Annotated in this window: 47 protein-coding genes (2 of these 47 cut by a window edge); 20 read left to right on the forward strand and 27 right to left on the reverse strand. The window is 42.9% G+C overall.

Annotation, left to right across the window (positions count from 1 at the left end; translation table 11 throughout):
- The 4 genes in view from AAGA18_03880 to rfaE1 are tightly spaced (at most 14 nt apart) and all read right to left on the reverse strand, a layout consistent with a single transcriptional unit that may run on beyond the window.
- Positions 1-936, reverse strand: the 5' portion of a protein-coding gene (locus tag AAGA18_03880; GenBank protein MEM9444470.1) for a CTP synthase. Its footprint begins 681 nt before the window's first position; only the first 936 of its 1,617 coding nucleotides appear in the window; its start codon is at positions 934-936; its stop codon lies beyond the left edge, outside the window.
- The gene (kdsB, locus tag AAGA18_03885) at positions 933-1,661 is read right to left on the reverse strand and encodes a 3-deoxy-manno-octulosonate cytidylyltransferase (protein MEM9444471.1); all 729 of its coding nucleotides are present in this window, start codon (positions 1,659-1,661) and stop codon (positions 933-935) included. The genes AAGA18_03880 and kdsB overlap by 4 nt, the downstream gene beginning before the upstream one ends.
- A gap of 3 nt (positions 1,662-1,664) precedes the next feature.
- Positions 1,665-2,219, reverse strand: a complete 555-nt coding sequence (locus tag AAGA18_03890; GenBank protein ID MEM9444472.1) for an HAD-IIIA family hydrolase — start codon at positions 2,217-2,219, stop codon at positions 1,665-1,667.
- A 14-nt stretch (positions 2,220-2,233) separates the two neighbouring features.
- On the reverse strand, positions 2,234-3,244 hold the full coding sequence (gene rfaE1 / locus AAGA18_03895; protein ID MEM9444473.1) for a D-glycero-beta-D-manno-heptose-7-phosphate kinase: 1,011 nt from the start codon (positions 3,242-3,244) through the stop codon (positions 2,234-2,236).
- Between the two features lie 108 nt (positions 3,245-3,352).
- Here rfaE1 and AAGA18_03900 point away from each other — a divergent pair, with 108 nt between their 5' ends.
- On the forward strand, positions 3,353-4,585 hold the full coding sequence (locus AAGA18_03900) for a folylpolyglutamate synthase/dihydrofolate synthase family protein (GenBank protein ID MEM9444474.1): 1,233 nt from the start codon (positions 3,353-3,355) through the stop codon (positions 4,583-4,585).
- 83 nt (positions 4,586-4,668) lie between these two features.
- Here the strand turns inward: AAGA18_03900 and AAGA18_03905 are convergent, their stop codons facing one another.
- The 4 genes from AAGA18_03905 to AAGA18_03920 all read right to left on the reverse strand — a co-directional run bounded on the left by AAGA18_03905 (position 4,669) and on the right by AAGA18_03920 (position 15,536).
- Positions 4,669-6,444, reverse strand: a complete 1,776-nt coding sequence (locus tag AAGA18_03905) for an assimilatory sulfite reductase (NADPH) flavoprotein subunit (GenBank protein MEM9444475.1) — start codon at positions 6,442-6,444, stop codon at positions 4,669-4,671.
- A 68-nt stretch (positions 6,445-6,512) separates the two neighbouring features.
- Entirely contained in the window at positions 6,513-9,452 is a 2,940-nt protein-coding gene (locus AAGA18_03910) for an MMPL family transporter (protein MEM9444476.1), read from the reverse strand.
- Positions 9,453-9,481: 29 nt separating this feature from the next.
- Positions 9,482-12,556 carry a UvrD-helicase domain-containing protein gene (locus tag AAGA18_03915; protein ID MEM9444477.1) on the reverse strand — a complete coding sequence of 1,025 codons (3,075 nt, stop codon included), beginning with the start codon at positions 12,554-12,556 and terminating at the stop codon, positions 9,482-9,484.
- A complete protein-coding gene (locus AAGA18_03920) occupies positions 12,546-15,536 on the reverse strand; it encodes a PD-(D/E)XK nuclease family protein (GenBank protein ID MEM9444478.1) in 2,991 nt (996 codons plus the stop codon). Before AAGA18_03920 ends, AAGA18_03915 begins: the two co-directional genes overlap by 11 nt.
- 141 nt (positions 15,537-15,677) lie before the next feature.
- On the opposite strand from AAGA18_03920, the gene AAGA18_03925 reads away from it, so the two are divergent.
- The 9 genes from AAGA18_03925 (at position 15,678) to AAGA18_03965 (ending at position 21,456) form a co-directional block, all read left to right on the forward strand.
- Positions 15,678-16,412 (forward strand): DUF4388 domain-containing protein, encoded by a 735-nt coding sequence (locus AAGA18_03925; GenBank protein MEM9444479.1) that lies wholly within the window; start codon positions 15,678-15,680, stop codon positions 16,410-16,412.
- Positions 16,413-16,421: 9 nt separating this feature from the next.
- The gene (locus AAGA18_03930) at positions 16,422-17,780 is read left to right on the forward strand and encodes a response regulator (protein MEM9444480.1); all 1,359 of its coding nucleotides are present in this window, start codon (positions 16,422-16,424) and stop codon (positions 17,778-17,780) included.
- Positions 17,777-18,262, forward strand: coding sequence for a cyclic nucleotide-binding domain-containing protein (locus tag AAGA18_03935; GenBank protein ID MEM9444481.1), 486 nt, complete (start codon positions 17,777-17,779; stop codon positions 18,260-18,262). The genes AAGA18_03930 and AAGA18_03935 overlap by 4 nt, the downstream gene beginning before the upstream one ends.
- Before the next feature lie 16 nt (positions 18,263-18,278).
- Positions 18,279-18,749 carry a cyclic nucleotide-binding domain-containing protein gene (locus tag AAGA18_03940; GenBank protein MEM9444482.1) on the forward strand — a complete coding sequence of 157 codons (471 nt, stop codon included), beginning with the start codon at positions 18,279-18,281 and terminating at the stop codon, positions 18,747-18,749.
- A gap of 124 nt (positions 18,750-18,873) precedes the next feature.
- Positions 18,874-19,047, forward strand: a complete 174-nt coding sequence (locus AAGA18_03945) for a hypothetical protein (GenBank protein ID MEM9444483.1) — start codon at positions 18,874-18,876, stop codon at positions 19,045-19,047.
- Positions 19,048-19,182: 135 nt separating this feature from the next.
- Positions 19,183-19,344: a hypothetical protein gene (locus tag AAGA18_03950; protein ID MEM9444484.1), complete on the forward strand. Its 162-nt coding sequence runs from the start codon at positions 19,183-19,185 to the stop codon at positions 19,342-19,344.
- A 195-nt stretch (positions 19,345-19,539) separates the two neighbouring features.
- A complete protein-coding gene (gene crcB, locus AAGA18_03955) occupies positions 19,540-19,932 on the forward strand; it encodes a fluoride efflux transporter CrcB (GenBank protein MEM9444485.1) in 393 nt (130 codons plus the stop codon).
- 99 nt (positions 19,933-20,031) lie between these two features.
- Positions 20,032-20,892, forward strand: coding sequence for a DUF6576 domain-containing protein (locus AAGA18_03960; GenBank protein ID MEM9444486.1), 861 nt, complete (start codon positions 20,032-20,034; stop codon positions 20,890-20,892).
- A gap of 30 nt (positions 20,893-20,922) precedes the next feature.
- Positions 20,923-21,456: an 8-oxo-dGTP diphosphatase gene (locus tag AAGA18_03965; GenBank protein ID MEM9444487.1), complete on the forward strand. Its 534-nt coding sequence runs from the start codon at positions 20,923-20,925 to the stop codon at positions 21,454-21,456.
- A gap of 62 nt (positions 21,457-21,518) precedes the next feature.
- On the opposite strand, the gene AAGA18_03970 is transcribed toward AAGA18_03965, so the two are convergent.
- The gene (locus AAGA18_03970; protein MEM9444488.1) at positions 21,519-21,956 is read right to left on the reverse strand and encodes a hypothetical protein; all 438 of its coding nucleotides are present in this window, start codon (positions 21,954-21,956) and stop codon (positions 21,519-21,521) included.
- Positions 21,957-22,625: 669 nt separating this feature from the next.
- On the opposite strand from AAGA18_03970, the gene AAGA18_03975 reads away from it, so the two are divergent.
- The 3 genes from AAGA18_03975 to AAGA18_03985 all read left to right on the forward strand — a co-directional run bounded on the left by AAGA18_03975 (position 22,626) and on the right by AAGA18_03985 (position 25,252).
- Complete coding sequence (locus AAGA18_03975) at positions 22,626-23,429, forward strand: flagellin (protein ID MEM9444489.1); 804 nt, start codon at positions 22,626-22,628, stop codon at positions 23,427-23,429.
- Positions 23,430-23,481: 52 nt separating this feature from the next.
- Positions 23,482-23,727 carry a hypothetical protein gene (locus tag AAGA18_03980; GenBank protein MEM9444490.1) on the forward strand — a complete coding sequence of 82 codons (246 nt, stop codon included), beginning with the start codon at positions 23,482-23,484 and terminating at the stop codon, positions 23,725-23,727.
- Positions 23,728-23,908: 181 nt separating this feature from the next.
- Positions 23,909-25,252 (forward strand): glycosyltransferase family 87 protein, encoded by a 1,344-nt coding sequence (locus AAGA18_03985; protein ID MEM9444491.1) that lies wholly within the window; start codon positions 23,909-23,911, stop codon positions 25,250-25,252.
- Here AAGA18_03985 and AAGA18_03990 read toward each other — a convergent pair.
- Together AAGA18_03990 and AAGA18_03995 are read right to left on the reverse strand one after the other, a co-directional pair.
- Positions 25,211-25,708: a DUF2062 domain-containing protein gene (locus AAGA18_03990; protein MEM9444492.1), complete on the reverse strand. Its 498-nt coding sequence runs from the start codon at positions 25,706-25,708 to the stop codon at positions 25,211-25,213. The genes AAGA18_03985 and AAGA18_03990 overlap by 42 nt on opposite strands.
- Positions 25,709-25,823: 115 nt before the next feature.
- The gene (locus AAGA18_03995) at positions 25,824-26,549 is read right to left on the reverse strand and encodes a metallophosphoesterase family protein (GenBank protein MEM9444493.1); all 726 of its coding nucleotides are present in this window, start codon (positions 26,547-26,549) and stop codon (positions 25,824-25,826) included.
- A 358-nt stretch (positions 26,550-26,907) separates the two neighbouring features.
- Here AAGA18_03995 and AAGA18_04000 point away from each other — a divergent pair, with 358 nt between their 5' ends.
- Positions 26,908-27,648, forward strand: coding sequence for an FHA domain-containing protein (locus tag AAGA18_04000; protein MEM9444494.1), 741 nt, complete (start codon positions 26,908-26,910; stop codon positions 27,646-27,648).
- A gap of 3 nt (positions 27,649-27,651) precedes the next feature.
- Here AAGA18_04000 and AAGA18_04005 read toward each other — a convergent pair whose 3' ends face one another.
- The 8 genes from AAGA18_04005 to nuoB are packed head-to-tail and all read right to left on the reverse strand — an operon-like array spanning position 27,652 to position 35,078.
- A complete protein-coding gene (locus AAGA18_04005; GenBank protein ID MEM9444495.1) occupies positions 27,652-28,869 on the reverse strand; it encodes an NADH-quinone oxidoreductase subunit H in 1,218 nt (405 codons plus the stop codon).
- Positions 28,870-28,877: 8 nt separating this feature from the next.
- The gene (locus AAGA18_04010) at positions 28,878-30,578 is read right to left on the reverse strand and encodes a molybdopterin-dependent oxidoreductase (GenBank protein ID MEM9444496.1); all 1,701 of its coding nucleotides are present in this window, start codon (positions 30,576-30,578) and stop codon (positions 28,878-28,880) included.
- A complete protein-coding gene (nuoF, locus tag AAGA18_04015) occupies positions 30,556-31,914 on the reverse strand; it encodes an NADH-quinone oxidoreductase subunit NuoF (protein MEM9444497.1) in 1,359 nt (452 codons plus the stop codon). Before nuoF ends, AAGA18_04010 begins: the two co-directional genes overlap by 23 nt.
- Before the next feature lie 5 nt (positions 31,915-31,919).
- The gene (locus AAGA18_04020; GenBank protein ID MEM9444498.1) at positions 31,920-32,435 is read right to left on the reverse strand and encodes an NAD(P)H-dependent oxidoreductase subunit E; all 516 of its coding nucleotides are present in this window, start codon (positions 32,433-32,435) and stop codon (positions 31,920-31,922) included.
- On the reverse strand, positions 32,432-32,716 hold the full coding sequence (locus AAGA18_04025) for a hypothetical protein (protein MEM9444499.1): 285 nt from the start codon (positions 32,714-32,716) through the stop codon (positions 32,432-32,434). The genes AAGA18_04020 and AAGA18_04025 overlap by 4 nt, the downstream gene beginning before the upstream one ends.
- A 9-nt stretch (positions 32,717-32,725) precedes the next feature.
- Positions 32,726-33,973 carry an NADH dehydrogenase (quinone) subunit D gene (gene nuoD, locus AAGA18_04030; protein ID MEM9444500.1) on the reverse strand — a complete coding sequence of 416 codons (1,248 nt, stop codon included), beginning with the start codon at positions 33,971-33,973 and terminating at the stop codon, positions 32,726-32,728.
- A gap of 22 nt (positions 33,974-33,995) precedes the next feature.
- The gene (locus tag AAGA18_04035; protein ID MEM9444501.1) at positions 33,996-34,574 is read right to left on the reverse strand and encodes an NADH-quinone oxidoreductase subunit C; all 579 of its coding nucleotides are present in this window, start codon (positions 34,572-34,574) and stop codon (positions 33,996-33,998) included.
- A 6-nt stretch (positions 34,575-34,580) separates the two neighbouring features.
- Positions 34,581-35,078, reverse strand: a complete 498-nt coding sequence (gene nuoB, locus AAGA18_04040; protein MEM9444502.1) for an NADH-quinone oxidoreductase subunit NuoB — start codon at positions 35,076-35,078, stop codon at positions 34,581-34,583.
- Positions 35,079-35,498: 420 nt separating this feature from the next.
- On the opposite strand from nuoB, the gene AAGA18_04045 reads away from it, so the two are divergent.
- Positions 35,499-36,674 (forward strand): methyltransferase domain-containing protein, encoded by a 1,176-nt coding sequence (locus AAGA18_04045; GenBank protein ID MEM9444503.1) that lies wholly within the window; start codon positions 35,499-35,501, stop codon positions 36,672-36,674.
- Positions 36,649-37,653: an arsenosugar biosynthesis radical SAM (seleno)protein ArsS gene (gene arsS / locus AAGA18_04050; protein ID MEM9444504.1), complete on the forward strand. Its 1,005-nt coding sequence runs from the start codon at positions 36,649-36,651 to the stop codon at positions 37,651-37,653. Before AAGA18_04045 ends, arsS begins: the two co-directional genes overlap by 26 nt.
- Before the next feature lie 104 nt (positions 37,654-37,757).
- Here arsS and AAGA18_04055 read toward each other — a convergent pair whose 3' ends face one another.
- The 5 genes from AAGA18_04055 to AAGA18_04075 form a co-directional block, all read right to left on the reverse strand.
- Positions 37,758-39,233: a sulfatase gene (locus tag AAGA18_04055; protein ID MEM9444505.1), complete on the reverse strand. Its 1,476-nt coding sequence runs from the start codon at positions 39,231-39,233 to the stop codon at positions 37,758-37,760.
- A 25-nt stretch (positions 39,234-39,258) separates the two neighbouring features.
- On the reverse strand, positions 39,259-41,040 hold the full coding sequence (locus tag AAGA18_04060; protein MEM9444506.1) for an arylsulfatase: 1,782 nt from the start codon (positions 41,038-41,040) through the stop codon (positions 39,259-39,261).
- 245 nt (positions 41,041-41,285) lie between these two features.
- Positions 41,286-42,842, reverse strand: a complete 1,557-nt coding sequence (locus tag AAGA18_04065) for a sulfatase (protein MEM9444507.1) — start codon at positions 42,840-42,842, stop codon at positions 41,286-41,288.
- A gap of 47 nt (positions 42,843-42,889) precedes the next feature.
- Positions 42,890-43,747, reverse strand: a complete 858-nt coding sequence (locus AAGA18_04070; GenBank protein ID MEM9444508.1) for a TIM barrel protein — start codon at positions 43,745-43,747, stop codon at positions 42,890-42,892.
- Between the two features lie 57 nt (positions 43,748-43,804).
- Positions 43,805-45,220, reverse strand: coding sequence for a Gfo/Idh/MocA family oxidoreductase (locus AAGA18_04075; GenBank protein MEM9444509.1), 1,416 nt, complete (start codon positions 45,218-45,220; stop codon positions 43,805-43,807).
- 48 nt (positions 45,221-45,268) lie between these two features.
- Here AAGA18_04075 and AAGA18_04080 point away from each other — a divergent pair, with 48 nt between their 5' ends.
- Together AAGA18_04080 and AAGA18_04085 are read left to right on the forward strand one after the other, a co-directional pair.
- Positions 45,269-48,439 carry an ATP-binding protein gene (locus tag AAGA18_04080; GenBank protein ID MEM9444510.1) on the forward strand — a complete coding sequence of 1,057 codons (3,171 nt, stop codon included), beginning with the start codon at positions 45,269-45,271 and terminating at the stop codon, positions 48,437-48,439.
- Positions 48,423-49,223: a response regulator gene (locus AAGA18_04085; GenBank protein MEM9444511.1), complete on the forward strand. Its 801-nt coding sequence runs from the start codon at positions 48,423-48,425 to the stop codon at positions 49,221-49,223. Before AAGA18_04080 ends, AAGA18_04085 begins: the two co-directional genes overlap by 17 nt.
- Before the next feature lie 198 nt (positions 49,224-49,421).
- Here the strand turns inward: AAGA18_04085 and AAGA18_04090 are convergent, their stop codons facing one another.
- From AAGA18_04090 to panD, 3 genes are all read right to left on the reverse strand, one after another.
- Positions 49,422-52,178, reverse strand: a complete 2,757-nt coding sequence (locus AAGA18_04090) for a glycosyl hydrolase family 28-related protein (GenBank protein ID MEM9444512.1) — start codon at positions 52,176-52,178, stop codon at positions 49,422-49,424.
- Between the two features lie 458 nt (positions 52,179-52,636).
- On the reverse strand, positions 52,637-53,068 hold the full coding sequence (locus AAGA18_04095; protein ID MEM9444513.1) for an AP2 domain-containing protein: 432 nt from the start codon (positions 53,066-53,068) through the stop codon (positions 52,637-52,639).
- A gap of 200 nt (positions 53,069-53,268) precedes the next feature.
- A complete protein-coding gene (gene panD / locus AAGA18_04100) occupies positions 53,269-53,619 on the reverse strand; it encodes an aspartate 1-decarboxylase (GenBank protein ID MEM9444514.1) in 351 nt (116 codons plus the stop codon).
- Positions 53,620-53,765: 146 nt separating this feature from the next.
- On the opposite strand from panD, the gene AAGA18_04105 reads away from it, so the two are divergent.
- Both AAGA18_04105 and AAGA18_04110 read left to right on the forward strand, forming a co-directional pair.
- Entirely contained in the window at positions 53,766-56,489 is a 2,724-nt protein-coding gene (locus AAGA18_04105) for a valine--tRNA ligase (GenBank protein MEM9444515.1), read from the forward strand.
- Positions 56,490-56,496: 7 nt separating this feature from the next.
- Positions 56,497-57,671 carry the 5' portion of a trypsin-like peptidase domain-containing protein gene (locus tag AAGA18_04110; protein ID MEM9444516.1) on the forward strand. 310 nt of this gene lie beyond the right edge of the window, so only the first 1,175 of its 1,485 coding nucleotides appear in the window; it begins with the start codon at positions 56,497-56,499; the stop codon falls past the right edge of the window.

Genomic DNA, 57,671 nt, shown 5'->3' on the forward strand with positions numbered 1-57,671 from the left:
GGCCTCATAGATCGATTTATAAGCATCTTGATGCTCAATATATTTACCAACAACAGCAATGTTAACATGGCTCTTCGGTGCAATGATACGGTTCACCATATTTTCCCAATTGCGCATATCGGCATGCGGAAGATCTAGATGTAGGTAGCGACAGACCAAGCTATCCAACTTTTCTCTTTGGAGCATAAGGGGAACTTCATAGATAGAATAAGCGACATCTATCTCCTCAATTACTGCTTCGGGTGAAACATTGCAGAATAGAGAAAGTTTTTGCCTCACCTCCTTCTCAACAGGGTGCTCTGTGCGACATACTAGAACCTTTGGCTGTATACCGATCTCACGTAGTTTCGCAACTGACTGTTGGGTGGGTTTAGATTTTAGCTCTCCCGCAGCTTTAATATAGGGCAAGAGAGTGACATGAATAAACAGAGCATTCTCTTGGCCTACTTCAAGTGCGAATTGGCGAATAGCCTCCAAGAAGGGTAGACCCTCTATATCCCCTGTTGTGCCACCGATTTCAGTGATGATGATATCACAATCATGGATCTGAGCGATCTTATTGATCCGTGCTTTAATTTCATCAGTGATATGCGGAATAACTTGAATGGTCTTTCCGAGGTAATCTCCACGCCGTTCTTTACGGAGAACCTCCTCATAGACTTGGCCAGCAGTAAGGTTGTTGTTCTTGGACAATTTACTGCTGGTAAAGCGTTCGTAGTGACCAAGGTCTAGGTCTGTTTCTGCGCCGTCCTCTAGCACATAGACTTCACCATGCTGAAAAGGGCTCATCGTTCCTGGATCTACATTTAGATAAGGGTCGAATTTCTGAATCACAACCTTAAGTCCGCGATGTTCGAGTAACGTGCCTAAAGCCGCTGCTGTTAGTCCTTTTCCGAGAGAACTAACGACCCCCCCTGTAATAAAGATGTATTTCATTTCCCTAATGTTTTCTCTAAGTGTTGTAGATCTTCAGGTGTATCAACACCTATAGTTTTCAAACTAGTTGGCACGACGCGAATCGCAATACCATTCTCTAGGGCGCGTAACTGTTCTAGCTTTTCGGTTTGCTCCAAAGGACTTGGAGAGAGTTTAACTAGCTTTTGTAAGGTTACTCTTTGGTAGCAATAGATACCAAGGTGCTGATAATAATGAACACTAGATTTATCTTCGCCATCCCTTGGATAGGGGATAGGTGCTCGTGAAAAATAGAGAGCCCTTTTTTGGCTATCGGTAACTACCTTGACTAGATTGGGATTCGTGCAATCCTCCGTAGGATGCATAGCACGTGCAAGTGTGCCGATAGGGCAATCACCCATATCATCAATGAGATCGTCTAAGCACCTGCCATCCACTTGTGGCTCATCTCCTTGCACATTGATCACCAGATCGGCCTCGCTATTCTTGATGGCCGCAGCTACTCGATCAGTTCCAGAAGGCAAGCCTGGATCAGTCATGACAGCGTGGCACCCAAAACCTTCAACAAGCTTTTGAATTTCAATGTGGTCTGTGGCCACAAGGATGTCCTTGATATATTGGGATTTTTGCACCCCTTCCCATACCCACTGCAGCAATGGCTTCCCACAAAGACTTGCTAACATTTTCTTAGGGAAGCGAGTTGAGGCGTACCTAGCGGGTATAACAGCGATTATTTTATGAGACATTGACTAATTTACCTTCTGTATCCACTGTGCAGCCTCTAGCAGTGTCTTGGCCGCATAGTCGGCATTTTCTAATGCCTCATCTTTTTCATCTTTGTAACTACCGGTTAGAACTAGAATGCTTGAACAACCGGCATTTTTCCCGCACATGACATCTGCAACGCGATCTCCAATGAAGTAAGATCGAGAAAGATCAAGCTGGTAGGCATCTCGCGCTTGGTTCACATAGGCTGGTAAGGGTTTGCGGTAAGAAAGCTCCTTGTTAGTTCCGGTCTCAGGACATGCATAGGCATTATATATTTTTGTAAAAGGGCTAGTGACATCTTTTTCTTTAAGCTGTCGAAGCATCTCCTGATTAACGAGCTTTACTTGCTCCCTTGTAATGTAGCCTCGCCCTACCCCTGATTGGTTAGAAAGAATAAACAATGCATAACCTAGTTCCTTCATAAGCTTTAGAGCTTCTGGTGCGGTAGGCATTAATTCAACTTTGGAGGGATCTCCATTATAAGGCACATTTTTAATAATGGTGTCATCACGGTCTAGAAAGATGGCGGATTTCATCTATGAAACAAGGCTTACTTGGTAAGAACTTCTTTATTCTGCAAAGAAATATGATTCATGAGTTCCTCAGGTTTTAGGGTTGCTGTTCCAAGTTTTGCAACTACCACACCGGCAGCATAGTTGGCAATTTCTGCTGCTTCTTCTAATTTAAGGCCAGCTGCTAATCCAGCGGTTAAAAAAGCGATAGCAGTATCACCTGCTCCCGATACGTCAAAGACTTCTCTTGCCCTGGTGGGTGTGTAGTAAGTCTTTCCGCTTTTGTCAAAAAACACCATGCCCTGTTCCCCAAGCGTGACGAGAAGTTGTTGTATCTCCCATTTCCTCAGAAGGATTTTCCCAACTTTATGTAGGCTTTCTAAGTTTTCATCCAGGGGCATACCTGCTGCAGAGTAGGCTTCTAGTCTATTAGGTTTAACGAGTGTTGCACCTGTCCACTGTAGTGGGTTATTTGGGTTAGGATCGGCAGTAAGGATTTTCTTGTGATCGCGGGAGAGGGAAATGATGCTCTCTACAAGACTTTGAGTCAAAAGACCCTTCCCATAGTCTTCGACAATAATTGCATCATACTTATCAATCTGTCTTTCGATGGTAGACAAGAAAGCTTTTTCTTTTTTTGCAGATAGACTCAACCTTTCTTCTCGATCAACTCGAACTACTTGTTGCTGACGCGCGACGACTCTTGTTTTGACGATAGTTGGGAAACGACTCTCTGCCTGTAGCATACAACCCTTAATTTTGCACGAATGCAAAATCTTTTGCAGTTCACGTCCTCCAGAATCACGGCCGATAATACCGGCAATATCTGTTGAAATCCTAAAATCAGCAAGGTTTCTAGCAACATTGGCCGCACCCCCAGGATATGATGAGTCATGGGTAACATGGACAACTGGCACTGGAGCTTCAGGGGAAATTCGAGAAACTTTTCCCCAGACAAAGCGATCGAGCATAACATCCCCAATAACAAGTATGTGAACCTTCTGCATGCGCTTGATGATCTTTTTTAGGCGTTGTTGAGAAAATATCATTGCAGACAAGACGATAAGGAGTTGCTGAAAAGCTGCAAACCGTAAATATAGATTCTAGTGATTTATGATGAAGCCATCAAGTGGCTGCTCCATTTGCGCAGCCAAGGAATGAAATTTGGGTTGGAGAATATTACCTCTCTATGTAATAGACTAGGCAATCCTCAAAATAATTTAAGGATTATTCACTTTGCTGGAACTAATGGCAAAGGATCTGTAATCCAACTCGTTGCCTCTGTCCTAAAGGAAGCGAGTTTGAAAGTAGGGGTTTATACTTCGCCCCATTTAATTTCTTTCCGCGAAAGAATTGCCATCGAAGGTATGATGATTTCTAAAGAAGAAATTGTCGCATGGGTTAATAAGCTCAGATCCCTCGATCTACAGATGACATTTTTTGAAGCAACTACTGCTATAGCTCTAGGACATTTTAATAAACATAGTGTTGACTGGGTTCTGCTCGAAACTGGCATGGGCGGAAGGTTGGATGCCACCAATATTGTTCAACCTGAACTCAGTGTCATTACAAGCATTGGTTTGGATCATATGAGATTTCTTGGCTCTACACTGGAAGAAATAGCCACCGAGAAAGCAGGGATCATCAAGAATGATGTCCCTGTTGTTATTGGAGATTTACCTAAAGAGGCCAGAAAAGCAGTAGAGAGAAAAGCTAGATCTACGGGCAGTGAAATAATCTATCACAACCAAAGAACGCTAAAACTACAGTTTCAATCACATCAGTTAGAGGGTATTGCCTTTACTTGGAATGATTCTGCATACTTTACTCGCTTAACTGGAAGTTATCAGCAAGAAAATATCCGCACGTCATGTGCTGTCTTAGATTGGTTATCAAAAAAAAAGAATGTTTCACTAGAATCGAGCACTGTCGCGAAGGGCCTCATGCAAGTTATGTGGCCAGGGCGCTTTCAGGTTCTATCTTACGAGCCAATTCGAGTTCTTGACGGTGCTCACAATCGTCCTGCGCTCATATCTACGTTTGGAACGTGGATGAAATTAGTTGGCAAGAAACCTGAAATTATTTTATTCTCATGCCAGGGCTTAAGCAAGTGGAATGAGCTCAAGGAAGTCTTAGACAAGAAAGACTTCGAGTTGTGGCTAGTGCCTTTAAAGTCACCCGCTGCGATAGAGCCTGGTGAAATCAACGCATCATTAACTAGAGCAGAGTCCAAAGTTTTTACATCTATTAAGGAAGGTTGGGAAGCGGCCAAGGCATCCCAAAGAACCATCCTAGTCATAGGGTCTTTATATCTTGTAGGCGAAGTGATTTCTATAGACAAAAAAGCAGACCAAAAAGAGATAGCACTTAATTGGTGGTTCTCTAAATAAAGCCGCATTATGTCACAGAAGTTGAACAAGCAATCGTTGCTCCCATGAAAGCGCCCCAGCAGCAATAAGTATAGAAATAGCCTTTAGTAGACATCGCGCTGATAGCGTTTGGACTTTTGCAAGTCCTTCACATATGAGATAGCGTCTTCGAAGGGCTTTTCTCCAACTTTTGAAACAATGTTAATAAGCATGTCATGCACATCACCTGCCATACGCTGAGCATCACCACATACATAGAAATGGGCGCCATTCTCTAACCAATCATAGATTTCCTTAGCCTGTTGCTCCATGCGGTTTTGTACATAAACCTTGTGCTTCTGGTCTCTGGAAAATGCCAGATCCAACTTTGTAAGATATCCGTCTTTTAAGTAATCCTGCCATTCAAGCTGGTATAAGAAATCATAACTATAATGTTGATCACCAAAAAACAACCAACTTTTGCCCTTAGCCCCAACCGTAGCTCGCTCTTCTACAAAAGCTCGAAATGGAGCTACCCCAGTGCCTGGCCCTACCATAATAATTGGTGTATTATAATCCTCAGGTAATTTAAAATTTTTATTACGATTAACAAATGAGGGCACCGTATCTCCTACATCAATACGATCTGCTACATATGTGGAGGCCACACCTCTCCTTTTCCTTCCGTGACTTTCATACCTCACAACGGCAATAGTGAGATGAACTTCATCAGGATGCGCTTTCAAGCTTGAGGCTATCGAATACAACCTCGGCGGAATTTTCCTCATTAATCCGAGAAACTGCTGCGGTTCTAATCCTTTTACAGGAAAATCCGATAACATATCAACAGGCTGACGGCCCCAGAGATAATCCTTAACTGCGCTAGCTTCATCCTTGAGAAACTCTCCTAATTTCGCAGACTCGACTAAATCCTGGTATTTCTGAAGAACACTTTTGTTGAGCGTTGTAATATCAAAATCATTCGTCAAAGCATCGCTCAAAGCCTTTTTCTCACCACTCTTTAATGTCACCTCTGAAGAGGGATCAAAACCTCCTGCTTTCAAAACTGCCTCTACATCCTCTGAAGCATTTTTAGGCGTATAGGCAAAAACATCTCCAGGCTCATAGGTATAGCCTGAACCGTCCAATGAAAATTCCAAATGAAATGTCTCTTTTGAGGAGCCTCTACCGTTGAGCAATATGCGCTCGTTTAACACTGCCGGGAAAGGATTCTTTTTACTATAAGCCTCTTGGGGCTCCGCTACGACACTCGAAGGGCTAGCAACAACTGTTACAGAATCTTCCTGCTTATCTAGCTCTTCCACTACTTTTTTCAACCAGTCTTGAAAGGGTTCCTCAAAATCAACATCACAATCTTGACGAGGAACTAATCGACGCCCACCCAATTTCTCTAATTGTTGATCAAAATCTTTGCCTGTTTGACAAAATTTCTCGTAACTCACATCGCCGAGAGCACATACTGCAAAGTCACCAGAGAACGATGCCGCATCTTTTTTCATGACTTCTGCATGAAAATCAACTGCGGTCTCGGGCGGATCCCCGTCTCCCCATGTACTTGTAATAAGAAGCAGTGTATCTACTTTTGCTATCTGACTCCATTTGACATCTGCCATGCTCATGACAGATGTTTTCATGCCTCTAGCTTTGACTGCTTTTTTAGCCTCATCGGCCAGTCCTTCAGAATTTCCAGACTCACTGCCGTAAAGAATAGTGACTTCTTGGGGTTTGTTAGGAGCAATATCCGTATTAGTAACTTGAGCATCCAAAGCGCTTAGATAGCCGGCTATCCATGCTCTTTCGATTGGCGTTGAATTAGCGAGCAATAGCTCTAGCGCCTTTTTCTTATCTTGAGATATAGGGGCGTGGTTAGGAATTTGCATCTTCTGAGATCTCTTATTATATAAATATTAAGCGATGGAATATAGGAGAGAATCCCCTGTGACGCAACTTACTTGTGCTTGTCTCCAATCAAATTGAGTACTTGCGGCAAAATAAGCACACTTGCTATGAAGCAGTACCCAATGCCGATCATCATGAGCAACCCTAAACTAACTAGGCCTACATACTCACCGGTTATCATACAACCAAAACCAGTCATAGTCGTTAACGCAGATAGAAGAATGGCCTTACCTGTGCTAGCACTAAATAATTTAACCTTACCCTCCTCATTGTAACGATCTACCACATAAACCCCATAGGCCACCCCAATCCCTATAACTAATGGTAATGTAATAATATTCGCTGGGTTAAATTGAATACCAAATAGCCCCATGGTTCCTACTGTCCAGAGAATGCCTACACCTAGCGGTAGCAAGGTAATCAAAACTTGTTGGGTATTCCTAAAATGAATCGCTATCATAATAATAATGGCAACCATAGCCCAGCATGCTGCCTGCACGTAACTATCTTTGAGTGTTGTAATATAGATGTTATTTTGCACAGGTGTGCCCGTAGCATCAGGATCTACCTCTTTTAAATCTGCTACGAAAGCCACATTTGCTTCACGCTCCCAAACATCTTCTTTAGCTATCACTTCAAGCAGGACACGTCCATTCTTAGAAATATATCTCTCTCTGAGTTCTTCAGGCAAATCACTTGTGTCAAGTTCATCCAATTTAAAATCATCCACAGTTATCAAATCAGAACTCACAGGATTCTCCAGATCCATATTTTTAAGGAAAGTAAATTCATTTTTCATCCGGTTGAACAAGTTGATTTGATATTTAGATAAACGCCTGGATGCTTCCTCCTGGTCTAACGATTCCAGCACAGCCAATGAACGCTCTAGTGAGGGAATCAATTCTTCAAAGATACTGACTGCCTGTTTTGCACGCCCGCTCAGTAACTTTGCCTTACCTGCTTCACGGCGACCCTCTTTCGAGTATTCTAATAATGTCTTTAAATTATTTTTAGCTTTTTCAATATCCAGCTTAGAGCTGACATCAGCCTTAAACTCAAAGCTGTCTAACTCTTTCTTGAGTTCTGCTAGAATTTCTAGCTTCTTATCTTGATCTTTTGGCAGAAAAGTTTCTACCATCGCCTCCATTTCATCGGGTATCCTTGTCTTAAGCTCATTGAGCATTCCAATGGGACTATAAACGCTCTTAACTGTATCGTAGGACATGAGTTGAGCAATTTTTTGAAGTTCATCACTTTGATCTTCTGCAATGACAATACCTGGAATAAAGGAGTCTGCATCGGACTGCAGCAAACGATGTACCACACTAACTGCTGGCATTTCCGGGTTCTGGAGATTGAGCAAATTATAGTCAAATTTCACCTTGGGAAGCTGGCTGGCTGCCAGCAAACTAATAACCCCAGCAAAGCCCAACATCCATTTAGGATTCTTCACCAGAAAAGCATCTACCTTCTTACCTTTTTCACCTAGGGTCTGGAATCCAGACGGTTTTTCACTCTCTCGACAACCGTCCCGCAAAACCAATAAAGCGGGTAAAAGCACCAAACTAGCCAACAGGCACCATAGAATGCCAACACCTGCAATCACACCTAACTCACCCAGCCCTTTGAATTCATTGAAGCACATAGTTAAGAAAGCAGCAGTAGTTATGAGCCCCCCAACCAACACCGCAGATCCTGTGCATTTGATAGCTGCTATCACTGACTCCGTAACAATGTTACCCCGCAAACGCTCTTCTTCATAGCGGCCTAATATCTGTATTCCAAAATCAATCCCTAGCCCCATCAACATTAAGATAAATGCCTGCGAAATAATATTGAGATGCCCCACTGAAATAACTGCAAAACCAAGTGACCAAACCAACCCAAAAACTAAGGCTAATAAAGCAAGCAAAGGTCTTACAACTTCATGATAAGCAGCTATAAAAAAAAGAGCTATTAGGACAAATGCCAAAGAAGCGGCAATGATCATATCTTTCTCACTTTGCTTAAGTTCATCATCAAGCATTACTGGCTCGCCTGTGAGACCTAACTGCACCCCAGTAAAAGCTTCTGCCACTTCCTTCATATCTGCCCTCAAATCGCTAATCACTTCATCATAGGGATCAAACGCCTTGGAATTGCCCTCACCTGGAGTGAGCATCATAAGAAGCAATTTACCTTGCTCGAAACTAAGGTATTCCGTTGTGTCCATTTGAGCCAGCTCAGCTTCTATTTGCAAACTCCCCTGCTCATCCAACTCATTTAAGAACGCTTCTTTACTTAATGTTCCTTGGAGAGCAACATCCAAGTCATCAGAATCTATTGGGGAAGAGAGATCCGTCTCGAGCTTACTTAATTTATCAACCATCTGTTCAACAAAGGCGCCTAACTCATCCAAAGTTCCTTTAGCTCCTCGGTTCTGAGCAACCTTATCAAATTTCCTTAGAGCATTATCTAATAGAGAGTTGAAGTTAACTGCCGGCTGATTACCCTGGTTGCTAGCACTTAAGATATCTTTATAAGACTTAATAAGGGCTAAATGGCCATTTAAATCTTCTTCAGATTCGTAGAGTAATCCATGAGGCCTAAGCTTCTTGACCAAGTCTGATTGCTTGACCAACTTTTGCATCAAAGGACTGAAATCAATTTTATAAAAAGCATCCTCTATACCACTGCCTTCTTCCAAAAAGCGGTTTGCTAATTCATCTGCAACTTGTTTGTTAACCTCTACATTGGGCGACTCTATCACCACAACCATAGGATCCTTCGTTTCAAATTCTTCTAAATATGAAAGAAAGTTTTTCAAATCAGGGGAATCCTGATCAATAAGGTCATTGGTATTATTAAGAACACCAAGTTTAGTACAGGCTAGCAAAGCAGCTAAAATAAACAAGACCACTGCTGCTATAATAATTGAGCGAGGCCGTTTACATACTTGTCTTGCAAGTCTCTCTAACCAATGACTAAAAAGTTGCTCCAATTGCTGCATGAGAAAGAAAAAGTCTAGATACTGCTTTTTTATGAGACAACCTGATTTACGCTTTGAGCATTTATTTTCAACCACTCCCCAAACACAGTAGAATAGAGATAACCCCTAGCAGGAACTTTCGTGAGATTCTCTAGAGCCTGAACATAAGCAGCAACTTGACCTCCATAGAGTTCGACGAGACTCACCACATCCTTGACTCGATCTGTTTTCCAATCAACTACTATCCACTGCTTTTGTTTTAGATTATAGGCGGCTAAATCAATCACGCCATCTACACACCTCTGTTCATTATCAATTACAACCAAATCCCAAAAAGGCAGCTCGTGATGAATCACCCACTCTTGTGAGGACAAAATCTCTGCTATCTCAGATTTCCTTAATAAATCAAACTCATACTCAGCACGCTTGACCATACCCGTCTGAGTCTTCATTTGATCAAAGAGTAAAAGCCACGAAGCTTGATCTTCCTTCCACTGTATCCTCTCAACAAACTGGTGCCACCACGTACCGTACTGAATACCCGGATTGTCTTCAGCGGGAATTGGCCACTCCACTTCGTAATCATCAAAATGTTTTTCCACTTTAGGATTATCTGAATGAGTTAATTCATGAGGCAGCATTCTTTTACAAATGGACCAAGAAATTTTCCTTGCCTGATCAACTTGCTTCTCCCATCCCACTTCCTCCACCTTACCATGAGGATTTTGCAATTCCTGCAATTCTAACGACTTGTCCTCTACAAGTTCTTTACTCAATTTTTCCCAGACCTCTAATTGATCTAATTGCATCACTCGGTGAAAAGAGTTCTGCCCCCTCTTCCTTGTTTGTTCAAACAATGCCTCATCATCAATCAATAAAAGCGTATGTTTAGCCCGAGTCATGGTTACGTAGGCAATCCTAGATAACTCCTGAGTTCTTGCATTTAGAAGAGCTGCTTTGAAATCATTACGCATCTGATTGGGATGTAGAACTAACTCACTCATTCCATCAGCCGGATTTCTCATCACTCTCGGGTAGGCTTCAGATTTCACCTCAATATTCGCACTTATGAAAGGAACAACCACAGCGTCCCACTGCAACCCTTTAGCTTTCTGGGAAGTAATCAACTGGATTGCGTCATCTCTTATCCTAGGCTCCTCCTTGACTTCCATTCTAAAGCCTGACTCTAATTCCTCCACCCATTGACCTAAATAAACACCCCTTTCCTCTGCAGCATCTGCCTGCATAAGGAGAACATTTAGCTCACCTTCAATATCCACACCTTCAAAAACAAGCTCTTGCTCTTCTAGGATTTTCTCGACAGCAGCAGCAGCATTTAACCTGCCTAAAAGATCTATTTGGTCTACGGCAAACCGCACTGCCTCGCCTAAAGGCAGATTGGTGCTAGATTCTTTCAAATTTTTTAGATTCTTTAATGCATCAGCAACCTTGCTTGCTTTACCCTTAATCTTAACTTGCTTCACTGTATAATTAAACTCTCCCCGCTGGCTTTTGAATTCGTACAAAACCTGGTCCGACAATCCAAAAAGCTCACGTAACACACCAACCACCTCATACGTGCGCCAAGGATAAACCAAACTCACAAAAAGCCCCAAAAACCAAGCCATTACAGGACTATCTCCTCGAACGCGACTGGCGGAATGCAAGTCCACTTTCAATCCCTCGGCCTGTAGCGCTTGGGCAACAGGTTCAAGCCAAGCTCTTCTCGGACATAAAATAGCTACCTGACTCCATGAACTCGCCTGTAATTTTTCTAGCCCTGATACAACCAATTGCTTTGCCAGCCATTGAGCTTCTAGAAATCTGCACCGCTCTTGATTCAATTTCTGGGCTTGAATTTGATCCATCGGGAAAGCCCATCTAACCACTTGCCCCGGGAACGGATCAGGTCTTTCTCTAAGTGGAACAAAGGCAGCTTGCCCTAAATCACCATTTAAGAGAGATGGAAAACAAGCGTTCACAAACTTCACAACCTTCTCATCACAGCGGAATGTCACTTCAAATGTCACCGACTCACCTGCCCGGCACACTAACTTATGAGCGCGCTTATAAATTTCTAGGTTAGCTCTACTGCTATAAATTGATTGCTGAGGGTCTCCTACCATGACAAAACTACCTTGGCGAAACTGCCCTTGTTCATCCCTAGCAAGCTCAAGTAACAGATCAAACTGTTGCGGATCTGTATCCTGAGCCTCATCTAGGATTACTCGACACTCCATTTCACGAACTTTTGCTCTTACAAAAGGCTTCCTCAACAGCCGTTTAGCTAGAGCTATCTGGTCTTCATATTTTAAAGCCCCTTTTCGCACTCGGAATTGTTGATACTGCTCCGAAAGCTGCCACACAACCGGCAGCAAAATTAGTCCGGCCTGCTTTGACAGTCCCCCAAAAGCGTCATTCCACTCCTCTAGCAATTTCTTGCTGGTACCGTATGGAGCAGGAAGCCCTACATAACCATCATGCTGCTTCCATTTAACATACCAGCTTTTGGCCAGTGCCTTGCTTTTTATGACATTCTTTGCGCCAGGACCATTCTCAACTAGTGCTTCCAAACCTCGAAGCCCATCAAAGTTCAACGCTTCTGGCGGATTGCTATCTCCAACCTGCACATACCTAGCTAGAGGCAATATCTCGTCCAGACCAACTAATCGCAAAGCATTGGATACATCTTGTCCATTTAAGACAGCCTCGCAAGAAAGTCCCTTCTGTAAAAATTCGTGCCAAAGTTTTTCATCATTTTGCACCACCTCAAAAGTGGCAGGCAACCCAACTTGAAAGCCAAACTGCTTAAGCAGCTTAACACAGAAGCCATGAATCGTCCCAAAAAACGCTTGGTTAAAACACCTCATCGTCCTAGAAGACAGCCTTGTGCTAATAATAGCTTCACGGGCCCGCTGCTGAATCTCCAAAGCTGCTTTATTCGTGTAGGTCACTACTACCAAAGATGAAAGTAACGCTTCTGAACTCTGATCCTGCGTTTTAGCAAGTTGAAGTATACGCTGTGTAATAGCGTATGTCTTACCTACGCCAGCAGGAGCAATAACAGAAAAATTCTTTTGAACCTCTTCGGCAAAGAAGTCTCTGGCGTCTTGATCAATGAGCATGAAAAAAAGCCTCCAAACCTTTATGTGTCTTCATCCACTTTTCTATCAAGAGCTTCCCATCGACTGGCAAAGTTGCTAACGGGTAGACACCACTAAAAGAATATTGGTTAAATAAGCTACCTGACCAGCCTATCACTCCATGAGATTGAATTTTATTTAGCCCCTCGAGCACTGAATTCCATTCAGCATCTTCGTTGGCTCTTAACAGTTTTTCTTTCAAAGCAGAACGTGCAGACAGGAGATTACCAAAACCGTTTTCGCCTAGTGACTCTTTGAGTGCTTTCACGTAAATTGCTACCTGAAGACCCTTACCCTTTTTCAGACTTGCGGCGCTTAGTAGATCAGGATCACCCGTTTTAAAATCAATCACCCACCATTCTCTAGAGGCTTGATGAGTCAAGAGTAGATCTAGCCTGCCAGAAACATCCATCTCACCTGAGCCAAACTGAAGCTTCGACCCCTCTACAAGTTTCTTCTCTACCTCTACCTTCCAACCATCGCCGAAATCATTCAGCTTAAGACCAATATCACCAGCAATCGATCTCCCTCTTCTTACCACACTATCAACCCATTCCGGCACATGCTTGTCTACAGATTGATAAACTTCCCAGAGAGTGCCTCGAGTTTTTTTCATTCGCTCATCCAGAGCCTCATGCAAAAGTCCTACTCTATGAGTGTCATCTAGTCCTTTGCCATTCTGAAATACCTCTAATAAAGCCTGGCCAAGCCACTTATGAACCCAGACTCCTAAAGCTTTCTGCATGACTTTTTCTGAAAACCATGAATCCTTGGGTATAACTCTTAGATATTTCTTAAGCCAAAGCTCAGCCGATGAACTGTTGAGAAGTTCCCAATCACTGGCATTCCAAATAACTAAAGGCATAGGCCTACTTATTAAGGCAAACTCATACTCACCAAATACTCCCTTGGTCCTCCTCGCTAGATAGGCCTTACGTATATCTTCATATTGTCTTTTACCATTACAAGGAAAAGGTCTGCTCTCATTGGCCAAATTTATAACGCTTTTTTGCTTTTTAAGATCCGCTCCATGCAGAACATGATAAATTAGATTATAGAAATCACCTCTGGCCACTGCATTGCCAGATGGTTCTAGGCCTTGCTCAGATGAGGTAATAGCCAACTTGCTAGTAACACTCTCTAGCACATTAAGCACTTGCTTCTGCTCGAGCCACAGCTTTTCTTCCGACCTCAAAAGTAGTCCATGTTTTCTTAAATCGACAAAAGAGAGTTCCTCATTCTGCCTTAAAGCAGTTCGATTCAATTTCTTAATCAAAGCATCCCCAAGAAATCCCTCCGGGCTTTCAAGCCGAGGCCAACCATCTTCCGAAAGACCACTTAATACCAGATGTGTCCAGGAAACACCCTCGGCACGATTATATGGAAGTACCTCAACTCTACCTAGGAATTCATTCCCATGATCGCCACGAACACGCATCATTGAGTTCGCTATTTCTCTCAACCATTTCACATAGAGTGAACGACTTACTTTTTGATCAATTCTATTGATAATACCAACACGCTTCTCAATTGCCCCCAATAAAACAGTCCAACCCAAAAGCTCAAACAACTCCTTCAATTGAACATGAAAATCAACAGCCCTAGCGAAAGATTCCAGAAGCCCAATTTTCTTTAGCCAAGCTCCAACCTGCTTAGCTTTTGGCGAACCTAGGCGTTCCAACCAACTTAAAGCAACTAGGTAATGCTCGCTCAGAGTCTCATGAAAGCTTTGTTTAAGAGCATAACCCACCTCTGTCATGGAGAACGGACATCCAGCTAAAGCCTTGGGGTAGCTATTAATAAAAAGCAGAAAACTAGAAATAGTCTGATGCTCTTGAAAATCTAACCAGAGCTTAAATGAATCTGCCTCATATGGGCCTGGCCTGAAGTGTCCTAAGGCATCGTAATGTGCAATTCCACTTTGCTCAAGCCTTCTTGCTACTTCACGGCTTAAAACACCTGGACCAGGCACTAAGACGCCGACTCTTTCAGCACCCTCTGCCAAGAAAGCAACCACTTGCCTAAATGCTATTCGTGCCTCCTCATAGACGTTTTCAGCAAGCGCAAAGCTCACCGAACCTTCTGGTAAATCAGGCTTCTCAGCGTTCCCTCCAGACTCTATTGCCAGCGCTAGCCTCTCGAAGGGTTTGTCTATTTGAGAATTCCTCGAATAAGCAACTTCAAAGCTTGAATGCGTGATATGTTCCCAAGAGTTTATCCAGATCTGATCCGACTCTTCACCTTTCCACCGAGGCGCGTATACGGCCATAGCAAATGTTGCCGAGCCAACATAAGCGGCCAGCAATAATCCTCTCCATTTCCAAGACTCGCTACCAAACCCGACTACGCATACCGATTGAAAGATCTGAGGCATTTTTCTATCTCGAATTTTTTTTAGAATCTCATTCTCTACTTCCATAGGGGATTTAAGCTCCAAAGACTGATATCTCGTTTTAACTTGATTTAAAATTCTCGAAAGCTCTAGCCCTACATGGTCCACGAAGGAATGCCCTGCCCCTTCAACTTCATTTCTCGCTTTAACTAGTAAGGAGGGATCTTCAGACAAAGAATAGGCCAGATTACTATCCTCTAACTCACTTTCTAGCCCTAACATGAATCCTAAACTTTCAGCGTCTAGGACATCATCACTTAGACCTAATTTACCCCAAAGATATTTTTTGCATTCTTGGGGCGACCATATACAAACCCCAACCATGCCGAGCCCATTACTGATCAACCTGCGTTTTATCTCGTATAATAGACTTCGATTAGGAACCAGCAGAAGAGAGATCTTTGATTGTTTCCAAGCGTTTTTTGCTTGTTTGACAATCCAGTCTTCTAGTCTGTAATTCCAAACATCTTCAAAGGTCTCAGCCATGATCATCCACTTCTCATTGGGCTGATCATTACTTTCTCCTTCTAAATCAAGGTCCAACTCATCTTGCTTATTCGTCACAGACATCTATTAAGATTCCACACTTTTCGCTAAATAGCAGACTCTATTTTACACTCCACAGTTTGATCTTCATTGCCATCAGGACCTCTTGTATTTTTTCGAGATATCATGTAACTATACTTAAATCCGCAGCATTTTTATTTTATTATGTCGTCCATTCTAATTGTCGAGGATCACCAGGTATTACTTGCTCAAATCACCCAGGCAATGCGTGATGAATTCCCTGAATTCACCATTCTACCTGCTCGAGGTGTAGATGAGGCTCAAGTTTTGATTTCAGAATACGAAGTTCCTTATTTTATCATCGATATTTTTTTACAGGATGGAAACGGTATAGATTTTCTTTGCGATGTTAAGACAATTGAGCCGGACTCTTTAGCTATTCTTATGACAGGAAATGATACAAAAGACTACCAAGATCAAATCCAATCCCTTGGCATTCTCAAAGTACTCGAAAAGCCCTTCAATCCAGTCTCTGCAGCAAAATTACTGCGTCGATCAATAGATTCTGAAAATCAAAAGGATACTTGCGATAGCCAATTCCAAGCTTCCCTTTCTAATCTAACTAGTGTCGACATTATCCAATTAAAATGTTTCTCGCGAGCAACTCAGGTCCTTCAATTTCAGTCAGCCGAGGGCGCAACTGGAAAACTCTACTTTCAACGAGGTGAAATCTTACATGCAGTCGTTGAAGATACGACCGGAATGGATGCCTTTACTACTATAGTCCGTTGGAAGGGCGGGAGAGTCACTGAAATTGCAGAGCCTATTTCCAACAAGAGAACACTTCATTCAGACTGGCAGTCTTTATTACTAGATACCGTTCATAGAATAGACGAGGATGCAGTAGCCTCACTTGACCACAAGACTGTTTCCTCCTAATTTGTAGCCATGAGCATACGTATTCTTACGATTGATGACAGCCATACTCTCAGGTTGTTTATTTCTCGTAGTTTACAAAAGCAGAGCAAGGATTTTGAAATATCCACTGCTGAAAATGGGCATACTGGGCTTTCTATGGCACGAGAAGCATTACCTGATCTTATATTGCTCGACTACGTCCTTCCTGATTTCAATGGAGACCAAGTGTGCCAAAAGCTGCTTGATGGTGCCTCAACTAAGGATATTCCGGTAGTTTTCCTTAGCAGTAATATTAATGAGGCCCGTCAAGCGGCAACGAAATACACTAATATCAAGAGGACTCTAGCCAAGCCATTTACACCAGAGCTCTTATATGCCACAATCAACTTTGTTTTACGAAGGACTAGCTCTCGTGACTTACAGAACGGCCACTCTGACTTCACTAAAAAAGAATCTCAGAGGTCCCCGCGTAGCATTACGAAACCAGTAAGCAGAAAGGGTGCAAAGACCAAAAGGATCGCTAGCCATTTAAGCAATCATTTTGAAGCACAAGACAATGAGTCAGCTCCTAAAAATGAAACAAGCACAAAGAAAAGTAAAGCGCCACAAACAAAGCCATTAGCATTGAAAACTGCTATGACGCCCACACTTATTTTTCGCGGACGCACCTCACATTTCCTTTTAAGCCAAGCCTTAAGGGCTATACATGACCAGAGACTCACAGGAGTGCTTCGAACATTTCTCCAGAAAGATGCTCAAGAGCTCTATGTAAGCAAGGGTCAGGTCCTCTTTAATACTACTAGAAACGTTCCATACTATTTACAGGGGGCGAACCTAAATTTTCCAGATGATCAAAAAGAGATCTTGAATCTTGCCACTCACCAACAAAGCCAGTTGGGCCAGCCATTTTTCCTTAGCCTCTTTAAGGACAATATTCTTACCCAAGAAAAAGCCAACAACCTCACGTTGCAATTTGGCAGCTATCTATTTTCTCGCAACTGGCTTGCAACCGATATCATGTTTGAATTTCAAGCACTCTTGCAATTTCCAGATTTTGTCACAAACTCAAATTTATCTTCATTAACCATGCAAGAATGGACGATGGAGAGCCTCAGAAGCATTAGCACACGGGACCTCAGCCAACTTCCCATATTGCTTGATGAGCGGGGAATTCCAGGGTATACCCCTTTGGGTTTTGATATTATTTACAAATATCCACTTAACGAAGATGATGTGAAGTTCGCCCAGCTCGTTGACAAATCACAGAAGACCGTGGGAGAGATTGCTCAGCAGCTTGAACTGAGCATCGACCAGGCAAAGCTTATCCTCTTCCGTTATATCTCTTTGGAGATTTTCCAGTACTGGCCGATAGCTACGACTAAACCATGACGACAGCGCCCGTAAAACTAGATGCTCTATCCAATAAAGTATATCTATTTTCTTGGCTCGAAGAAGATAAATTAAACTTCCTTTTTAATAAGGCTCAGATTATTTCACTCGACTCAGGCAATATTTGCATCGAATCTGAAGCACCTAACGATGGCATCCATATCGTTTGTTCTGGAAGCATAGAAGTTCTTAGCGGATCAGAGGAGAGTAGGGATGTGCTATGCACTCTTATAGAAGGCGATTTCTTTGGCGAACAATGCCTGCTCCAGAAGAGTATCACAAGGGCTACTTTCAAGGCACTGGAGGATAAGACACTTGTCTATTTTATATCGAATGATTTACTTCAGGAATTTGAGGCAAGCTACCCTGATCAGTTTGCCATCCTTATTTCAAACTTAGCCCGCTTTTATTCACGCACCCTAAGATCATTAAATGATAGATTGAGTTTAAGCTCTCAAGCCCATGGACCACACTCACAGTAATCACTTTTCAGAGTCGATGGAATCATTCTTTAAGAACAACCCAGCGTTAATGACTTTCCAAAAAATCCCACTTTTTCAAAAACTCTCTCAGGACTCCCTTCTAACTCTTTATATTGCCTCAAAAGAAACTATCGTCCAGAAAGACGACTGTATTGTTAGCGAAGGCACGGCTGGTGATGAACTGTACATCATAGGAAGAGGCAAAGTAGATGTTTTCAAAGACTATGGTCAAAGTAACCAAGTCCACCTTTCTACATTAGGTCATAATGCTTGTTTTGGTGAAATGTGCATTATAGAGCCTATTGTCAGAAGTGCTTCCGTTGTAGCTGCAGAAACATCGATTCTCTATTCAATAACCTGCAACAGCCTAAATAAGCTCTACCAAATATGGCCTGATCAACATACTCAAATCATGAAAAATCTTTGCACCAATCTTACTGAGAGAATAGCCACCATGGACAAATCCTTTCTAATGAGAGCTTGCTAACTATACTCGCTAGATATGACGAGCGCCCAAACTTGCATCAGGCATTCACATATTAAATCCTCTAATACTTGTGCACCATATTAATAATTTGCTAAATAAGTCTAGAGCTGTAGATTCTAAATCTATGAAAAAATTAGCCCTAGCATTATTATTTGGAATATTTGTTGCACTCTCAGTTCCTACTTACACATACGCACACTGCGGAGGTTGTTCTTCTGACAAGAAGGATAAAGAAGCGGAGTGCTGCAAGAAAAAGGGCGAGAAAGAATGTTGCAAGAAGAAAGAAGATAAGAAGTAGGCTATCCTCTCATCTCTGCAAAATTCTTTTTCATTAAAGACTCTAATGACTAGTAAAGTAGCGGATCTTAGAAGAACAAAATAATAAAGCTCAACGTTTAGTTAGCACATAAAAAAGGAGTGAAATTACACGTCGATGAAAAAAGTAATACTATCAATTGTATTTGGGGCACTAGTTGCTTTATCAGCACCTAATGGGGCTTATGCTCATTGTGGAAGTTGCTCAACCGATAAAGATGACAAGAAAGAGTGTCCATCAGGATGTAAGGGTAAAAAGGGTGACAAAGAGAAAGAGTAGTTAACGATTCTTTTCTTTACTCACAAATCTATCTAGAAACTCCTTCTGCACTATCGCGGTGTGAAGGAGTTTTTTGTGCCAAGTAAGCTCAATTATCAGCCAAGACGATATGATTTCCCAACAGAGCTTTTTACAACATGGCACTGGCTAATAATACCTCTTGGCTTTTCTTATACTTTACGACAAATTTTTTTCGTGAAGATAGTTTTAGCAGTAGCGCTGGGCAGCGCGCTAGGAGGAATACTTAGGTATTTGATATCTACTTGGGTAGACAGTAAGCTAGACCATCCACTGCCATGGGGAACAGTTATGGTCAACGTCATAGGTTGTCTGCTCATTGGGCTGGCGGCAGAACTGACAAATGCCCACGGTAAATGGGCTATGGAAGCATACTGGCGCTCGTTTCTTTTGCTAGGAATTCTGGGTGGATTTACGACTTTTTCTTCTTTTAGTCACCAAACACTTGAACTGTTCCATCTAGGCGAGTTTCTGCATGCCTCCCTGAATGTCATATTATCGGTTTGTTTATGTCTATTTAGCGTATATCTAGGCCATTTATTAGGCAATCACCTCAACCGTATCATATAAACCCATGAGCAGATTATTCATAATTAAAGTTACTGCTTATACATCCGAGATTATAGAAGAGCGTCTTGCGGGATTCTTCTTTTTCTCTATGCTGTAAGTATGCCATTCGGAGGTTTTCAGTCTTATTCATCTAGACAACCATTGTTTTACCTTGGGAACATAGCCTTTGATGCGACGACTTTACTCATTGCTATTCATATTATTTCAATGCTTCTTTGCACAGTAGTTTTGGCATTCGATCACACATCTTTACTTGGAGCACTCCATTGTAATATCATAAATTTGTCTGAAGGTTTTATCTGGACCCCATTTACCTATTCCTTTGTTCATTATATATCTACTGAGCATATATGGTTTGCCATTGAGATGCTTATGTTCTGGTGGTTTGGTAGAGAAGTAGAGGCCTTTATAAGCACGAAAAACTTCGGCTGGCTTTACGCCCTACTTATTATAGTTCCAGCATTTATTATGGTGCTGGTATCTGTATTCTCTGGTGTTCCTTATGACCTATGGGGATCAAAAGCTATTCACTTTTCTATCTTTTTAGGATTCGCCATTATCTATCCAAACGCCATGCTGCTATTTAACATACCAGCAAAGTGGATAGCCATCATCTTCTTGAGCATCTACAGCCTGGCATATCTTGCCCAAGGTGCATGGTTAGAACTTCTCTATACCTGGACAACGGTAGGCACTTGTTACTTATGCCTCAAAGCCTCTGGTGTAAGAGGAGGCTTCAATGTTTCAGAATGGCTCGCTTCCCAAAAAGAGAAAAGCGAGGTCAAGAAGTTCAAAGAAAGAGAGCGAGCTTACAAACAACAGCAAATTAAACACTCAGAGAGTGTGGACGCTATCCTTGAAAAAATCTCTCAACAGGGAATCAACAGCCTTTCAGATTCCGAAAAAGCGACACTCGAAAAAGCTAGGGCCAAGCTTTTTGAAAAAGACAAGGGCAAGTAACGTGCCTTATCCCCCAGACCTAGACCACCCGTGAGTGCTGCACCAAATCACAAGATAGAGAATCAAATCAGCGTCGATTGGGAGAAATGGCAGCCTAAAGAAGAAGGTGTTCTCTGCTTTATCCGTCCTACATCCGATCCTGAAAAAATTTTATTGATCGAAAAAAAGCGCGGACTGGGAGCTGGCAAAGTTAATGGACCTGGAGGACGAATCGAACCTGAGGAATCTCCCCTCGAAGCAGCGATCCGAGAAACGCAAGAGGAAGTGCAGCTGACTCCTATGAATTGCCATTGCCGTGGCATTCTCAATTTTCAGTTCATCGATGGTTATTCGCTGCGTTGCCATGTATTTCTAGCAAGCGAATACATGGGCGAAATGAAAGAGACAGATGAGGCGAAACCGTTCTGGCAGAATATACAAGAAATACCCTATGAGAATATGTGGGCCGATGATATCTACTGGCTACCTGCGCTATTGGAGGGCAAAAAGTTTCAAGGCAACTTCGTTTTTGATTCGGATAAAATGTTATATAACCATTTATCGATTCTAGATATTTCTAGCTAATTAGAACCAACCCCACCTGCCACACAAAAATACCAAAAAATGTGACAGATGGGGCTGTAACTCTACCCAGCAACTAAAGCTCCAAACTCCGGTATACCGCGAGACAATTGTTGAAATTTGACATCGCTTTCTACCGCTCGGTTAAGATGATCTATGGCTCGCGCTAAGGAATTCATCCTTGCGTGACAGCGAGCCGCTAAAAAATGCCATTCTGGGTCCTCATAACAGGTATTAGGGATGTTGTCCAACAACGTCGCAGCTAGTGCTATCTCATCCTGCTCTAGGGCCATCTCCACCTTTACCTTGATGACTGATGGATGCCTTCTTTCTTCGAATGAAAGATCATTCAAGGCCTCTGAGGCGGCTCCAAAATCTTTAAAATTGATGTTCTCTAAGATATTTTCCAATTTTTGATCTAGTTTTGTGTTCCTATACTCTTTAGGCTCTTCTTCAACCATCACTTCTCCTACATCTAAGCTGGTATTACCAGACGCATACACAGCCGCTCACATAAATACGAATGAAGCCTCCCAGCAATCATTACATTGTTGTTAACAGTAAAGTATGTACTTCGTCATATATCATGAGTACTTTAGTGTTTTTTTAAAAAAATATTATTTCTTTAAAAGAAAGAGCATTTTGATGATTCTCGAGAGAATGCTGATATCCCCCTCATCGCAGACTCGATCATGTTAAATGGGGATGATGCCGTTCGGACTTGATGCAGTGCACCAGATCTTGGCCCCTAAAAGCATAGCATCCTCTAGAGGTGTCGCCACCGAGACACTTGTCTCCACTCTACCTGAATTGGCTATGAGATCTACGCTTAGACGATGTCATTGAATAAGTCTTCGTCGACTCTCTTTCCCTTTTGACTCAAGCTTTTATGCATCTCATTCCTGTTCTTTTATTTGACAGAGGTTAATTATTCAACTTTTCTAATGCCTATTATCTTGTCCAGCCTACAAAAAAAGCAGCAAGGAACACTCATTATTTAAACATTTAATCCGATATATTACCTTGAAGGGCGAATCAAGTCAGTGGGCCCGGCAAGTTTGGGTTATACTGGGCGCAATGACCTGAACGGGGTTTTTCCCAGGGCTCACTGGCAGCAATTCACCCACCCGAAGCATTCTTGTTGTTCGAGCAAATAAACAAAAGGAATTGCTATGCCTATTATAGGATCAAATGCAGGAAGCACCGCTTCTTTATTCGTTCGTAACAATAATGAGTCACTAGATAATTCAATCAGACGACTCTCATCGGGCAGCAGATTAGCGAACCCCTTAGCAGACGCCGCTGGCGTTGCCGTAAGTGGGAAACTGGATGCTGCCATACAACGGCTCTCCGCATCAAATGATGGGGCGCGTAACATCATATCATTTAGTCAAACATCAGACGGATTCTTGGGAACTGCTCAGGGCCAGCTCACTCGCCTAAGTGAACTTGCTCAGAGGGCAACAGATGGAACCTTAAGCGATGATGCACGAACAGCATTGAACACTGAATTCACTGCTATTCGTGATCAAATTGGACAGACGCTGCAGAATGCGTCATTCAATGGCACATCGCTTTTTCAAAATGGGGAAATCTCCACAGCTATTAATGATCAAGGAGACACGGACTCCATTCAGACGCAGGAATTGAATAATACAACTCTTGGTATCCAGTCACTTAGCCTTGATGATGCTGCAAGTGCCTTGGGAGCTATCTCTACATTAGATAATGCTCTAAGCACGGTAACATCAGAACGTGCCAGAGTGAATGCTGATATTTCTCGTTTCCAATTCCATGCAAATAATATTGATAACCAAAAGATCAATGTGGAGTCAGCAAATTCTAGAATCAAAGATCTAAATATTGCTGAAGAATCTACTAACTTTGCTCGAGATAGCATATTGCTAAGAGCAAGCGTTGCTATGGTAAGTCAATCAAATGCTGCAAATGCTAGCGTCTTAGGATTGTTAAAATAACAGAAACTGATAAATCATTTAATTCATCTTCCGATATAGCTCATAAGTCATTATGTCGGAAGAGCAAAAGTATCTATTAAGAACTGAAAAAGGCGACTTAGGGCCAGTTATTCGTAAAGAGATCGTCCAGCTCCTTCTAACCAATAAAATATCGGACCTTACACCATGTTGTAAAGTTGGAGAGAATAATTGGTCCCTAGTTTCCGACCACGTCCAAGTGGCGGTCGGGAAAGAGACACGACCATTAAGTGTGACAAAAAAAACAGTTCGCATCACCTTTCCTTCAGGAATGCGTTAAACCCGAATGGTGCCATAGAGACTAAAAGGTCTGCACAAGATCTTGACCTCAAGTTTTTTAGACACCTCGCTCAACTTCTATAACATCATCAAGGGTAAAATGATAATCTGATAGGTCTTTATCATTAGACAGACCCCACAACAAGAGTGACAACGGAAGCTAAGCTGTTTAAACAAAAGAGATGCCTCCTTCTCAGGGACTCAGCACTAATAAGACACTCCAGCTTTTAGCCAAGACGGCCATTCTCATTTCTACGAGTGTTTACTTTATCTTTGTTTGCCTTAATTTCTGGGGAGGGTCTGATATTCATTTCGCCAGTGGAAACCCAAAACTAGGTGACCTCCAACAACACTATGCTGCTGGGGTCTTCTGGTCTAAAAATAAGATTCAAGATCTTTATCAAGGCTTTCATTTAGGAGAATGGCTCAACCAATGGCATAAGGATGCGTGGCGGGAGCCTTCCAGCAATATCCATTCCTTCAACTACGTCTACGCACCTTTACTTGCAGAGATTAGCTCATGCCTACTGGTATTTTCGTGGCCTACTATTTTGAATTCCTGGTTCAATCTCATTGTATTCTTCTATCTGTTAGCATGCGGGATCCTTATTTATACACACTCGAAGATTAAGCAACTCCGTGACCGCAACATGCTTATCCTGCTATTACTAGGATTCCCTAGCTTTTATTACACTTTAATACTATTTCAAAACAACACCTTGACTCTTCTCATCATTGTTTGCACAGGATTGCTTTTAAATAAAGGCATGCCGATTATTGCTGGACTAGTCCTCTCTTGTGCTTTTTACAAACCTCAATACATGCCTTACTTCTGTTTATTTGGCTTATTCGCCTTTCCATTACGCTTTAGCTTAGCTCTTGTTACCGGTAATCTTCTCTGGCTTGGACTGGGGATTTTAGTCTGTGGATTGGAGGCACATTACCTCTGGTTTTCGAGCCTTGAAGATATGTCCTCTGGCATTCAATTTCAAAGATATGGACTCAATCAATCTTGGCATGGCTTCTTCCTAATGGCTTTTCCATCTCTTCCACGTATAGGCATCGACCTTTTTTGTCACGCACTCGCATTCTTCTCACTAATACTGCTTGGCTTGCTCTGCCGCCTTGCCCCCACAAAAATACCCTGGCAACCAGCTTACTCACTATATGCCTGTGTGGTAAGTTGGCTGCTTGTTTCACCTTATGTAGGTCATTATGAAATTCTACTAACTGTTCCCTTTTGGTTTTGCTTATTACGTCGCCCCAACTTTTCTGCTTTGGATAAGTCCCTCATCGCTGCATCCATTGTGCTAATTAGCATGTTTTCTATTACCGGGCAGACAGCCTCTGTGAATATCACCTCGCCGATACTTACCTGCTGGTTTTTATATAGCTATCTGATCTGCTTAGACTGGAAAGCCTTGCCCTACACCTGGCAACAATTATTTCAAAAAAGCAGAAAAATGATTTACAGTGAAAAGCCTCTAAGCCATCGACTTCTTTCTATATTGAAAACGACCTATTAGATGGATCAAGAAACACCCAATACTCCCCAAGGTCAAACCGATCAGCGTGCACCCTAGAAAGAGAGGTTTCCACCCAAGACTCAACATTTCCTGCCAGTTATGCAAATCAAACGCAATACTATTACAACCCAGCAAATATGAACCAACCTGAAAAGCCCCCAAATAGTAAAAGGGGGCTACAAAGGGATTCGTAAGCAACTGGACAAGAATGGTTATAGGCATATTTGCGCGAAAAATAACTGCCAAAGCAACCGCTAAGGGGAATTGAATGCCATAAAAAGGCGACGTAGCAAGGAGAATCCCTATCAACCATCCTTTAGCAAGGGTATCAGGCCTCATAAGCCAAAGCTCCTTACTTAAAAAGGAATCCCCAAACCACTTGTAGAAGAAGCCTTTCCTTAACTTCCTACGTGATATGCCATTTCTGGCCAATGATCGCCAAATACGAAAAGTCATAATTGATATTCTTTTAGGTCATTTCGAGCCTAACTCCAGAACTTAAACATAGTATCGTCGCAACGGGTTCAATTATTAATAGTGATATGGAGCTCAGGCCACCCGAATATAAGGCCTAGACAGCATGCTGCAACCGTTCTGCAATCTCATGTGGCAAACCAGCATCGATAATTTTCTTCTGTGTTTTTTCTAGATCATAGGGAACTCTCCGGAATTCAATCGTATTTTTATTAATATCGAAGACAACATAACTAGACTTCCAATTGTGATCGCGAGGTTGTCCAACTGACCCAACATTTACAAGATATCTTGAGCTCTTTGCTAGTTCTACTGGGCGGTCGTGGTTAAGCTCACGAACATCACCTTCTTTTAAAAAAATCTGCGCGACATGCGTGTGTCCAATAAAGCATAGCTGCGTGAACTGGTAGATGAAACTGTTCCCAGCTTCTAGTGCAGATGATATATAGTTCCAATTTTCGGGATCATCTAATGACGAATGCACTATTGTATAGCCCTGTACGCGCCGTTTCATAGGAATTTTGCGCAAGAAACTTTTTTCTTCTTCGTTCAAAGCTTCTCTCGAGAACGCAATCCCTTCTCCTGCCATAGCATTATAATTTTTGGCTTCGCTAGTGGCTGACACCATCTCATCATGATTTCCCTTCACAATGGGACAGCCCAACTCCCGTACGACTTTGAGGCACTCCTTAGGATTTGCATTATAGCCTACGATGTCACCCAAACAAACTGGATGCGTAACTCCTATACGAGTCATGTCATCAAGTACAGCAGTTAATGCCTCAAAGTTACTATGAATATCACTAAAGACACCAAATTTCACATGAACTCCTCAACCTAGACCTTTCAAGTATCTACTTAAACTCGCATTATGCAATAGAAGTTGAACGAGCCGCCTATAAGCTTGCGCCACAAGGAAAAGAGAGTCGACAGACATTTATCCGAAGGCAACACCTCTAGACTCTATGTTTCTTGAGGCCAAGATCTTATACAGATCTTTAAGTCTCTACTACATCATTCGGCTTAAATAACGGAGAGTAAATTTGAATCCATCGCAAGACAAATAAAAAGACCAAATAAGGCCGTTTTCTACAGAACTTTCATAGATCATTTCTTCAATCTTCAAAGACACTTCACACAACATTTGCAGAAGAGGTCAAAGTATGCTTTTGTATCAAAGAATGAAATCTGACTTTGGAGAGATTCTTCTTAAATACTGCTTAAGGAAGCTTTCGGGCTGCTTTATCGTAGAGAGCAAGGGGAATCGAGGTATTATTTATCTTATCGAAGGATTAGTCGTTCATTCGGAGGTCAACAAACTCACTGGACTACCTGCTTTCTTGCAATTTTTTACCTGGCCATCCCCTGAGCGCTTTGAATGGACTCTTAATATGGGGGCGAAAGAGCAAACTATGGCACTTTCATATGAAGCTGTAGTAGTGATGATTTCATACGCTGAGACAGTTACGATTGGCGAAGATAACCACCCAGAACTTGTGGAAGATGAGCCTTATGATCACATAGACCTAGCTCTGGAAATTATGCAAGGGGACAAGCCTTTTCAGTACCCCATTAAAACAAAGCAGGTTCGTGTAGGTAGATCCTCTGCTAACGACCTCGTCCTAGAGGACCCCTCTGTCTCTCGAAAACACGCTTTCTTAACGCTCTTTCAAGATGGTTTAGTCGTTCATGATATAGGCTCAAGCAATGGAACTTTTATTGAGCAAGAAGCTATATCTCTATGTAAACTTGAAAGAAACCAGTACATTTTCTTTGGCCACGTGCGCTGCAAATTAATTGAAACCCCAAATTCTCAAACACTAAAGGCTAGCAAGGCTCCGAGGATGGTCACAAAGACAACCCGAATTCCAGTCACCAATTACCAAGCTAAAGAAAAAGACTCAGAAGTCAGTGCCAAATAAAAATTATGACCAGACCGAATCAGGAATAGCCACTAATATAGCTGTCAAGAAGACATTTAGGAAGGCTAGTGGAATAAAGACTTTCCACCCTAAATTCATCAACTGATCATAACGAAATCTGGGTAGTGTCCACCTCACCCAGATAAAGATAAACATAAAACAAGCCATTTTGGCAATGAACACGAAGACCTGGAGTAAGCCAACCCACCATGCATCTCCCAAAGTCTCCATTCCAGGGAAATACCAACCTCCGAAGAACAGCGTCACCATGATGCATGAGGAAACAATCATTGCCGCATATTCTCCTAAGAAAAAGAGAGCAAATTTCATAGAAGCATACTCTGTATGATATCCCCCCACCAATTCAGTCTCACACTCTGCTAGATCAAATGGCAAACGATTTGTTTCCGCAAAAGCAGAAATCAAGAAGTAGACAAAAGTAATAAATAGAGGCACCGATAAAACGATGGATTTTAAGCTTACATTTGAGAAATTGAAGAAGTCAGCAGGATTCAATAAATTAATAAGAGGAAAAGCCAACCAACCATTCGTTTGTTGGAAGGAAATAATCTCACCGAGGTTTAACTCACTGACAACCAAGAATACAGGGACTACGGATAAGCCCATCGTTAATTCATAGGATATCATCTGTGCAGAGGCCCGGATACCACCAAGAAAGGGAAACTTAGAATTTGAGGCCCATCCAGCCAAAACAATTCCGTAAACACTTATTGAAACTATGGCAAAGAAAAATAGCACGCCTACATTCAGATCAGCAATTGTTAGAGGAACGACGAATGCCTCTAGAACTTCCTCATTTAAGGTGATAGACCAAGAAAATAAGCCCAACAGCCACTGTGTAAAAGAGTTTGTTACTAGCCATTCTACAAAAGGACGTAGATTCAAGACATCTCCGAAAGGAACGATAGATACAGTTAGCAAAGCAGGCACCATAGAGATAATAGGTGCCATCGTGAAGTAGAGCTTTCTGACATGCTCTGGAGTATACTCTTCTTTTAAAAGAAACTTAACGCCATCACAGATTGGTTGCAGCAAGCCTAAAGGCCCTACTCTGTTTGGACCGATGCGATCTTGAATCATGGCACTGAAGCGTCTCTCAGCAACTACACTGTATGCCACCATAAATAAGACCAAACCCACGATTGCTGCACACTTAACTAAGGAAACAAGGATGACTGTTATTAAACCAGCGCTTATCATGATCGGGGCTAATAAATTTTAATATCTAAACCCAAATCAGTAATCTTGCCCCAATTTAAGCCTTTGAGTGGTTTTAAATTTTTTACCATAGACTGGAATAGGTCATCAAATGAATGAACACCATTACCACAACCCGTTACCTCTCGCAAACGACAAAGTACCTCCCAATCTTCTTTTCCCTTGCCAGGAACAGCCACGGCCTTGTTTAAGCGCTGTAATCTTGAGTGCACATTGATCATAGTTCCTCGCTTCTCCACAAAGCCAGCAACAGGCAAAACAAAAGAAGCTAGATCTGAGGTTGTATTTTTGAGGATTGAAGCAGTAATCAAGAAGTCTAATTTTTCAAGATCTTGACTTACAAAACCTGCCTCAGTCAAATCTTCTTGCCAGGCAATCATACACTTAATACTGCCATCCCTGACGCCCTTTAGAATTTTTTTGAGGTTTTTCCCTCTGTTGGAGACGCCCGTCATCGTTGCACCTAGTGTATTAGAGTTGCAATCTTGACTCCTCAAAAAATTATCTCCCTCTTGTGGTCTAGAAATCACATCCATAAAGACAACACTAAGTTCATCAGCCCATGTTTTGAGCAGGAAAAGCTCCTCGTTTGTCATCCGAGCAGAGGCAATGATTGCTATTTCTTCTCCTTTGAATTTTTTAATTTGTTTACCAATTTCAAGATAAATTTGTTCCCAAGTGGTGATGAATCGCAGTTTACCTTTACCCATATGAGGTTCAGTAATTCTTTTCTCATCTTGCAGGTAGTGAAAACCCAGCCGACCTTTATCGCACATCCAATGAGAATTCACCGCATCGTTAGAACGAGGTGTAAATCTGTAGACAGTATCCTGTCGTGAGCCTACCGTAATATTGCAGCCTGTGCCACAACCGCTACAAACACTCTTTGTTTCCTTCAAAAACCAAACGCGCATCTTGAAACGAAAGTCTTTACTGGTCAAGGCCCCGACCGGGCAAATGTCAACTGTATTAAGTGAGTAAGGGTTATCAAAACGTTGCCCTTCATGCGCCGCGATTGCATTATAGCTCCCACGGTTTACAATTCCGAGAATGTCATCATTTACTACTTCATTAGCGAAACGGACACAACGCGTACAGAGAACGCAGCGCTCATCATCAAGGACAATCCTCTCGCCTAAATCGACATTCTTTGGTTTTTTAACTTTATCCTCAACAAAACGACTTTCTCCCGATCCATACTCTGTCGAATATTCTTGGAGCTTACATTCACCTGCTTGATCACAAATCGGGCAGTCAAGCGGATGATTTATAAGAAGAAACTCCATAATAGCTTTGCGGCACTCCTTTGCTAACGGGGAATCTGTGCGCACTCCCATACCTTCTGTTACAGGGGTAGCACAACCAATTTGAGGTTTTGGAATCCACATGAGCTCAGGCTTACCATTTTTATCAATAATAGGCTTGCGTTCTGGATCCCTTTTAGGCATTCCCATTTCAAAAAGGCACATCCTACAATTTCCAGAAATGCTTAACTTCGGGTGATAACAGTAGTGCGGTATGAATTCACCGAAACTCTTGGCCACTTCCACGACATTAAGGCCCTTAGGTACTTCTACCCATTCGCCATTAAAATGGATATTCACCATCTCTTCCCTATTGGCAGGAATGTCGTGATTAAAAGGGTTCATGGAATGCTTTTTCACCATTTTATTTCCTAACCGTGCTTTCATTCGCGCTATCTACACCAACAGCTTTTGCATCAAATTCGTCTCCAAATTTATCAATAAAACTTTGCACTGGCCAGGAGCAAGCTTCCCCGAAAGCACATATTGTCCGACCGGCAATATTATCTGCAACATTCTTCAACAATCCGGTATCCTCCTCTCTTGCATGACCATGATGCATACGGTGAATAATCTTTTTCATCCATAAAGCTCCTTCACGACAAGGTGTGCACTGACCACAGGACTCATGAGCGTAGAATTCAGAAATATTAGCCAGGCATGCCACCATATCACGCGTGTTATCCATTACAATCACTCCACCTGAACCAGCCATGGAACCAGCAGCCATCAATGAATCAAAGTCTAAGGGAATATCCTCCAACCCAATGTCTCTTTCCTCAAAAGAGCCGTCCGCTTTCTTAGACTTTAACTTATAAATATCCCCTGCTCTCAGCACTTTTGCAGAAGAACCCCCAGGGATAATTGCTTTGAGCTTATTGCCATTTCGAATGCCACCACAAATATCATAAAGTAATTCGCCCATAGTTAGAGCCCCGACCGCAAACTCATAATAGCCAGGCTTTTTTACATCACCACTGACACATAGAATTCTTGTGCCTGTATTGTTAGGCTTGCCGATTTTGGCGTATTCAGCCCCACCCATATCAACCACATGCTTGACGTGACATAGAGTTTCCACGTTGTTCACGATTGTGGGGCACATATATAAACCCAACACTGCCGGGAAGTAGGGAGGTTTGATACGGGGATATGGACGTTTACCTTCTAATGATTCAATAAGACCAGTTTCCTCGCCGCAAATGTAAGCACCTGCCCCACGGTGGACATAGATTTCTAAGTCATAGCCCGAACCTTGAATATTCCTTCCCAGAAATCCTTTAGCATGAGCCTCTTTAATTGCTTTCTCTAGAATCCTGGCCCCTTCAATAAATTCACCTCTAATATAGAGATAGGCTAAGTTTACTTTATTCGCATAGCAGGAAATCGCCATACCCTCGATAAGTTGATGAGGATCTTTGTAGATAATTTGCCGGTCCTTGAAAGTTCCGGGCTCAGATTCATCTGCATTACAGACCAAGTAAATTGGCTTGTCTGCTTTTTCAATATTGATAAAGCTCCACTTCATCCCACATGAAAACCCTGCTCCGCCCCGCCCTCTTAGTTGAGAAACTTTTACTTCATCTCGGATTTTCTGGCACTTCATTTTCAGAGCTTTCTTGAGCACCTCATAACCTCCGTGCTTGATGTAGCATTTGATGTCATTGGTGTAGCCCTCTACATCGATGTGCTTGAAAATTAACCTATACTCTTCAACCGCCATAATCCTTACTCATACTTAGCCACTAGCTCTTTAACTTTGTTTGGCGTTACATTCTCGTAAAAATCTTCGTTTACCATCACGACTGGGGCTGCGCCACAAGACGCCAAACACTCCACAAACTCCACCGTAAACTTGCCATCTTTACTGCTCACACCATGATCATCTGCGCCTTTAGTTTTACCTATCGATTTTACAAACTTATTGAACGTCTCATAAGCACCGCCTAACTCACAAGATAATGTACGACAAACTTTTATATGATAAGTTCCTATGGCATGTTCGCGAAACATAGGATAAAATGTTACCACTTCTAAAACATGAATTTTCTGAAGTTCTAGTTTGCCCGCTATCCACTCTACCGCTTCTTCCGAGATATACCCAAATGTTTCTTGCCACAAATGCAAGAGCGGCAAAACTCCGCTTCTCTTTGAAACGGGATAGTGCGAGATAAGCTCATTTGCCTTTTTAGTAAAGGCGGGGGTTGGCTCATGCTTCTCAGTGTCCTTGGCAGGTGCTATCATTTAAATTCTCCATTTGCATCCACAACTTTGCCATTTATAAAAGTAATACTCGCTCTCGATCCCCCTGATTCATACTTATAAGTCGTCCCACTCAATCCTAGAACCTTACTAGTCTTCACCTCATTTGGCTTACCAATCAAATCCTTAACTTCTGCTTCCGTCATTCCATGAGAAATTAAAGTAAAATTATCATTCGTTAATTTAGAACCACAAGCCCCTAAGCATAGGGTGCATAACAGCCATAAAAATAACGATCTTACACCTAATCTCCTTCTGCCCATATTTAATCTCTAACGATCACACTCACCCATCACAAAATCAAGGCTTCCCAAAATCGCTACGACATCACTCACTGTATTACCTGGCAGCAAAGTTGGTAATATACTCAGATTCACGAAAGACGGAGCGCGAATCTTGAGCCGGTGCGGAACACCTCCGCCCTTACTGCTTATGAAAAAGCCAAGTTCACCCTTGGGATTTTCTGCTCCAAAATACACTTCTCCCACTGGTGCATCCATCCCCTGAGTAACAATCATAAACTGCTGTATGAGCTCTTCCATCTTTGTCAAAACTTCTTCCTTTTCTGGAAGAATATTCTTAGGATCTTCCACATAGATGGGGCCATCTGGTAAATGCTTAATGGCCTGCTCTAAAATTCTCACACTCTGACGCACCTCTTCCATGCGAACAAGGTAGCGATCATAAGCATCACCCACAGACCCCAAAGGAACTTCAAAGTCGTAATTTTCATAACCCAAGTAAGGCTTGTGTTTACGTAAATCATAGTCGACCCCAGAACCACGTAAATTTGGACCTGTTAAACCATAGCTAATTGCATCCTCGCGAGAGATTACGGCAATGTCTCTAGTCCTATCAACGAAGATACGGTTCTTCGTCAATAAGTTATCGATTTCATCGATGCGATCCGGCATTTGTTTAACAAAGGCTTTTAACTGATCAATCCAACCCTCAGGCAAGTCTCTGGATAAGCCTCCAACCCTCGTATAGGAGGTGGTGAAGCGTGCACCTGTAAGTGCTTCAATTAAATTGTAAGCCTTTTCTCTTTCAGTGAAGGTGTAGAGAAAGACAGTCATGGCACCACAATCCATTCCATAGCAACCAATTCCCAACCAATGCGCTGAAATTCTAGCTAACTCACAACAGATTACTCTAATAGCCTTGGCACGCTCAGGCAGCTCATAGCCAAACAACTTCTCTACTGCACACGTATAAGCGACATTGTTGGCTAATGGAGCTAAATAATCCAAACGGTCTGTATAAGGAATAAACTGAGTCCATGTCATGTTTTCAGCGATTTTTTCATCGCCCCGATGAAGATACCCCACATCAGGCATCGCCTTGGTAATGATTTCGCCATCCAACTCTAGCACAATACGCAAAACTCCATGAGTCGCTGGGTGGCTCGGCCCCATATTGAGAACTAACTTATCGCCAGCCAGGTCCGATTGATCCTCCAATTGCTGAGAAGCAGTAGTAGCTGTATCTGGCACTTCTATTTCTGTAACATCTCTGGGCATCTTCTTATTATAAACAATCCGATTATTGGATATCTGGGGCTTTCGACCTGGGCTCACGATCTTTAGTTAAATCCGCAGATGAAGTTACAAATGGCCCACCTTCTAGCGGAGCCGGACGACTAAATGCAATATCAGGCATATCTGTTTCCTTACCTTCTAGAGGAAACTCCTTGCGCAACGGGAAAAATGGGTAGCCATCCCACATCAAAATGCGACGCAAATCAGGATGTCCTTGGAACTTAATGCCCATCATGTCATAGACCTCGCGTTCATGCCAATTAGCTGTTTTCCACTCGCCTACGACTGTTGGCAGGACTGCGTCATCTTCACTAATCGGCACCTTCACCCGCAAATGTTGCTGAGTCTCCAAACAACAAAGCTCATAGACTACTTCAAATCGAGGATCTTCACCATAATTGTCAATCGAGCAAATATCTAGCAGCATATCAAAGCCACTTTCTGCTTTTAATGTCTTCATGACTTCTAAGAAAATGTCTTTGGGGACAGTCCAACTCATTTCTTCACGAAACTCCGGATGCACTTTAATTTTCCGAGGGAATTTTTCCTTCATGGCCTTGGTTAATTCACTCAGATCGCTCATCACTAATCAGGCTACTACTGTTTTCTTTTGCTCTTTCAAAGACTTCTCATTCATGATCTCGTTTTGCAATTTCATGAGACCTTCAAGTAATGCTTCAGGGCGCGGTGGACAACCAGAAATGTAAACATCTACTGGCAATAAACGGTCGATTCCCTGCAAAACTGCATAGCTCCTGTACATGCCTCCAGAACTTGCACAAGCACCCATAGCAATTACCCATTTAGGGTCTGGCATTTGGTCATAAATGCGCTTGGTAGCTAAAGCCATCTTGTAAGTCACAGTTCCCGCCACTATTAGTAAGTCTGACTGTCTTGGGGAAAACCGCATCACTTCAGCCCCGAATCTTGCAATATCGAAACGTGAGGATGCTGTCGCCATCAACTCAATCGCACAGCATGCTAACCCCATCGGCATAGGCCAAAGCGAATTCTTGCGCATCCAATTTATGGATGCATCTAGGCTGGTAAGAATGATATTGCCTTCCACCTTAGAATTGTAATTCATCTCGGTGTGTGATCCCATATAGGTGAAAGTAAATCAGCCCTTCATCAGATCAAGGGAATTATGAATAAAATACTCTCTTTTTTTCTCTCTTTTCAATATACGTTTTATGATTAATTTTACTAAAATAGTCATTAATCTTACTTATTCTAGTAAATGCTTACCTTAAAACAAGGGAGCCTGGGGTTATTCACTATTGATTTTACCTGAATTATGCAATAGAAATTAGGTGGGATGCAGAAAGATTTGAGCTACAAAAAAGAGAATGGAGGAAGATCTATGAAAAGAGCTCATACCTCTAGTAGCCTCTATGCTTCTTGGGGCCAAGATCTTGCACTGATCTTCAAATCTCTGTAGCATCATTAGGATCTTATTAAAAATTTGGGAATTTATAGTCTTGCCAATTCTCTAAAATCAACAGCTATGGAAACCAATCACTTAGAATCAGCCGTCAAGGAACGTTATGGAAAAGCCGCGCATGAGCAAGAAGCTTCGCTCTGTTGCCCCGTTTCATATAATCAAGAATATCTAAAGGTCATACCTCAGGAAGTCATCGAACGTGATTATGGCTGTGGAGATCCCTCTCAGTATGTTAACCCAGGGGAAACTGTTTTAGATTTAGGTTCCGGCACAGGAAAGATCTGCTTTATTGCCTCCCAGGTTGTAGGCCCTGAGGGCAAGGTTATAGGCGTCGACATGACTGACGAAATGTTGGGTATAGCTCGCCGGAATGCTCCCGTTATTGCCGAAAAAATAGGCTATGCTAACGTAGAATTTCGTAAAGGCCGCATTCAGGACTTGTCGCTAAACATTGAGCTGCTTGATCAAGAGCTCAAGAAAAAACCTATTACCGATGCTAATGCATTCCTAAGGGCAGATGAAACTACTGACGAGTTGCGCTTGAAGAAACCCTTGGTAGAAAGTGATAGCGTTGATGTTGTCGTGTCCAATTGCGTACTCAACTTAGTCGACTCACACCACAAACGCCAAATGTTTGATGAAATTTTTAGAGTCCTGAAGAAAGGTGGAAGAGCCGTTATTTCAGATATCGTATCGGATGAGACCGTGCCTAGGAACATGCAAGACGACCCCGAGTTATGGTCAGGCTGCATCTCTGGAGCGCTTACGGAAGAAGAATTCTTACAGGCCTTTGTTGATGCAGGATTTTATGGAGTGCAAGTCCTAAAATTTGACAAAGATCCTTGGCAGACTGTCAACGGCATTGAATTCCGCTCGCTAACACTTGAGGCTTACAAAGGCAAGCAAGGTCCCTGCTACGAGCGCAATCAGGCTGTCATTTATAAAGGGCCTTTTGCTGAAGTGCTTGATGACGATGGCCATCGACTAAAGCGCGGCGTGCGCTACGCTGTCTGCGACAAGACGTTCAACCTCTACAAGAAATCTCCCTACGCCAGTTCCTTCGAATTCATTGAGCCTTTGCAAAATATAAAGCTTGAAGACGCCAAAATTTTCGATTGCAGCGGTCCCTCGGCTCGTCGTAGAGATCCCAGAGAAACCAAGGGCCGAGACTACAACGCAACGAAGGAAAACTCACAATATTGTAATGGAGGAAATGGGGCTTCTAATTCCTGCTGCTGATATGCGGGCTAGTGACCCATTCCTTACCACTCTCAAAGAACATCACTCGACACTAGATCGAAGTCGAACAGAAATACTTCAGATCAATGTAGGAAAGCTTTGTAATATCACCTGTGTCCATTGCCATGTCAATGCAGGACCTGCTCGCAAGGAAATCATCACTCGACAGACAATCGATCAAATCCTTCCGTGGCTTAAGAGGATGGATCATATCCATACAGTAGACCTGACAGGAGGCACTCCTGAAATGATCCCTGACTTCCGCTACCTCATTAATGAGCTAAAAAAGATCCCTCACATCCGCACCATCATGGACCGCCTTAATGCGACTATTCTAGTTGAACCAGGATTCGAATGGGCATCCAATTTCTTGGCAGATCATAAGATTACACTGATTGCCTCAATGCCTTGTTACTCTCCACAGAATGTAAACAAACAGAGAGGACAGCGTGTCTTTGAGCGCAGCATAAAAGCTTTTCAAATGCTCAATGAACTAGGCTACGGCAAAAACAATGAACTCATCCTAAACTTTGTCTACAACCCCAATGGCGCATTCCTACCTCCCGACCAAAAGAAACTTGAAGCCGACTACAAACGCGAAATGAAAAAGCATTTCGACATCGACTTCAACCACCTCTACACCATCACTAATATGCCTATCGCCCGCTTTGCTTCCTACCTTAAAAGAAACGGAGCATACGAAAGTTACATGAACACCCTCAAGGAAGCATTTAACCCATCATCTGTTGATGGCCTCATGTGCAAGAACACGCTTAGCATAGGCTGGCAGGGAGAAGTCTATGATTGCGATTTCAATCAACAGCTCGCTATGCGCTGGAAAAACGGAAACCCAAAGAAAAATTTATTTCTATGGGACATCAAGCCCGAGGACATCTCAGACCGCCCCATTCTTACTGGGACCCACTGCTTTGGCTGCACCGCTGGTGCCGGCTCTTCTTGTGGTGGAGCTTTAACTTAATAATCAAATGAAATTTTAATCTGAATGGTCTAACAGATCTTGAATCTGAAGCGCAAAAGCTTGAGCCATCAAGTCGATCACATCCTCGCATAAGATGAGTTTTACTAGTTAGTGGAGTTTTCAATCCGCTCCATTAATCGAAGATGTAAATCCTTTCTTTGGTTCGAAAATTCAGGCAAATCCGCGAGATTGCTATACTGTTGCGGATCCTTTTCCATGTCATAAAGTGTAAAACCTTCTTCGATTTTTTTGTTCCCTGGATACCACATGTAGGCCCACTTATCCGTACGCAATAAATGTCCATTATGAGTCATGGCATAAACATCTTTACGACCGGTTTGTGCGTCTGGATTATCTAACATCTTCACAAGGCTATGCCCCTGCACATGTTCAACTGGTGGTAATCCAGCAAGTTCAACCACGGTAGGATAGACATCTATCAGTTCAACCGGCTGATCACACTGAAAACCCTTACTAAGTCCAGGAGCAGATATAATTAATGGCGAGCGAACCGATTCTTCCCACAGAAATCTCTTTTTCCATAATCTGTGCTCACCCAAAAGATAGCCGTGATCTGACAAAAAAACGACAATGGTCGTTTCCTTCAATTGAAGCTTTTCCAGCTCATCTAATAAACGACCTAACTGTCGATCCATATAGCTGACACACGCATAATAACTGCGATGAATAGCTTGTCGCTCCGCTCGATCTATTTTTAAGTCTTTGCCCTGTGCCTGTTTAGGAATGCCATTGAAGTGATTGTCTGACACTTCGGGGATGACCATGCTTTCTGCTGGGTATGCCACAAAGTCCTGAGCAGGAGCAACATAAGGAAAATGTGGCCTCACAAAACCAACACCAAGAAAAAAGGGCTTCTTATCTTCCGCTCTCAACCTGAGTAGCTCGACTGCTTTATCCGTAGTCATAGCGTCAGGCAAGATTTCGCTGCTATCTTCTGTTTCGACCGTTACCCAGCTACTGCCACCCGGTATTTTTTTTACATCCCCATGAACCCAGTTTGTTTTCCATTTTTCACGCCACTCTGGATAACTCTTAATAGCTTTTGGCGAGGTATGATTTCTAACAAAGCTGCCGGGAGTTAAGGTCTCCATGGCTCTGACATTATAATATTCAACCCAAGAAGAATCGTGATCACTACCACTAGTTCCTTTTATAATATCCCCAGGAACATCCATGTGATAGAGTTTACTCACTCGTGCAGTCCAGTAACCATTTTCCTTAAAGTAGCGAGGCAAGGTGAGAGCATCTTCCTCAAGAGGTTTTCTCAGACTGGTAACGCCATTTTTTTCTGGATATTGTCCCGATAAAATCGATGCCCGGGAGGGACCACACAAAGGATACTGGCAGTAAGCTCTGACAAAAGAAGTGCCTTCACTAGCGAGACGGTCCAGGTGTGGCGTCTTAGACTGAGGATGTCCAAAGCTAGACAAGGCAGAATTCAAGTCATCAGCCACAATAAATAATATATTCGGGCGAACAGCCTTAGACTCCTGGAGCACAATGAAGTTCAAGATTATGATGTAACAACAAATAATCATACGAATATGTTTTTTAAACATATGTATCACCTCCGCCTGATCTCATTTATGAGTCATTCATTCTTGTAAGCAAAAGCATTCGAAAATCCATAACTTGCGCTCCCGGTATATCGGTTGCCTGAAGCCTCAATCTTCCATTTCCTTCTTCCAAGCGAATTTCACCGAGGGTCATGCGGCCCCACTCCTTGTCATATGACTCTTTGCGCTTGACTCTATCCTCTTTCATTCCAATCAAAGGAGAATCGTGAGCTTCCGTAATCTTTCCTGTTAACTCGTTGTCCATAAAACTCAAACGGACAGTGGAGCCAAGATCTTCAGCTTTACAGGTATAGAATATCTCAGCCTTATAAATTCCTGACTGCCCTACTTCACAACGCCATTCAATGGTGTCTTTAGTACTTGTCCAATTAGTAAAGTAGGAGGCATTAGGAAATTTACTCGAGCGCTCTATACCACCTAGCGACTTAGCATCTCGAGCTGGAACCTGAGTCATTCTTGCGCCTGGATGACCAATGATGTAGGACCGCTCCTCAGTTACATTTCCGTATTTCTCTAACATCTCCTGACTCCATGCCTTTGCCTTATCTTCGAGCATTTTTACAACCTCAGGCTTTTGCTTATTGATTGGACTTTCTTGCCCAAGATCTTCGATCATATCATAGAGTTTACCCTTGCTATCCATACGGTAACGTTGAGTCCTTAATGACACAGTTCCGGGCTTGAATGATGATTGTGATTGATAAAGTATGCGCTCAGGCCACTTTTCGGAACTATCTACCAACAAAGGTTTCAGGCTCTTCCCATCTAGGGGTTTCGTGCCAGAATAATCAATATCCACCAACTCACTTAACGTTGGAAGCAAGTCAATTGCCCCAGCGATATGAGGAATCTTGGTGCCTGGCTGTATTTTGCTAGGCCAACTTAAAAAAAGCGGTGAGCGCACCCCTCCCTCATCGAGCGAACCTTTTTTACCTTTCATACCGCCATTCCACCTCTTGCCATTGGGACCGTTATCATTGAAATATAGTATGATGGTATTGTCCCTTAACTTTAGCTCCTCAATTTTCTTTACAAGGCGCCCAACGTTCCAGTCTATGTTTTCTACCATTGCATACGCCGCACAAGTGTGTGCACCTAAATCGTCCTGCATTTTCTCAAATTTATTCCACCATTTGTCGGGCACTTGCATAGGTGAATGGGGGGTATTAAAAGCTAGATAAACAAAAAATGCCTCTTGTTTATGATTCTCTATATAGCTCATAGCTCGTTCAGTTAAGTCATCCGTTAAATAACCACTTCCGGTCACAATCTCGCCATTATGGTCGAGCATGGGACTGTAATAATGGGCCCAATGCCCGGAACAAAACCCATAGAATTCATCAAATCCACGTGCATTTGGATGGTAAGGGTACTGCATTCCATTGTGCCACTTTCCGAACGCGGCAGTTTTATAGCCCGCGCGTTTAAAGATGTCGGAAATGAACATTTCATCCGTGTTTAATCTCTCCTTCCCTCTTGTGACACCTCGAACACCTGTCCTCTTAAAATAACGTCCCGTTAAAAATTCTGCACGCGTTGGAGCACAAAGAGCACACACGAAGAAATGGTCAAATTGCACTCCAGACTCAGCCAGCTTGTCTAGATTGGGTGTACTTATATGAGGATTTCCATGTATAGAGAAATCTCCCCAACCTTGATCATCCGATAACATCACCACCACATTAGGCGGGCTTGCAGTGCTAGCGCTGACCCCACCAATGGATAGAGTAGATACAAAAAATAAACTTATCTTACCGAAACTAACAGCCAACTGAAGAAGATGATTCATAAGATGATTGGTCCTTTGAGCACATACTAGGAAGCACAGAAAGTTAAGGCAACTAGTGAATGTGAAAGCCTATGGTTTGAGTCATTGTAGTAAAAAGTAAATCAGCTTTTTAGGAAGCTACAGCAAGCATTGATTTACTACTTCCTCACTTGCTAAATAGTTGCTCCAGTATCTTAATTTGTATCTCCTTGTGTTCAGACGCATCATCTTAACCGATCCCATGCCTCAACATTCTGTGGCATGGGCTAACTCGTTTTATTCTTTTTCTTTTTCCTATCTGGAAATTTCCCAGGCTCTAGCGGTGGTAGTTCATACTTATCTCTTAAGCTGTCAAGCTCTTGATGCAAGCGCTTTATGACTTCAGCATACTCAGGATTGCTATATTGGCTTTGCATTTCATTAGGATCTGTTTCTAAATCGTACAGCTCCCATTCTCCTAGATCATAAAAATTGATCAACTTGTAGCGACCATCATAAACCCCCTCATGACGTTTGACGCTATGAAAACCAGGAAATTCATAGTAATGATAGTAAAGATTTTTACGCCAGTCTTTAGGTGTGGCCCCTTTGAGAATCGGAACCATGCTTCTACCTTGCATATCCTCCGGTTGCTCCAAGCCAGCAATGTCCAAGAAAGTCTGTGCAAAATCAAGGTTTGAGACTAGATCTGAATTGCGGGTGCCGGGCTTGGTAATACCTGGCCAGTGAACAATCAAAGGCGTGCGAAAGGATTCGTCATACATAAAACGCTTATCAAACCATCCATGTTCACCCAGATAAAAGCCCTGATCAGAAGAGTAAATAAAAACTGTATTCTCTGACAGTTTTAATTCTTCTAAATGGGCCCTGAGTTCCCCTACCGAGTCATCTACAGATTTGATGCAACGTAGATAATCCTTAAGATACCTCTGATATTTCCAACGAACGAGTTCCTTACCCTCAAGCTTAGCTTCTATCATCTTTTTATTCTTTGGGTCATAAGCGGCATTCCATTTACTTAGTTGCTCAGGACTCATTCGCTTTAAAATTCTCTTGGTAAGAGGTTTTTTAGCTTCCTCGAATTCCTTGACTTTCAGGTCTTTGCCCCACTCCATTGTAATAGCAATAGACATATCCTGTTCGCGCGCGGCCGTACCTCTGCCCGAGTAATCGTCGAATAATGTATCAGGCTCGGGAATGCTTACATCATCAAATGCATTTAGATATTCTAAAGCAGGTGACCACTCTCTATGAGGAGCTTTATGTTGGACCATTAGTATGAAGGGTTTATTAGGGTCTCTTTCCTCACTGAGCCACTTAATGGCCTTTTCAGTAATAATGTCCGTCACGTAACCATTTACTCTGTATTTCCCATCCTCTTTGATAAAATCTGGATTGTAATAGTGCCCCTGACCCGGCAATATATCCCAATGGTCGTATCCTTGGGGTTTGCTTACCAGATGCCATTTACCAATGATCGCTGTTTGATATCCTCCCTTTTGAAATAATTTTGGAAAAGTCTGCTGAGAACCATCAAAACGTACTTCGTTGGTCTTAAAGCCGTTCAAGTGGCTATGCTTACCTGTCTGAATAACGGCTCGGCTAGGCCCGCAAATTGAATTCGTTACCATGCAACGTTGAAACAAGACACCCTCATTGGCGAGTTTGTCGAAATGCGGAGTCGGGGCTATCTCGGCCAATCGTCCACCATAGGCACTTATTGCTTGGGTCGCGTGATCATCAGTAAAAAGAAACACAATGTTTGGCGCCCCCCCTAATACAGTAAGAGGGACTAAAAGCAGTATTAAACTAAGCTTCATCATTTTGCTGGACATAGATTATAGTCTGCAGTGCCTTAGCTTTTTTGCCATTAAGATTGTTCAATAAGTTTCTTAGTCGCTAATACCCCCTCGACTGGGCCAAGATTTTTACCTTCATACTCAATGGCAATAATTCCATTATAGCCGGTATCATTAATGATCTTCATTAACCTCGGGTAATCGAAGCCTTCAGCAGAACCATCTTCATTGATATTATGCGTTTTGGCAGAAATGGCTTTGGCGTATGGCATCATATCTTCAGTTCCTTGATAAATATCTGTCCCCTTCATTTTTCCAAAATCAGGCATGAGCCAGCAATGATCGTGACCAAAAGTCTTAACGAGGTTGGCTAGAAAAGCTCCAGAACGTGAATGTTTTATCGGCATAGGCTCGATGACCAATATCTTATCTTTTGATTTTGCGTAATCTGCCAATGGCTCCAGAGCTGTAATAATTTTTTTGGTAGCTATATCCTCATCCGCATTCGGGTCAGCTCTAACAAAAATCCGCACAAATTTAGAATCTAGAGTCTCTGCAGCATCAACAGCCCACTTGTGCATAGAGCCCTTAGCTCGCAGCTTTTTTTCCTCATCTGGCCTGCAGTCAACAATTTGCGCCATAACCAGAAAAATTTCGGACCCGGATTCATCTGCTGCTTTTTTAAGGTTAGGCAGAAAGTCTGCATCATCTTCCCATCCCTCAGGAAATCCGCCTGTCCAGACATCAATCTTGGTAATACCAAATTTTTCTTTGGCAAAGGCTGGGTAATCCATGGCCGTTAGCTGGCCAGATTTAAATAACTTGCGCAATGAGTACATGGACAAACCTACTTCATAATCAGCAGATCTAGATTGTGTAGGAAGTAGTAATGACCATACAACTAACAGTCCTAATAGAGTTTTTTTCATAAGATCGTTTCGCAGTCGTGTTTCATAGATACGCAATTTGTAGACTAAGCTAGAATATCAACCCGGCAAGAATTCTTTGCGATACTCATACTGACTTTTTAATAACTTATTCGCTTCAGGATTATTGACGAAGACTTTTTTATCAGGATCGAATGTAAGAGGACCTTCCACGACCATGGCTATCACTCCCAAAAGAGCCGCGGCTGTAAAGTCAGCAGCATAATCAACAATGTTGGAGCCAGGCTGCTTGTTGTCCTTGATAGCCCGCAACCACTCTGAGAAGTGATCGCCCTTAACTCGAGGCAGGGTTTTGGGTGGAAACGCCTTGTCGCTTTTTAGTTGATTAAAATAGTCTACAGGAAAAATTCCTATACGTCCCCCATAGATGTCACACTTCATCGTCCCTTTCGAGCCGACAATAAGAGTGCCCGTAGTAAGCGGCTTCATAGATTTGTCTCCCTTGCCCTTTCCTTTACCACCAAAAAACTCTTGGGGTACGTGTGGAACATCCTCCGGCAGAAGCTTTCCATCCATCCAGTGAAGTGTAACAGGCTTACCGAATTTAGTTACAAATTCGAAGTCTATCTTAGATTTTTCAGGAAATGCAACCGGCGTGACCTTACCTTTCACCGCTTCAACTCGAGTAGGGAATTTCAATCCAAGTGGTGTGTAGGAGGCATCCATACAATGACAGGCAATATCGCCTATGGCACCACAGCCATAATCTATAAAGGCACGCCAATCAAAGGGGGCTATCCCACCGCGGTAATCCATAGGCTTTGCCACGCCCTGCCATAAATTCCAATCAAACCCATCGGGAACCACACCTGGCTGATTGAATTGATCCATGCCCTGGGGCCAAATAGGCCTATTTGTCCAATGATAAACTTCTTGCACATCTCCGATGAGACCTGCATCGATCCACTCCTGAAATAAACGAACTCCCTCCCTGGCATGGCCTTGATTACCCATCTGCGTAATGACGCCTGTCTCCTTGGCCACTTGCTTGATATGCATTGCCTCCTCAAAGGTTCTTACTAGAGGCTTTTCCAATAAAAGATGTTTACCCTGAGCCATAACCCAAAGACCTATTGGATAGTGCATATGATCAGGGACTGCGACGGACACTGCATCGATCTCTTTCCCCATTTTGTCAAACATCACTCGATAGTCTTTAAAGCGAGGAACTTCCGGAAATTTAGAATAGGTTTCTACTGCGGTTTTGTAGTTCTTAAAACCACTAGGCTTGGTGTCACTTGCCTCATTAACGTCACAAAATGCCACTAATTCCGCATGCTTTTTTAGTTGAGTGACATGCACATTACCACGACCTCCTACGCCTATCACTGCGACTCTAACCTTATCCTGGTTTAAATTCTCAGCTTTAATGATGGAAGGAAAAAACAATGAGCAAGCACCCACTTTCGTACTCGTCTTGATAAAATTTCTTCTATTTAGCATCGAATCTATCATACACTATTAATTCTATTTCTTCATGACACCATGCGACAAAAACACAACATGAAGCGACAATTTAAATACTTGGTACTGCTACTTTTTGCGGTTATCCCCCTTGTTACTCTATCGCTTCAACTACATGCCGCTGAGCTCTACAACCCTACAGTTAGAGACCCGCTGGAGGAACCATGGCGTTTTAAGCATGAAGAGATACTAAATGGTATCGGAGCAAACTGCATGGCAGAAGCTCGCAATGGCCTCATGTGGTTCGGGTGCTCAGGTGGTCTCATACGTTACGATGGACGGAAGACCGATTTTATTCCTCTTAGCAGTAATATTCTTGAAGACATTAAGCCAAGATCTGAGAGACCTACCATTAAAGAAATTCTAATTATTGAAAAGGGCATCTTAGCGCTCACAAATTATTCATTAGTTTTGTATAAAGATAATAACTGGCGCGTCATCGTTCAAGACACAGGAGCATCGCCCTATCATTCTTTACTCTTGCAGGCTCCTGACCAAAATATCTGGCTGCAGACTTCCGAAGCTTTATGGCTTATCAGTCCTGATCTAGAAAACACCTGGCGTGTTATAGATACTACTCCAACGCTCCCTTTACTTGCAATGTGTCTAGACCCCTCCGGAGATATCTGGGTCGTCCAAAAAATCGCAAAACTAAAATCCCAATTCATACGCATACCTGTAAAAACCGGCCTGCCGAAAGAAGAGTCGGATTGGAAGATTTACGATATCCCATACAAAAACATAGGCAAGTACGCAACCGTAGCTGCTGACCATAACGGCCACCTTTATTATGGTGACAGAGAGCCAGGCACCAAAGTCGAATTGTTTGATCCCACTTCTAACCAATGGCTCCCTGATGAAGGAGACTATCCGTGGCTGGGTCTCAATAAGCTCCTAAAAGCAGAAGACGGAACCATATGGGGCGGCATGAATGGCGAGGTCTACCGTATTGACAACAAGGGCAAACGAACCCTTTATTCAAGGCAGCAACTTCAATTGCCCAAGGTCCCTTTCAAATTACACAAAACAAAAAATAACCGCTTATGGATTCTCAGTCATGTCAACCAGATCTATTCCATAGATATTGGAACAGATGAATGGCTGACTTATGAAAAGCTAAATTTCCAATGTGAATCCGATTCTGGAGTTCAATGGTTCCTTACCACCGGCAATCGAATCGTTTCACACAATGCACACACAAAGAAATGGTTGCTCTACGACAACAAAGATCATGGATTAGAGCAAATAACGGTCCTATTAGCCTCCAGTCACGGCTTATTATGGGCCGCTGGGAGTCACAAGGGCGAAGCAGCCATTAGCACTTTTGATGGAGAGAAATGGACGATTGATCAACAAGAGGGATTTGCTCGATCGATAAGTCCAAAATCTGCCTTTGAAGCAACTGATGGAACGATCTGGTTTGGAGCAGGGGATACCCGACTTTCAAGCGAACCACTTACTGGAGGAGCCATAAGATATAAAGTGCTGAAAGATAATAAAGTTCAATTCTTGGCCCACTATCAAACCCCATCACTACCGCATTCCCTCTATTCTATTGCTCAATCCGATCCTGACACCATTTTAATAGGCTCTGACGGCCTTTATACATTATCTCTGAAAACAGCCTCGACAGAACTCATTAAGCCCTACCTCGAGGAAGGCAACAAAACAGTGGACTTGCTATTGGATGAAAACGAGCATTTATGGATAGGCACCGAGACTCATGGCATTTACCAGGTAACTCAAAACCAACAGATCCGCTACATGATGGGAGATAATTTAGCCGGCCACAAACTAGTGGACTTGCTTGGCTTACAAGACAGATCAATCCTAGTATCCACCGACCAAGGGGCAAGCCGATTCGACGGAGTATCTTGGACTTCGCAAGTCTACCCAAAGTCATTTGCTATGACTGAACATCTTAGTCGCTTGGGTCAAGGCCATGATGGAAGCATTTGGTTTAGCTTCAGTAGAAGAGAGGTAAAATCAGCACTTGATTTGATTAGCAATAACAGGTCTTCACGAAGTATTCGGCATCGCCCTGAATCAAACCCACCAGACACCTTTATCACAACCTGGCTTGAACATGTCTCTCCACCCGGAAACTGTCACATTGAATGGTCAGCAGTGGATTTTGAATCAATGACTCCCTCCAGCAAACTGCAATATTCTTGGCGGTTAGACGGACTTAATTGGTCCGCATTTTCTAATAAAAAGGGCAAAACATTTGTAAACCTAAAACATGGCGACCATGTCCTTGAGGTACGTTCACGCGACCTAGCATTCAATATAGATCCCACTCCGGCAAAAATAAGCTTCTTTGTTGAACCACCTCTATGGCTGCAGCCGTGGTTTACTCTTTTGATTTTACTTCTGACTGGAGCAGCTACCTCGCTTGTATGGATATGGTTTTATTATCACGAAAAGCGTCTGAAAGACCGCGCCCAACATCTCGAAGAAATGGACCGTATTAAGACCAGCTTCCACATGAATCTTTCCCACGAACTCATGACTCCCCTCACCGTCATTAAAGGGCCTTTAGATGATTTAGAACAAATAGAAACCGATAGAAATAAACTAGACTTAATATCCATGGCCAAGCGCAGCGCTGACCGTATCTCCACTTTGGTAACACAGCTCCTCTATTTTCGCAAACTTGAACAAGGCAAACTAACTCTCGATCTAGTGAAAGGAAATTTCAACGAGAGGGTACAAGAAGCCGTTAATTTGATGAAGCCTTTAATCGACCGACACCAACTTCATTGTCAGCTAAGAGCAAAAGATACGATCACAGGTCTTATTGATAAAGACAAACTAGAAAAGATTTTAACAAACCTCATACATAATGCGATCAAATATACCTCCCCCGGCGGAACCATACTCATTAAATTAGAAACCAAGCTGGACAAATCAAATAAGGAAAAAAGACTCACACTCTCCGTTGAAGATGACGGAGTAGGCGTTGAAAAACAACATCTAGAAAATATCTTTAATCGCTTTTATCGAGCATCAAGTGACCCCATTATTGAGGGCTCTGGAATAGGCCTCAATTTAACCAAGGAACTCGTGGAGCTCTGGGGAGGCAGAGTCTATGCCGAGAGTCCTATCCGTGAACACCCTGATAAACCAGGCGCTCGTTTTGTTGTTGAATTACCGTTACTTTTTTCTGGGCACGCTGCTCTATCCAAGAAACATGAAAACTTATCCTAATGACAACGTCCATACGGTTATTCTTTTGGTTGAGGATGACCTGGATATCCGTAGCTACCTCAAAATGGGGCTCAGCAATGAGTATAAAATTGTTGAAGCAGAAAATGGTCAAATCGGCATGAAGCAAGCCCTTGAGCACATACCGGATCTAATCATTACGGACGTTATGATGCCAGGAATGAATGGTACAGAATTATGTCAAAGACTAAAAAGCACTCCAGAAACTTCCCACATACCCATTATCATGCTAACGGTTCAATCTTCCGATGATGATCAATTAAAAGGCCTCTCTTCGGGTGCTGACGACTACATTACTAAACCATTCAATCTCTTGATATTGAAAGCTCGCATATCCAACGTTCTCAAGTCGCGGCGACTTCTACGTGAACAGTTAAAAGAGCAATATTTGACAGGTGAACAACAACTATTCATCGAAAATACGAATGACAGAGCCTTCTTTACGAAAGCAAACCAGATCGTCAAAGACCATTACAACGAACCTGACTTCAATCCTCGCAATCTAGCCGACCACTTATCCATGAGTTTGCGATCCCTTCAAAGAAAACTCAAAGCCACACTAAATCAGGCACCTGCGGAATTCATCAATGAATTCAGGCTCCAACGGGCAGCTGAACTTCTGCTCACAACGAATACGAACATCACAGAAATAACTTTTTTAGTTGGCTTTGAAGAAGCCAGCAGTTTTTCTAGAATGTTTAAGAAGCGCTACGGCAAAAGCCCCAAACTTTACAAACAGTCTTACTTATCATCTGACGATGCCTAGCTCATGATCCAGGCCTAGAGTCCATTTAAACCGAAGGATGTCATAGAAGTTGAAGGAGATGCGCAAAATCTTGTGCTCCAAGAGGAAGAGAGTGAAAGAAAATGCATCAAACAGGTGATACCTCTTGGAGAGTCTATGTTTCTTGAGGCCAAGATCTTCTGCGAATCTTTAATTGTCGATGACATGATCGTTTTTAAATTAAAGACCTTGGTAAGCACTTCCTGTAACAGTAGCAGATTCGGTATTCCGAAATTTAATCTCTCCACCATTTACTTCGAATGTTGCTTTACCATATTGGCTTTCAACCATGCCTTGTTTTAAGAAAATACTTGCCCCCTTCATCCGAACGCCGACATCAATATCTTTGCGTCCATAAAATTTTGGTTGCACCATGGTGATGGGAGCTTGTTTCGAAACAGTTGGTTCGATTTGCATGACCAAACCTTTTTGCAAATTGCCCGCCGGTATATCCTCTGGCTTGGCATAGGGCAACCTAGTCATGGGGTTGAAACTAAAATTTACTAGGCTCACTCCTTTATCTCCGAGAGCCTTGATCCAGGCACCCCAGCCTGCTTCACTACCACCTATAAGGATATTGGCATTTCCACCGCCTGTTCCATCATGGTCAACGAAGTCAAATGCCCGCGTGGCTCCATTTGTAAAAAAAGCTGTTATCTGCTCATTTGCACCACTTCCTATGGTAATAGCGCCAGCTCCGCGCAAATTGGGAATGAGACTATATTCTGTCCCACGAAAAACTTGCTTCGTACTTGGCTTGTTATCAGCATCTCCGGGAATTTCAAATACGAAACCTGCTCTCTTAAGCTTTCCACTCTTATGTCTTACTTCAACAGAAGAGCTGAGTGTCCAATCTTGAGGCCTGATATGACAATTGTCTATCCAACCGATCGTTTTGCTCTTGCCAACTTTAAAAGCGATATTAAGAGCGGATCCGCATACTCTTGAAATGACATGTTGGTCACTATCATGAGTTGCAAAATCTATGGCGTTATAACAGTTTCCAAGAAAAACGCGTTGCACCCAACAACGCGGGCCCATTCCTTGAATAGTCCATGGATAAGGCTTGACGTCTTTATAAGACTGATGTGGATACCAGATAGCCAACCCTGCAATCCCAGAACCCCCTAATGCCTGTGAAGACTCCAGACGGATGAACGGAGTATTATCAGGCTTGCCGCGATCCTCCTTAATATCAGCAATAATGAGCGTTCTGGATTGAACCCCTCGAGGCATAAAATCGTTTACTCCCCTAAGCTCCACTCCTGAAGGCACACGGATAGGCTTGGTCAGCCTATAACGCCCCTGTGGCAAGTAGACCGTACCGCCTCCATCCTTACCAGCTTGATTCAAAACTCTTTGAAGAGCCTGCGTAACATCATTTGTACCATTAGAGGACACCCCAAAAGGTGCATTTGTAGCAACATACAATGCCTTTGGTCCAACGCGTGCAGGCAACCTATCAGGAATATCTTTGATTTCAGGAGGAGATTTTCCCAGATTTTTTGAAATTGTATGATCGACCACATTTAAATCTTGATTGGGCAAATTCAGATCAGGCGATCCCGCAAATTGATTACCTACCAGATGAATAAGGGGATATCGGCTATTCTTATCCTTTCCCCTTCCTTTACGGACTCCTTCTCCTTGATAGCGAATATGGTTGGCTGGATTTTTAAAAACAGAATCATAAATATCTAATGATCCGTTCACTGAGTCGATCGCGTAATGATTGTCGCCATCCCCCCAGCTCTCAAAAGCACATTCTTGAAGATTGACAACTTGACGATAGGAACCATCCATAAAAATGTTTGTTCCAACGCCATTGAATCTGCAATTATACATACGTAGGTTCGCCTGATCGTTTGCCAAGCCAAAAGGTCTACCACTTTTACTTAACTTAGCCCAATCTGAGTCCCACCCTTCGTTATCCATCTTCATAAGAACGCCATAAGTGTTGGCATTGATCGAGCTGTTAGTAATATACATTCGGTGGTGTGAGCCACCGCTAAAATGAACTCCTACTTCTACATCCTTGATGTCGATGTCGTACCAATAAGTCCAGCCGTGCGGAGGCATAAACTTTACGCCTGTATGGTAACCTTCTATATCCACATCAATAAAAATTCCGGCATCCTGGCGGTTTAGCTGAATACCAAAAGACTTCATATCAATAAGTGTCTTTGTTAACTCAGACAACTTGGGCGCTGCCTCCAACCCAGATTCACTCCAATACCGGGGCGATAATTTGATATATCGGCAGCGGGGAACAGCTGCTGCTTGCAGCATGGTAAGACCTGTATTCAGAGTTGTCCCATACAGGTTCATAACCGTCGAAAACCCCCCTGTTAAAACTCCCCGGTAGGAATTCACTAGTGTGATATTCTTGATGGCAGCATTTTTTACCAGATGGACTGTTGTTGGGTAAGGAACAACATCAGGGGCTTTCTGCTCTGGGTAAAAAATAGTAAGATCTCGAGCACCGCCTTCATCTGCAGATATAAAAGGCTTTCCTTGAACGTCCCCCCGACCAGCAAAAGCTAGCAAAAGAGTTCCTCCAACTTTTACATCTTGGTCAGTCGGTTTTTTCCAATCTCCACGCAAGGTAACGCCTCTCGGAATAGACAAATTACCTTCAACACGATAGCGCCCCTCTGGGGCAAACACTGTTCCTCCCGTTTCCTCTGCGTCTTTTAAAGCCTGAGCAAAAGATGCTGTAGCATCGGATTGGCCCGTTTTATCAGCAGAATAAGGAGCCTCTGTAACATCATAGGTGATAATAGGCACTAAATCTTCCGTCCCATAGCGCAGTGCCACTTGCCTTGGCTCAGGACCGTCGCCGATTCCTTGAGCACACAGAGCGTTAGCAATGAAAACTATATTGATAAAGCCATATAAAAGAAACTCTCTATTGAGTAATCGAACTTGAAACATCATGAAAATTTTTCTGTTTATTTAAATTAGTTATCATAGAAATCGAGATACGTCACGGACTTTAGCCATTACTCTTAAGAAGAACAAACGTTTACTTTGGTGAATACCAGAGAAGCATTTTTTCGAATTAATGATGAACGCTGACAAACCTTCTGGGCTCCTCAGTCTGAATCCGTGCATCCAGCATCATAAGCTAAGGACTCCTAGACGCTCCGTTTAAACCTGGGTGATGAGGTAGAGACTTAAAGATCTCTAAAAAAATGATGCCTCATAGCCATAGTTCAGGATAGTGATCAAATATCATCCATTTCATCTCGTTTTATGATCTTGCATTTGGGGTCCTAATAAATATTGGTCCTTCCTATCTCGAAAGCAGACCAGTAGAAGAGGCAAATAAAAATCAGCCCCGAAGATTGCTCCTCGGGGCCAAAATAATCAATAAACTCTCAATGCAAATGGAACTACATCTTGGTAAGCGCTTTGTGGCGAGCTTCTATAGCTAACTTCTTAGCCTTACGCTCTCCATGAGTGCTTACGAAAAATTTCTTACAACGCCTTTTTCCAGGTGCAGGACTCCAAGCAGCTTGCCACACAGGATAGGAAATTCCCTTGACTGTATGAAAGGTGCGGCAAACTCCAGGTATTCCGGACTTATTGTTTGATTTTTTAATTTCAGCATAATCGCGGCGCGACATCTCTGGATGTTTCTTCATCACAGCATCGCGGTATTTGACAGCCGCATCTTTAGAGGCCTTTGCAGAGCCGTAGGTTTTATAACCAAAATACTTTTGGTGAACTTCGCCTTGTCTTCTCAACTTGACTAAGATCGCCATATTTTTACCATCTCTTCCCTTAAGGAAGTTAAGGCCATAATTCGCTTTTATTTTTTTCATAGCAATGTTTTCTCTCTCTGTAATAAACTAATATTTAATTCGGAGTCTTTACCATAAACTAAAGTCATTTCTGACACTTAATTGAAACAAACGGAGATAGATTATAACCCAACAAGTAAAACGATGCAAATAGCACCCGAATGAGCCCAAATGTGCTGCAAAAGGGGCGCCTAGAACCTAAAAATGCCTCAATAGCGGAATCAAATTCCGCGAGTGCTCATAATTTCGTTACCATCACCTAGAATAGCAATACGCGGTTGATGCGTTGAAAGGGAGTTTTCGTCCAGCAACACAAAGCTTAGAATGACAACTAGGTGTCCAATTTCCCCCTTGTGAGCTGCTGCGCCGTTCAGACTGATCATCTTGCTGCCTCTCTCTGCGGGTATGGCATACGTCTCAAAACGCTCACCATTGGTAATATTACCTACGAGTATCTTCTCGTATGGTGACATCCCTACCTTGTCCATGAGATTTTCATCTATGGCCATGCTCCCCTGGTAATCTACGGACGCGTCAGTAACGACAGCCCTATGAATCTTTGATGACAACACTTGCTTGAACACTGCCAATAGGTTAGACCGATCTGCTCTACGGTCAAGGTTTGGTCTCAGAGACTCTTAAAAAGTCTCTATTATTCTTTGATTCAGACCCAGAATCCTCTTTTACTTGTCAATGAACCAGCTAGTATTTCACCTCTATGGAATTGGCCAAAGCATATGAGCCCAGTAGTGTAGAAGATAAGCTCTACACTCGCTGGATCGAACAAAAGTCCTTTCACGCTAACCCAGACTCCGAAAAGCCTGCTTATTCCATTGTCATCCCCCCGCCTAATGTCACCGGTGTCCTCACAATGGGACATGTTCTCAATAATACTATTCAAGATATTTTAGCCAGACGCGCACGTATGACTGGACATGAGGTTCTTTGGCTACCTGGGACGGATCACGCAGGGCTAGCCACTCAGTCAGCTGTCGAAAAAGCTCTACGCAAGCCGGATCAGTTACCTCCCTCTGTAAAAGCTAAGTTAGATTCTTTTGCACTTCCCGAAAAAACGAAGCTAAACAGACAAACATTAGGTCGAGAAGCTATGCTGGAGTTGATCTGGGCATGGACTAAAGACCGCGGGGGCATCATCATTGAACAACTCAAGAAACTCGGCTGTTCCTGTGATTGGGATCGTGAGCGCTTTACCTTAGATGATGAGTATTTGAAGGATGTTCAAGAGGTGTTCGTCAAGCTCTATGAAAAAGGCTATATGTATCGTGGTCTACGCATGGTTAATTGGTGCCCCGCCTCGCTTACTGCCATCTCCGATGAAGAAGTTGAGATGAAACCCCAAAAATCCAAACTCTACACCATGCGCTATGAAGTTGCTGAAGATCCCGGACGTTTTTTAGAAATCGCCACAACCCGCCCAGAAACACTTATGGCCGATACTGCCGTAGCTGTGCACCCTGAGGATGAGCGCTATAAAGATCTAGTAGGTAAACACGCTGTTCGACCATTCCCCCAGGCTGAAATCCCCATCATTGCCGATGACTACTTGGACATGGCATTTGGAACAGGAGTACTTAAAGTAACGCCCGCACATGACAAAAATGACTTTGAAATCGGCCAGCGCCACAAATTGCCTGTGATAGATATTCTCACTCCAGAGGGGAATATTCATTGCCCTGAAGTTCCCCAGATACATGGCATGGAGCGGTTTGCTGCACGAAATAAAGCGGCTAAGATGCTAGAGGAGATGGGACAACTGGCAAAAACTGAGGACTATCAAAATCATGTTGGCTATTCCGAGCGCGGGAAAGTTCCTATTGAACCTCGGCTCTCCGAGCAGTGGTTCCTCAAATATCCTAAAATTAAAGAGTCTTTGGATGTCGTCCGAGGTGAGCGACAACTGATTAACTTTTTTCCGGCTCACTGGGAAAAAACCTATGCTCATTGGCTAGAAAATATTCAAGATTGGTGTATTTCACGTCAAGTTTGGTGGGGGCACCGAATACCTGTTTGGTATAAAAAAGATGCCTCGGGTAAAATCATCGAAACCAAAGCATCCATCGACTGTCCTGGATCGTTAGATGATTGGGAACAAGATCCTGATACCATGGATACGTGGGCCTCCTCCTGGCTTTGGGCTTACGCCACGATGGACCAAAAGACCCGCAAAAAATTTTATCCTACATCTGTCTTAGTTACCGGGCCCGACATTATTTTTCTCTGGGTCGCTCGCATGATCATCGCGGGTCTCGAACTGGAGCCTGGAAAGTCTTCGGATCTCTCAGATAACATTGCCTTCAAGGATGTCTATTTCACCGGACTGATCCGCGACAGCAAAGGCAGAAAAATGTCGAAATCACTAGGCAATTCTCCCGACCCTCTCCAGCTCATTGCAAAGTATGGCGCTGATGGCCTACGCTTTGGCCTCATGCGCATTGCGCCAAAAGGCCAAGACATCCGCTTTGACGAGAAGCAAATTGAGGAAGGCCGAAATTTCGCCAATAAACTCTGGAATGCCTGCCGCTTTCGCACTCTCCATGGCCCTATCCATTCCAAAGCTAATCCATTTGCTACCGAGCACAAACTCTCCCCGTACGCTCACCACGTTCTTGCCGAGCTGCACGACTTAATTGAAAAGGTGGAAGAGGCCTTTACAAAATATGAATTTAATACAGTCGGCGCATCCATCTATAGCTTTGTATGGGATACATTCTGTTCGCGCTTTCTAGAAGTCGCTAAAGCAGACTTCGGCGATGAAGGTTCTGAGACACGGAGTGGAACCCTGGCCACCATCGACTTCGCTATTCATCACATCCTTAGACTCCTTCATCCATTTGCCCCATTTATAACTGAAGAGCTTTGGCATGGGCTTGGCTTCGCTGAAAGTCCGACAGATACCATCCTCTTTTTCTCCTATCCTCGTTCAGAAAATAATCCATGCAAGCCAAGCGACCGCAAATTAGCGGAGCATACGAGAAAAATATATCGCAGTGTTGATCTGGGCCGTGGATTACGTGGAGAATTCCAAATTCCAACGAATCAAAAAGTAAAAATGTTACTCCACCCATCCGCAAAGAGCGAACCACTCTCTGAGGGAGATAACCATACACTTAAAGGCCTTTTGAACTTAGAAACTCTTGAGATCACCTCGGAAAGTAATGACAAAATTCCCAGTATTATCACACCCATAGGCGATCTTTACTTACCACTTGAAGGCGTTATTGATATAGAAAAAGAAAAGGCGCGCTTAGAGAAAGAGCTAGCAAAAGCTCAAAATGATTATGACCGTGAAACCAAGAAACTCCAAAACCATCATATGCTTGCTAAAGCTCCAGCAGAAAAAGTTAACGAGTGGCGTGAGCTTGCTCATGCCGCGCAGGATAAGTTACGTAAAATCAAAAAGTCCTTAGAAAACTTAAACTAATTGTGCAATGACTCCCATCATCCATATCAAATCTCTACTTTTTGCTCTTGTCCTAACTTGGGCCATTACTTTACAAACTGCCAAGAGCCAAGACTCTTCATCACAGGTTGATGCCGCTGTCGTAAAAATCATCAATTACTCTCAAAAGAACGATTGGTACTCACCTTGGCAATCTCGTAACGTTCGCAGCGGCTCAGGAAGTGGCTTTGTCATAGAAGGCAACCGCATCATGACCAACGCCCATGTTGTTGCTGATTCTAGAAAGCTACTTATCTTCTTTGAGAAGGATCCTAAACCTTACCCGGCCAAAGCTGAATTTATTGCCCATGATTGTGATTTGGCAATAATCGTCCCGGAAAATATGGAACGCCTCAAGGCTATCAAGCCTCTTGAAATTGGCGAGCTACCTAACATACGCTCGCAGGTCACTACACATGGTTATCCAGCTGGAGGCAACAGAATTTCTACTACCATTGGGGTAGTCTCCCGAATCGAAATCAACACCTATATTCACTCTGGTGTCGACACCCACCTATCCGTTCAAACAGATGCCGCCATCAACCCCGGCAACAGTGGCGGACCTGTTACCAAAGATGGAAAGGTAGTAGGTGTCGCTTTCCAAGGTAATCCGAACCTACAAAACACCGGTTTTTTTATTCCACCACAAGTCGTCAATCATTTCCTCCAAGACATTAGTGACGGAACTCATGATGGATTTCCCAAACTCGCCATTACAACTGACAACATGCAAAACCCATTTGCTAGATCATATGCTGGAATGAAAAAAGAAGACAGTGGCGTCCGCGTAAACATTGTCAAAAAAGGCGGTATAGCGGATGGCCATTTGCAGCGGGGAGATATCCTACTCGAAGCAGACGGCTACAATATTGCGAATGATGGAACTATTTTATGGAATGACCTCCGCCTACAAGCCTCCTTTCTGCTGGACCTGCACCAAAAAAGCCAGTCCCTTTCACTTCGCGTTTTACGGGATGGCGACCACCTAGACCTCGATATTCCACTCGCAAGAAAAAACCCTCAAAGGCTACAACGTGTCCCTCATAATGAAGCGCCCAAGTACTATATATATGGAGGGTTAGTCTTTGTTCCTTTAACGCGGGGAGCTCTTATGACCTACGGAGACAAATGGCAACAAAAAGCAGACTCCGAACTCATCTATGA

This window comes from Verrucomicrobiota bacterium (assembly GCA_039192515.1).
Classification (GTDB): domain Bacteria; phylum Verrucomicrobiota; class Verrucomicrobiia; order Methylacidiphilales; family JBCCWR01; genus JBCCWR01.

What these genes read in the sequence shown, in the direction of transcription:
- AAGA18_03945 (MEM9444483.1), top strand. Translation starts at nt 18,874, where the DNA reads ATGAAAAAATTAGCCCTAGCATTATTATTTGGAATATTTGTTGCACTC.
- AAGA18_04070 (MEM9444508.1), bottom strand. Translation starts at nt 43,747, where the DNA reads ATGAAAAAAACTCTATTAGGACTGTTAGTTGTATGGTCATTACTACTT.
- AAGA18_03940 (MEM9444482.1), top strand. Translation starts at nt 18,279, where the DNA reads ATGGAATCATTCTTTAAGAACAACCCAGCGTTAATGACTTTCCAAAAA.
- nuoF (MEM9444497.1), bottom strand. Translation starts at nt 31,914, where the DNA reads ATGGCGGTTGAAGAGTATAGGTTAATTTTCAAGCACATCGATGTAGAG.
- AAGA18_04035 (MEM9444501.1), bottom strand. Translation starts at nt 34,574, where the DNA reads ATGAGCGATCTGAGTGAATTAACCAAGGCCATGAAGGAAAAATTCCCT.
- kdsB (MEM9444471.1), bottom strand. Translation starts at nt 1,661, where the DNA reads ATGTCTCATAAAATAATCGCTGTTATACCCGCTAGGTACGCCTCAACT.
- AAGA18_04065 (MEM9444507.1), bottom strand. Translation starts at nt 42,842, where the DNA reads ATGATGAAGCTTAGTTTAATACTGCTTTTAGTCCCTCTTACTGTATTA.
- AAGA18_04080 (MEM9444510.1), top strand. Translation starts at nt 45,269, where the DNA reads ATGAAGCGACAATTTAAATACTTGGTACTGCTACTTTTTGCGGTTATC.
- AAGA18_03900 (MEM9444474.1), top strand. Translation starts at nt 3,353, where the DNA reads ATGAAATTTGGGTTGGAGAATATTACCTCTCTATGTAATAGACTAGGC.
- AAGA18_03925 (MEM9444479.1), top strand. Translation starts at nt 15,678, where the DNA reads ATGTCGTCCATTCTAATTGTCGAGGATCACCAGGTATTACTTGCTCAA.
- AAGA18_03960 (MEM9444486.1), top strand. Translation starts at nt 20,032, where the DNA reads ATGCCATTCGGAGGTTTTCAGTCTTATTCATCTAGACAACCATTGTTT.
- nuoD (MEM9444500.1), bottom strand. Translation starts at nt 33,973, where the DNA reads ATGCCCAGAGATGTTACAGAAATAGAAGTGCCAGATACAGCTACTACT.
- AAGA18_04095 (MEM9444513.1), bottom strand. Translation starts at nt 53,068, where the DNA reads ATGAAAAAAATAAAAGCGAATTATGGCCTTAACTTCCTTAAGGGAAGA.
- AAGA18_04005 (MEM9444495.1), bottom strand. Translation starts at nt 28,869, where the DNA reads ATGATAAGCGCTGGTTTAATAACAGTCATCCTTGTTTCCTTAGTTAAG.
- AAGA18_03980 (MEM9444490.1), top strand. Translation starts at nt 23,482, where the DNA reads ATGTCGGAAGAGCAAAAGTATCTATTAAGAACTGAAAAAGGCGACTTA.
- AAGA18_03990 (MEM9444492.1), bottom strand. Translation starts at nt 25,708, where the DNA reads ATGACTTTTCGTATTTGGCGATCATTGGCCAGAAATGGCATATCACGT.
- AAGA18_04000 (MEM9444494.1), top strand. Translation starts at nt 26,908, where the DNA reads ATGAAATCTGACTTTGGAGAGATTCTTCTTAAATACTGCTTAAGGAAG.
- AAGA18_04060 (MEM9444506.1), bottom strand. Translation starts at nt 41,040, where the DNA reads ATGAATCATCTTCTTCAGTTGGCTGTTAGTTTCGGTAAGATAAGTTTA.
- AAGA18_04020 (MEM9444498.1), bottom strand. Translation starts at nt 32,435, where the DNA reads ATGATAGCACCTGCCAAGGACACTGAGAAGCATGAGCCAACCCCCGCC.
- AAGA18_03905 (MEM9444475.1), bottom strand. Translation starts at nt 6,444, where the DNA reads ATGCAAATTCCTAACCACGCCCCTATATCTCAAGATAAGAAAAAGGCG.
- AAGA18_03935 (MEM9444481.1), top strand. Translation starts at nt 17,777, where the DNA reads ATGACGACAGCGCCCGTAAAACTAGATGCTCTATCCAATAAAGTATAT.
- AAGA18_04105 (MEM9444515.1), top strand. Translation starts at nt 53,766, where the DNA reads ATGGAATTGGCCAAAGCATATGAGCCCAGTAGTGTAGAAGATAAGCTC.
- AAGA18_03910 (MEM9444476.1), bottom strand. Translation starts at nt 9,452, where the DNA reads ATGCAGCAATTGGAGCAACTTTTTAGTCATTGGTTAGAGAGACTTGCA.
- AAGA18_03950 (MEM9444484.1), top strand. Translation starts at nt 19,183, where the DNA reads ATGAAAAAAGTAATACTATCAATTGTATTTGGGGCACTAGTTGCTTTA.
- rfaE1 (MEM9444473.1), bottom strand. Translation starts at nt 3,244, where the DNA reads ATGATATTTTCTCAACAACGCCTAAAAAAGATCATCAAGCGCATGCAG.
- AAGA18_03915 (MEM9444477.1), bottom strand. Translation starts at nt 12,556, where the DNA reads ATGCTCATTGATCAAGACGCCAGAGACTTCTTTGCCGAAGAGGTTCAA.
- AAGA18_03890 (MEM9444472.1), bottom strand. Translation starts at nt 2,219, where the DNA reads ATGAAATCCGCCATCTTTCTAGACCGTGATGACACCATTATTAAAAAT.
- arsS (MEM9444504.1), top strand. Translation starts at nt 36,649, where the DNA reads ATGGGGCTTCTAATTCCTGCTGCTGATATGCGGGCTAGTGACCCATTC.
- AAGA18_04090 (MEM9444512.1), bottom strand. Translation starts at nt 52,178, where the DNA reads ATGATGTTTCAAGTTCGATTACTCAATAGAGAGTTTCTTTTATATGGC.
- AAGA18_04045 (MEM9444503.1), top strand. Translation starts at nt 35,499, where the DNA reads ATGGAAACCAATCACTTAGAATCAGCCGTCAAGGAACGTTATGGAAAA.
- AAGA18_04025 (MEM9444499.1), bottom strand. Translation starts at nt 32,716, where the DNA reads ATGGGCAGAAGGAGATTAGGTGTAAGATCGTTATTTTTATGGCTGTTA.
- AAGA18_03920 (MEM9444478.1), bottom strand. Translation starts at nt 15,536, where the DNA reads ATGTCTGTGACGAATAAGCAAGATGAGTTGGACCTTGATTTAGAAGGA.
- AAGA18_03985 (MEM9444491.1), top strand. Translation starts at nt 23,909, where the DNA reads ATGCCTCCTTCTCAGGGACTCAGCACTAATAAGACACTCCAGCTTTTA.
- AAGA18_04085 (MEM9444511.1), top strand. Translation starts at nt 48,423, where the DNA reads ATGAAAACTTATCCTAATGACAACGTCCATACGGTTATTCTTTTGGTT.
- AAGA18_04075 (MEM9444509.1), bottom strand. Translation starts at nt 45,220, where the DNA reads ATGATAGATTCGATGCTAAATAGAAGAAATTTTATCAAGACGAGTACG.
- AAGA18_04010 (MEM9444496.1), bottom strand. Translation starts at nt 30,578, where the DNA reads ATGAAAGCACGGTTAGGAAATAAAATGGTGAAAAAGCATTCCATGAAC.
- AAGA18_03975 (MEM9444489.1), top strand. Translation starts at nt 22,626, where the DNA reads ATGCCTATTATAGGATCAAATGCAGGAAGCACCGCTTCTTTATTCGTT.
- AAGA18_04055 (MEM9444505.1), bottom strand. Translation starts at nt 39,233, where the DNA reads ATGTTTAAAAAACATATTCGTATGATTATTTGTTGTTACATCATAATC.
- AAGA18_03930 (MEM9444480.1), top strand. Translation starts at nt 16,422, where the DNA reads ATGAGCATACGTATTCTTACGATTGATGACAGCCATACTCTCAGGTTG.
- nuoB (MEM9444502.1), bottom strand. Translation starts at nt 35,078, where the DNA reads ATGAATTACAATTCTAAGGTGGAAGGCAATATCATTCTTACCAGCCTA.